Consider the following 57,671-nt stretch of genomic DNA (forward strand, 5'->3'; position numbering starts at 1 on the left):
AACACCTGGGCTGAGGACCGAGGACACGGAGGCACGCCGCCGAGGCTGACGTCCCCACAGGTCCGTCCCGCAGATCAGGGGCCGCGCGACCGCACACCGGTCGAGCGGCCCCTGATCTGTGTTCGGCTCCGGGCCCGTCGACGCCTGTTTTTGTAGGAGAGGCACAACTGGCCGGTCACATCCCTGACCGACTAGGCTCAGGGCCCATGACCGCCTCCGCCCCTCAGCTGCCTCCGCCCGCCCGGGTCTCCGAGGCTTCCCTGGAGGTCCTGCGGCGGCACACCGACCACCTCACCACGGCGGTGAACCTCCACCTGGAGGGCACGCTGCCCTGGTACCGCCAGCTCACCACCGACGAGCGCGCCTCCCTGCGGCTGATCGCCCAGCGCGGCATCCTCGGCCTGGTCAACTGGCTGGACAACCCGCAGACACGTTCCCTGCCCCTGGTCAACGAGCTCCTCGGCTCCGCGCCGCAGGACCTCATGCGGACCATCTCGCTCCAGCGTGCCCTGCAGCTGATCCGCACGATCGTCGAAGCGGTGGAGCATCGGCTCCCCGGCCTGGTGCCCGCCGACGATCAGCAGGGCATGCTCGAAGCCGTGCTGCGCTATTCGCGTGAGGTGGCCTTCGCCATCGCCGACGTCTACGCCCGTGCCGCCGAGTCCCGCGGCGCCTGGGACTCGCGCCTCGAAGCCCTGCTGGTCGACGCCGTGCTGCGCGGTGAGGCCGGAGAGCAGATCGCCTCCCGCGCCTCCGCCGTCGGCTGGCGCAGCTCGTCGGGAGTCGTCGTCGTGGTCGGACCCGCGCCCGACCAGGCGGACGCCGCCTTCATGAGCCACCTGAGGCGGCAGTGCGTGCGCTTCGCGGCGGATGCGGTGGTCGGCGTCCAGGGCGACAGGCTGGTCCTGCTGCTCGGCGGCGTGACCGACCTCGATGGGGGTCTGGAACGCATCATGTCCAGCTTCGGCGAGGGGCACGTGGTCTACTCGCGCATCTCCGGCTCCATCGAGCAGGCGCATCGCTGCGCCCAGGCCGCCTACTCCGGACACAGCGCCGCCCCGGCCTGGACCCTGGCGCCGAATCCGGTGGCTGCCGACGACCTCCTCCCGGAACGTGCGCTGGCCGGGGACGACACGGCCCGGCAGATGCTCCGCGAGGCGACCTTCGTGCCGTTGGCCGCTGCCGGCAACGGTCTGCTCGAGACCGTGACGGCATACATCAGCGCCGGCCGGTCGCTGGAGGGGACGGCCCGCGCGCTCTACGTCCACCCGAACACCGTGCGGTATCGGCTCCGCCGCGTCACAGACATCACGGGCTGGGACCCGACGGAGCCGCGCGACGCGTACGTGCTGCAGACCGCTCTGGCCGTCGGACGCCTGTAGACTCGTCCTGGCCTCGGGTTTGTAGAGACCCCACAAAGGTCCCCGGAGAGCTTGGTCCACCCATGCCCCGCTCCGAGCAGCTGCGATATGGAAGGTTGGTAGTGTGCTAGCGATCATCTGCCCTGGACAGGGCTCCCAGTCCTCCGGCTTCCTCTCGCCGTGGCTCGAGGACGACTCCGCCCGCGAGACGCTGCAGGAATGGTCGGAGGTCGCGGAGACCGACCTGGTCCTCCACGGCACCCAGTCCGACGAGGACACCATCCGCGACACCGCACTCGCCCAGCCCCTCATCGTCGCCGCCTCTCTGCTGTCGGCGCGCGCCCTGGGCCTGACCCCCGGTCACACCACCGAGGCTGTGGACACCGACCAGCTGCTCTTCGCCGGCCACTCCGTCGGTGAGGTGCCGGCCGCCGCCCTGGCCGGAGTGCTCAGCGCGGAGCAGGCGCTGCGCCTGATCCGAGTCCGCGCGCAGGGCATGGCGCAGGCGGCCGCCGCGGAGGCGACCTCCATGGCGGCGGTGCTCGGCGGCGTCGAGGACCAGGTGCGTGAGAGCATCGAGGCCCACGGCCTGACCGCCGCCAACGCCAACGGCCCCGGACAGATCGTGGCAGCCGGCACGGCCGACCGGATCGCGGCCCTGGAGGCTGAGCCCCCGGCCCGCGCCCGGGTGATCCCGCTGAAGGTGGCCGGCGCCTTCCACACCCAGCACATGGCCCCCGCCCAGGAGACTCTGGCCGCCGCCGTGGCGGACTTCTCGGTGCAGGACCCGATGGCACGTCTGCTCTCCAACCGCGACGGCCAGGCCGTCGCATCCGGGGGCGAGGTCCTGGACCGACTCGTGGAACAGGTCACACGTCCCGTGCGGTGGGACCTGTGCATGGAGTCCATGAAGGCCGCCGGCGTCACCGGTGTGCTGGAGCTTCTTCCCGGCGGCACTCTCACCGGGCTCGCCAAGCGCGGCCTCAAGGGTGTGGCCGCTCTGGCCGTCAAGTCCCCCGACGACCTCGACGCCGCCCGGACGTTCGTCGCCGACCACGCCTGAGCCCCACTCACCGTCCGATGCGCCGAGCCGCGCCCCGATCCCCGCAGCTGCCCTCCGGCAGCGCCGATTCACAGCAAGGACAGCTTCCGTGACAGCCACACTCAATCAGACCGAGACCGTCGCCGGCACCCAGGTGATGGGCATGGGCGCCTACCGCCCGGATGTCATCGTCGACAACGAGCAGATCTGCCAGTGGATCGACTCCTCCGACGAATGGATCCGCCAGCGCACCGGGATCCGAACCCGCCACCGTGCGGCCGCGGACGTCTCCGTGGTGGACATGGCAGAGGGCGCGGCCCGGGGAGCCCTGGAGAAGGCCGGACTCACCGGCGAGGACGTCGGCGCCGTCATCGTCGCCACCGTCACGCACCCCTATCAGACGCCCTCAGCGGCCGCCGCGGTCGCCCACCGGATCGGCTCCACCCCGGCGGCGGCCTTCGACATCTCCGCGGCCTGCGCCGGCTACTGCTACGGCATCGCCCAGGCCGACTCCTTCGTCCGCTCCGGACTCGCGAAGCACGTCCTGGTGATCGGCGTCGAGAAGCTCTCCGACGTGATCGACAACCATGAGCGCAGCATCTCCTTCCTCCTGGGAGACGGTGCCGGCGCGGCCGTCGTCGGCCCGGCCGAGACGCCGGGCATCTCCCCCAGCCTGCTGGGCTCCAACGGCGAGAAGTGGGACTCCGTGTCGATGAACGGTTCGCTGATCCCGTTGCGCGACGCGCTGGCGCGAGCTCGGGAGACCGGCGACGCCGGTGAGCTGCTGGATTCGGAGACCACCCTCTGGCCCACTCTGCGGCAGGACGGACCGACCGTCTTCCGGTGGGCCGTCTGGGAGATGGCCAAGACCGCGCAGAAGGCCCTCGACGCCGCGGGCATCACGGCCGAGGATCTCGCCGCCTTCGTGCCGCACCAGGCCAACATCCGGATCATCGACGAGATGGTCAAGCAGCTCAAGCTCCCGGAGCACGTGCTCGTCGGACGCGACATCGCCGATGCGGGAAACACCTCCGCCGCGTCCATCCCGCTGGCCGCCCACCGGCTGCTGGAGGAGAACCCCGAGCTCTCCGGCGGGCTGTGCCTGCAGATCGGCTTCGGCGCCGGGCTCGTCTACGGCGCCCAGGTCGTCCGCCTGCCCTGACCCGGGCGCGGAGGACCACCACAGATGTCCTGGTCGAGGCGTCGCACAGCCGCCCGGCCAGGCCGACAGCGTCAGGGACACCTGAGGCACACACCAGAACACCGTACGAGCGACTCGTACGACCGAACAGAAGGGAGCAGCCCCGTGGCTGACAAGAACGAGATCCTCGCTGGCCTGGCTGAGATCGTCAACGAGGAGACCGGACTGGAGACCGAAGAGGTCCAGCTGGAGAAGTCCTTCACGGAGGACCTGGACATCGACTCGATCTCGATGATGACCATCGTGGTCAACGCCGAAGAGAAGTTCGACGTGAAGATCCCCGACGAAGAGGTCAAGAACCTCTCCACCGTCGGCGACGCCGTCACCTTCATCGCCGACGCCAAGGGCTGACCTGCCCGGCCTCAGTGTCCGGGGAGCGGGCAGGCGCCGCAGGTCCCGACGATCTCGGGCCGTGCGCCGGCCCGCTCCCGACTGAAGACCCACCATCCACCACTGACCAGAGGTAGATCCATGACACGCCGTCTCGTCATCACCGGCCTCGGCGCCACCACACCCATCGGCGGCGACGTGCCGACCCTGTGGAAGAACGCATTGACCGGCACGCCGGGCGCCAAGACCCTCGAGCACGACTGGGTCGAGCAGTACCAGCTCCCCGTCACCTTCGCAGCCGAGGTCCAGGTCGAGCCCGCGGAAGTGCTCGCCCGGCCCGAGACCCGGCGCATGGACCGCTCCACGCAGCTGGGCATGGTCGCCTCCCGTCAGGCGTGGAAGGATGCCGGCCTGGATGAGGCCGACGTCGATCCAGAACGCCTCGGGGTGTCCTTCGCCACCGGTATCGGAGGTGTGTGGACCCTGCTCGACTCGTGGGACACCCTGCGTGAACGCGGGCCTCGCCGCGTGATGCCCATGACCGTGCCGATGCTGATGCCCAACGGCGCCGCCGGGGCCATCAGCCTGGACCTGGGCGCCCGGGCCGGCGCTCGGACCGCCGTTTCGGCCTGCGCCTCGGGCACCGAAGCCCTGGAGATGGCCATCCGGATGCTGCGGGAGGGCGAGGCCGACGTCGTCATGGCCGGCGGCACCGAGGCCGCCATCCACCCGCTTCCGCTGGCGGCGTTCTCCTCGATGCAGGCGCTCTCCCGCCGGAACGACGACCCTGCCGCGGCGTCTCGCCCCTACGACGTCGACCGCGATGGCTTCGTCATGGGTGAAGGCGCCGGTGCCCTGGTGGTGGAGACCGAGGAGCATGCCAAGGCCCGTGGCGCCACCATCTATGCCGAACTGGCCGGAGCCGCCGTCACCTCTGACGCTCACCACATCACCGCACCCGACCCGGAGGCCATGGGGGCTACTCGGGCACTGCGCAAGGCGCTGGCCGACGCAGGCGCCTCGGTGGAGGACGTCACGCATGTCAACGCCCACGCCACCTCGACGCCGGTCGGCGACAAGCCGGAGTACACGGCGCTGAAGTCGGCCCTGGGGGATCGCCTCGACGAGGTCTGCGTCTCGGCGACCAAGTCCCAGACCGGTCACCTGCTGGGCGCCGCTGGTGCCGTGGAGTCCCTGCTCACCGTGTTGGCTCTCCACGACCGCAAGGCCGCCGTCACCATCAACCTCGAGAACCAGGACCCGGACATGCCGCTGGACGTGGTCACCGGGCAGGCGCGTGAACTGCCGGCCGGCGATCAGGTCGCCCTGTGCAACTCCTTCGGCTTCGGCGGGCACAATTCGGTGGTGGCGTTCCGCACCGTCTGATCGCAGCCTCGGCTCCGATCGTTCTCTGAGCGTTCCCCACCGGGGATCTCGCAGGACGTGCGAAGGGCGGCCTGCCCGGGATCTGCTGATCCTGGACAGACCGCCCTTCTGTCACGCTGTGGGAAGCGGTGCCGCGTGGGAAGCGATCGCCCGAAGGCGATTCAGCGGCAGGTTCAGACGTCGGCGGTGGACGGAGGAGGGCTCCACCGGACCGACAGGCGTCAGCCGATCAGCCGACGCGGTGCAGCCATCGCACCGGTGCGCCCTCGGCCGCGTGGCGGAAGGGGTCCAGCTCCTCGTCCCAGGCCTCGCCCAGGGCCAGCGAGAGCTCCTGATAGACCACAGAGGGGTCGCCGGCCCCCATCTCATAGGCATAGCGGATCCGGTCCTCGGAGACCAGGATGTTGCCGTGGACGTCGGTGGTGGCGTGAAAGATCCCGAGTTCCGGAGTGTGGGACCAGCGGCTGCCGTCACAGCCCGGGCTGGGGTCCTCCGTGACTTCGAAGCGCAGCTGCGCCAGGCTCCGCAGGGTGGAGGCCAACGTGGCTCCGACCCCCTGGGTGCCGCGCCAGCTCAGCTCGGCGCGGAACGTGCCGGGCGAGGCGGGCTGGGGCTCCCACTGGAAGTCCACTCGCGCATCCACCACTGACGACACCGCCCATTCGACATGCGGGCAGAGCGCAGCAGGCGCCGAGTGGATGTGCAGGACACCCCGGGCCGTGTGTGCAGACATATCCATCCTCCGTTGTGCTGTTGGTACGTCTTCCCCTACGACCGACAGCGCGGCACCGGATGGGTGCATCTGCAGTATGAAGCTGTGACTCGACAATTGTGCATGAGCGATGACTCATCTGCCAAGTGGAGTCAGGGCCGACCGAACGCCTGCGCTCTGACGAACGCCGGCCGAGCGGCCTGGACTCCGTGGACAGCTTAACAGGTGAGCGTGCGCCGCGACACCATCTGTGAGGGCTGTGTCTCGTCATCCCTCGCCCCGGTCACCTGTGGCGGGCGCTCACGCTCCGGCAGGACGCCGCGCAGGCTCAGGCCCGAGGATGCGCCTGTCCATAGGCAGCACGCAGGCCTTCGACGGAGACGTGGGTGTAGAGCTGAGTGGTCGACAAGGAGGCGTGTCCCAGCAGCTCCTGCACTGTCCGCAGATCTGCACCACCGTCGAGCAGATGGGTGGCGGCGCTGTGACGCAGCGCGTGAGGACCCCGGGCCGCCGTGGTGCCGAGGCTTTCGAGCAGAACATCGACCACCCGACGGACCGTGCGCTGGTCGATGCGCGCCCCGCGACGTCCCAGGAAGACGGCCTGCCCGGAGCGCTCCGTGACGAGACGCGGGCGCCCCTGCTCCAGATAGGCTTCGACGGCCTGCTCGGCGGGCACGCCGTAGGGCACCATCCGTTCCTTGTCCCCCTTGCCCAGTACGCGGACCATCCGGCGATCGGCGGCGAACGACGGCACGTCGAGCCCGACCAGCTCCGCCACACGCATGCCGGTCGCGTAGAGGAGCTCGACCATGGCGAGGTCCCGCAGGGCGACGGCGTGGTCGATCGGGGCTTCCGCGCGCCGCTCCGCAGTGTCCCGGCACCGCTCGGTGAGCCGGGTGATCAGCTCATCCACCTGACGGTCCTGCAGGACGTCCGGCAGGCGGCGGGCCGTCCGCGCGGTCCGAAGCCGCACTGAGGGGTCCTCGGGCAGGGAACCACGACGGTGCGCCCACGCGGTGAAGCTGCGGACCGCCGCGATCTTGCGGTTCACGGTCGCCCGTCCGAGACCGGCGTCGTGGAGGTCCGCCAGCCAGGTGCGCAGACGGAGCAGGTCCAGCCGAGCCAGTGGACCAACGGCCTGCCGAAGCTGACGAAGGTCAGTGCGGTACGAGCGCACAGTGTGCGCCGAGAGTCCCCGCTCTGCGCTGAGATGGGTCAGGTAGTCCCGGAGCAGGGCGTCCTGCTCGGCACCCACGGCATCGTCGGCGGGCGCGCGCGCGAGGTCGCCGTCCGGACTGCCGCCCGGCGGTCTGGCTCTCCGGCCTGTGGCCGGATCGTCCCTGTCCTCCATGTCGGCAGTCTATCGGTGCGATCACGACGTCGGCGGCACACCGTGGCTCCGCCCCCAGCGGCCGCCCGACTCCCGCGCCAGGCCGCACCGTTGGAGCCGGGTGAGCCCGCCCAGCACCTGCGGCATGGGCAGTCCCGCCACTTCCGACAGCTTTCCGGCGGTGCTGAGCCGCCGCAGCGGCAACGCATCGAACAGCAGCCTGTCGGTCTGGTCCAGGCCATCCAGCACCTCCGTGATCCTCGGGCGCTCCCCCGGGGCTCCGCTGTCCCCGGCGTCCTGCCTTCGGCCGCCCCGATCGCCTGCTGTGCGCACGGAGACCGTGGGACCCGACCGTTCCGGCAGCGGAAGTCTCGGCTGGTCGAGTCCTCCGATGCGCGGATCCGCAGGCCCGGCGCTGGTGGCTGTCGGGGTCACCTCAGCGATGAGGCTGACGACGTCAGCGGCATCTGTGATCACTTCGGCGGGGGTCTCGCGAAGGAGCCGGTGACAGCCTGCGGAGCTCGCCGCATGCACACTGCCCGGCACAGCACCGACCGGTCGACCGAGCCCCAAGGCGTGGTGGGCCGTGTTCTGCGCCCCGGACCGCCATCGGGACTCCACCACGACCGTCGCCGCGGTCAGCGCAGCGATCAACCGGTTCCGGTGCAGGAAGCGGTGTCTGGTCGGACTCCCACCGGGCGGCATCTCGCTCACCAGCAGGCCGTGCTCCCCGACCGCCCGCAGGAGGGAGTCATTGCCGGCGGGATAGAATCGGTCCAGACCCCCTGCGAGGACCGCGACGGTCGGAGCGGCCGCCTCGGCACCTCTGAGGATCGCCCCATCCGCTGTCGGGCCTGCCGGACCGTGCGGCGTCGCACCGTCGCGGCGCAGCGCGGCACGATGGGCGGCGGCATCGATGCCGTAGGCCCCTCCGGAGACGATGCAGACACCGTGGCCCACCAGGTCCTCGACGATCTCGGCTGTGACCCGCAGCCCGTAGTCGCTCGCCTCCCGCGAGCCGACGACGGCGACCCGACGGGGCAGACGCGGCAGCCGGCCCCATGCGGCCTCGCTGCGCGGCCCGGCGCCACGATGCCATAGCGCCAGCGGCGCGGCCCCGCCGAGATCCTCGAGCTCACTGGGCCACCATGGGTCCTCCGGCACTGTCAGGCCCCCTCCGAACCTCCAGATGGTCTCCAGGTCACGCGCCCCCTGGGCCTGCCTCCGGCGAGTGCGCCAACGGGCCAGCCCAGCATGGAGATCGCGTTGTCGCGCACCGAGCCCGGACTGTGCCCCCAGTTCCCCGATCTGAGTGGTCATCGTCGCCCCAGGATCTGCCTCCGACATGATCAGGGCGTGGGCTTCGACCGGCCCCAGATGAGCGACCAGCAGCCCGGCGAGTGCGTCACCGGGTTCGACCAGGCGACTCAGCTCAGCCCGCACCCGGAGCAGATCCTCCTCGACAGCAGGTCGCCCGCGGTCCTGTCCGACGGCCCCGTTCATGCCGCCCTCCTCTCCTCCGCGGTCTGCCTCAGCTGCATCGCCGCATCGACCTCCTCGGTCCCTGGGCAGGACTGGCCGGCGAGGTCGGCCAGCGTCCAAGCCAGCCGGAGCACCCGGACATAGCCGCGGAGCGAGAGCACCGCCCGATCCAGGCTCGCATCGAGCGCCCGGGTGCTGGCGGGTGTCAGCCGCAGCGGTCCGGTGAGCAGCCGCAGCGGGAGGTCCCCGTTCGTCCTCAAGCCCCAGGGGGCGAGCCGTTCCCTTTGGGCGCCGCGAGCCCCCATCACACGCCGCAGCACCTCGGCGGAGCTCTCTCCGGGCTCCGCCAGGGCCATGGCGGCGGATCGAGGCCGTTCCACCTGGACCTGCAGGTCGATGCGGTCCAGCAGCGGACCAGAGAGCCGCGCGAGGTAGGACCGGCGTTGCAGCACCGTGCAGGTACAGTCCCGCCCGGTGCCCACAGCCATCCCGCATGGACACGGGTTCGCAGCCATGACCAGCTGGAAACGCGCGGGATACGTGACGGTGCCCGCCGATCGGTGCAGAGTCACCGCCCCCGTCTCCAAAGGCTGACGCAGGGCATCCAAGGTGGAGCGTTGAAACTCCGGCGCCTCGTCGCCCAATGGAAAGTACACCCCGTTGGTTAGGTTCCAGTCTAGCGGTCTGACCTGGAGAATCGGTGTACTCCAGACTCAGTGCGCTAGCACGCAGTGCGCGAGAGGGTCCGCTACTTCGCCAACCTCACGCAGTTGCTGGCGAAGCAGCGCCCGCTCTCGCAGACGAGTCTTGGCGAGCAGAACGAGACTGACTGGTCCTGTGATGGCGAACTTCATTGCGTTGTAGATGAACAACAGCACCAGCAGGTTCAGCCAATCCGACCCACCATCCTCCATCAGGTTCCGGCAGATGGCCGCAGCGAACAGGTACGGGATCGCCAGCAGCATTGCTGGGACTCCCCACTTTAGGCCTCTACGGGTGCGGATGAGGTCGAGCAGGATGTTGGTCGGCATGTAACGACGCAGGAAGTAGCGGATGTGGACGCTTGCAGCCCAGATCAGTCGGATCATCGTGGTCAGTCCTCTCATGTGGGGGCTCGGTAGCGAACGAACTTCCCTGAGAGGGCCTGGTGCCGGAGCGTGGGCCATGCCGCCGAATCGGTCGACGGCGCATAACTACTGCGCTACCTGCCACTGAGTTTACGACGCTCCTCCGACAGGCGGAAGGGGTCACCAGCCCGGGACTTGACAGCGAGGCATCGCGAACCTCCCAAACAAGCGAGCGAGTCGTACCTTGTCACCATCTTTGCTGAGGAAGCTCTGGCATGACCATCAAACAGATGAGCACCAGAGTCGCGAGCTCAACTGCATGGCCTCAACCGCCTCACGGCATCCTCGATAGCGTCCGCAACAGAGCTTGGTGTTTCATGTTCCCAGAAGCGCAGGGCAGCCCAGCCTTGCTCCCGCAGTAGATCGATGGTCGCGAAGTCGCGCGCCCGATTGCGCGAGACTTTGTCGTCCCAGTACGCAACATTAGATGCAGGTCGTGTGTAGTGGATCGGGCAGCCGTGCTAGAACCAGCCATCGATAAACACCGCAACAGATTACTTTACGAACAACAGGCGCTCCGGCGACCCTCTTTCAGTAGCCGCGCATTGACGCGGTAGCGCAGTCCCCTAGCATGCACGATGCGTCGAACAGCCAGCTCGATACTTGTGTCACGACCACTATCCCCCTTCATCGTGGCTCTTGTAGCTGGGCTCGTTGCCCACGAATCAGCAATCACGCCTGCCTCATCGCCATCGGCATCAGTCTCGCCATAACCTTTTTCTCATGACGGTCGTGCCCACTTACGGATTCCTCACAGAAACAAGCGTTTTCAAATAAGCAAGGTTTTCCTCGCGCGAACGTTTCTCGTAGCTCAGAGCATCGCAAACCGCCTCGATCTTCTGGCATAGAATATCCGCATTCAATGCATCCATCCACAGTTCTCCACTGGCAGAGTCACGATTCGTACTTTGCCACTGCGCCTCGTTATTGAGTGGATGCTCCGGCCGAAACGGCCGCACGTTGAAAATCTTGTGGTCAATTTGAGTGATCCACGAGGCACCAACCTCGCTGATCGCGCCCCAGGACTTCTTGGTATTCTCACTCGTTATAAAGAGGACCATGATCTTCTGTGTGGAGTAGCTCTCAACGAAGAACTCTCGAAGGTACTCGTATACACCGCGACCCTCAGGTATTCGGCAAACCTCATCGTCACCGTTGGTATAGAGGAGATCCTCGTTCGAAACGCCGTTGTAGTTCAACATCTTGTGGATAACATCGGCAAAAGACTTGTCAGGATAGGTTTGACTAATCAGAATCTTCTTCTTCTGTGAGTCCACCAGTGCTTTTATCCCGAGGTCAGGGCTGTGCTCATTCAACGAACGCGACACCACGTCTTGCATCTCGCGCTCTGAAGCACCGGGCGCTAGCGAGCGCAGCGCTTCCGCTGCCGACTCGCTGGCCTTCTCCCGGAAATTATTGATAGCCTCCCGGAGCTTTGCCTCGTTATCGACTTGTTCTTTCCGTTTGCGTTCTTTCTTTGTCCTATTCTCGAGGTTCACGAAGAGATCGCGCCGGCGACGCGCTTCAGCGAGAAGATTGCTGCGAACATAATCTAGAACAACTTCGTACCGAGGATCGTCTGACTTGTAGCCCTGTCGATTGCTCAGTGCCATGTCCGGCAACTCGGTCAGCTCAAAAATGTCAATGTGCAGCTGGCCGACAACGTAGACCTCGCTCAACTTGTTCTGGCCCACTGACGGCAAGATATTAAACTCGCCCAACTTTCCGTTCGCAAACAGCGATATAAAATTGTCTGGGAAGTCAGTCCGTTCCGCTTTCCTGCCGCGAGTGCTCTTATAGGTACCGATCCAACCTTCGATCTCCAGATTGTATTCATGCTCTTCGCCAGCCATGTCTGACATGACCACAGGAATGGATATGGCTTCTCGTGCAGTAACGAGTTCACCTCGCCGATCTGGATACGGATTAGGCACCAATTTGACTAACCGCTCGAAAGGCTTACCCAGAGTTACCAGGGTGCTCAATTCAGACATGATGCTTTGATCGAAGGCGTCGATTACTACCGACTCGTTTCCCCGAACCACATGTATGCGGAAGTCAGAACTGACTAGCGGAAACATCTTTAGAAGATTGCGCCTTATAGCCGACATCGTTTTGTGGAGGCGGTACTGCGGATTACGCATCACGATCGCGGAACCATGGTCAACAACATGCACGAACGAAATGTCCTCTTCAGGTATGCCCTGTAGTTCGTTCCCGTTTTCTGGGTGTCGTGTAAGCACGAAACCTGACTTCTCCTGGCCGACGACGGTCAGTACGTCCACGTCTTCCGAGACTGAGAGGGCGGCAAGTTTACCTACCCCTTTTCGTCCCATCTTTCGCCGGCCTGAGGGTGTGACTGACTCCTCTTCGGTGGTGCGGGAGACTCCGGCAACATTCAGGTAATTGTCGATGTCGCCGGCCTCGTACGACATCCCACGGCCGTCATCTTCAACGCGGATTTCATCCTTGTCCGAGATTACGTACACATTCTTCGCATCCGCGTCGTATGCGTTGGCAATCAGTTCCGCTAGGACATAGTAGATGTTCGTGTAGAGGTTCGGGCCCAAAAGCTCAAGAATTCGAGGATCGACATTGATTTCGTACCTCTTCGCCATGATCACCCTATCCCATGCTACTCGTCAGCCAGTACCCAGTGTTCCGTCGAGCGCGCACGTCTGTGACCCCTGTCCAGCGCCAGCACGGGGCTGTTCCTGTGAGATCTCGCTGGCGAGAGCCAGGAACTGCCGCCCCACGGCAAGGCCGAAGGCAGGAGGCACTGCGTTGCCTATGAGCCTTCCCACGGCCTGCATAGAAGGACGCTGCCCCTTCGCGACAAACTTATAACTACGCGGGAAGCCCTGAAGCATTGCAGCCTCTCGAAGAGTCAGACTGCGGTCTTGTTCCGGGTGACCGAAGCGGCCAGTGCCAAAATTGAAGGATTGAGTTGTGATAGTTGGCGAGGGTGAATCCCATCGCATCCTGCCGTAAAACGCCTGAAAACTTCTGCCACTGGCTTTCCGGTGGCATGGAGCAAGAAGCTCTTCTGGCCAATCACGCCAAGTCCCACCAGGTATCGAAGCCTGCATGCGAGCTAGGTTCATTACAGACAGCTTGCGGGCCGTGTGAAGGGGGTCCTTGGGATCGCCCTCGCCATGACGGAGTTTCGGCAGAGTCTTGATCGTCTGCTCGACGGTCTTGAACTTTGTCTTGTCCTTCTCTCCTTCGGGGAGCCCTACCGCGCCAACCCTGGATGCGACCAGTACTAGGCGCCGTCTTTCCTGTGGCAGGCCGAACTGCGGGCCGTAAAGTGTGCCGTACTCAACTTCGTAATCAAGCTCTTCTAGTTTCGCCACAAAATCGCTAAACACAGACATCCGGGAAAGCCGCGTGACATTCTCCATCGTGACGAACTCGGGCGTTGTCTCCTCCACGAGACGAGCGAAGTGAGATAGAAGATCCCAGTTGTCTTCCTTGCTGGTGTCAGCACCTCGACGGTGACTTGAAAACGGCTGACATGGTGCGCAGCCGGCGAGAAGCCGGTAACGTCCAGGCGTCCAGAGACCTTCTAGCTCTGAGGCCTCAACCTCGCCAACGTCCTTTCGCAGGAACGTTGCCTTGAGGTTCTCCTCGTAAGGGAACTGACAGGCCGGATCAAGGTCAATGCCAGCTACGACCTCGATGCCCGCGTTCTTGAGCCCTAGGGAAAGACCGCCGGCACCACAAAAGAGGTCTATCGCTGTGATCTGTGAGGACTCTGCTAGCACGACCCTCACATTATCTCGTCAGGGGGCGGTCCCCTCGCGTCCTCGTCTCCGGACGGCGTGTCGGCACCGCCCAGCACGGTTCGAAGGGCCAGCGCACCTCGCACTGGTCCGACGTGAACTCTGAGCCAGACCAAGTGCGCGATCGGCACGTTCTAGAGTTGCTGCCGAGGCACGATGCCGGGTGCTCATAAGGGAGTCCGCTGGACCGGCTCCGACCAACGCTGTCGCTCGGTTGTTTCGACCGTCTTGAAGGCGAGTCTGCTCGCTCGATCGAGTGCCGTCCTTGCACGGGCGGCATCGATCCTCTCTGCGGTCGAGTCCGGCGCTGGACCGAGGGGGGCGGCGTCGGTGATGCCGTACCGGTCGCGGTAGGCGGCAACGGTGAGGGCGTGCCGCCGCCAGATCGCTGTCCTGCGTGGATCGCTGGGCGGAGTACCAAGCGGTTTCGTCCAGGCTTCCCCGGCCTTGCGGGCGGTGTCGAGCACCACGGTGGCACGGGCCTCGATCAGCCTTCGTCGCTCATCGAGCGTTTGGCGCATATCATCGGCCATCTGACCGTCCGCAGACGGGATCAGCCCGGCTATCAGTCGTGGTGCCTTGCGTGTGCGGCCTGACCCTGCCGGTCGGGCAGTAGCGCGGGCGACGCGGTAGTGCAGCACTGAGGCGATGTCCTCGGCATCATCGAATCCGCGTGCAGCCACCAGGCGCGGCAACAAGCGGTTGACGTCGTGGTGGTTGGCCTCGGCGCGGCGGAGTTCGGCGGTCAGCGCCCCGAACGCGTCAGACTCGATCACAGTGTTGGCCTGCTCCTCGCTGAGACCCGATTCGCGGATGAGGATGGCCCAGCGGTCGCGTTGGGCTGCGGCGGCGATGGTCTCGTACTCGGCGGCGAGCTGGGCGATCGAACCCCACTGCTCCTGTTCGGCGGTGATGGTCTCGTGCGCGGACAGCTCCGCACCCACATGCTGGAGCACCCCGAACAGCACGGACCGGCCGGTGGCATCGGGGTTGTCACCTGGATGCGGGTGGGCGTGCTCCTCGGCCCGGTCGAGGATCACGTAGGCGCGGTTGGTGTGCTTGCCGCGCGTCATCGCGACGTAGAAGTTCTCCCGAGTGGTGGTTGGCTCCACCAGCACGTGCGCGGTGTCGACGGTGACGCCCTGCGCCCTATGCGCGGTGACCGCGTAGCCCAGATCAACATGGTCGGTCACGTAGGAGCCGGGGAGGACGATGGAGCCGCCGAACCGGCGGCCGGTCTTGCGGATCGTGATCGACCCGTCGTCGCGAACGTCCTTGATGGTCCAGGTGTCGCCGTTGCGGACCCATTCCTTGCCGTTGCGTAGGCGGCGGTCGTTGCGGCGGGTGATGATCGTGTCCCCGACCCCAGCAGTGGTGCCGTCGTTCAGCTCGACCTCCCGACCGGGTTTCAGGGTGCCGTCGAGGATCAGGTCCGCACGGGCGCGGGTGTTGAGGGCGGTGACGTCGTCGCGGGTCTCAGCGACCAGCACCGACACCAAGCCTCGGTTCCGGTCGACGCGCCATGCGGTGTAGGCGGCGTCGGTCATCGCCTCGGCGTCGCCGTCGTGGATGCGGTCGTGGTTCAGGTAGGTGTCGATCACCTCGGTGCGGCCGTGGCGCAGGGCGAGGGAGGCGGTCTTCTCCCAAGCGTGGGTGAAGCGGTGCACGTCGACCAGCTCGGGCGCATCGTCCCGGTCACCGACGAGGAGCCCGAAGGCGCCGCCGGCGTCCACGGATTGAAGCTGGGCGAAGTCGCCCACGAGCAGCACCTTCGCGCCGGCCCGTTCGGCCAGGTGGGTGATGCGGTCCAATGAGAGGGTGCCGGCGAGGGAGGCTTCGTCGATGATGACGAGCTGGCCCGCGTGGAAGTCCTCGCCGTGGACGAGGTGGTTCTGCCACCACTTTGCGGTGTTCTCCGTCGCGATGCCGAGGTCGTCAGCGAGAACCTGCGCTGCGACCGCTGAGGGCGCCAGCCCGACCACGGAGCCCTTGCCGTGTTCCTTCTCCCAAGCTCTGCGCAGTGCGTTCATGGCGGTGGTCTTCCCCGCGCCGGCCGGACCTACGAGCACGTCGAGCATCCGGCCTGAGACCGCGATCTTCATCAGCGCGTCGGCTTGATCCTCCCCGAGTAGCCGCCCCTCGGCATCGGGGCGGGCGGTGATCTTCTCCACCGCGCCAAGCGGGACGGTCGGTCCCGTCAGCGTGCGGGAGCGGTCGAGCAGCCGGTCCTCGGCGGCGAGCAGCAGCTCGGATGAGAACACAGTCGAGTGCTTGGGCCGGAACACGCTGGTGCCGTCCACCCGCCGAAACATGGCCGGGCTCGTGGCGAGGTCGGGCGGCGTCAATCGGAGCGAGACAGCTTCGGCGGCGTCGGCGATCATCCCCACGACCGTCTCGCGGTCGCGCATGGTGGCGAAGCGCCAGCCCATCGTCTGCCGGGACGCCTCGGCCATCAGATTCCATCTGCGCCACGTGGACCGCTTCTCGCCCACCACATCGACCACCGAGGCACCGAGTTCGCCGATGGCATCGAGCGGTACGTCATCGGCGCGCAGCTGCAGCGGCTTGTCGTTGTCGGTCATCGTGCGTGCCCATGTGGTGGCGTCGTGGCCGAGCACCCCGGTGGCGCGGGTGCGCCACTCGGCAGTCAGGTCCGCCAGTGACCGAACCTCCTTCTCCGGGCGCGTGGACAGGGTGGCTTGGGCGCGGAGCTTGATGATCGTGGCTGTGGAGGGTTGGCGGCCGTGCTTGGCGACGTACTCGGCGATGAGTCTGTTCTTCTCGGCGTCGATGTGCCGGGCTCGGGTGGAGAACTCCTGGACCAGCTCCTCCGGGACCGTGCTGATCGCCCAGGCGGGGTTTCGGTCTCGGCCCATGTCGCGGGCCTCCCATTCCACGCCGAAGGTGCGGGTCATGTGGTCGGCGAACACCGCCTCATGCAGCTCCGACAAGGCGACCACGGCGGCGTGCATCGGCCGCCCATCCAGACTGCGCCACTTGCCGTCGAAGGCGGTCTGGACCTTGTTGCTGATGACGACGTGCGTGTGCAGGTGGGGGTCGCCAGCCCGGGAGTCGAAGTGATCGAAAGCCGTCGCGACCAGACCGGTGACATCGACCTGTGCAACGGCTCCGTCGCCGGCGGTTGCGCCGGTGCGGGTGGCTGCAACCTCGCGCTCCATGAACGCAACCACCTCCGCAACCGCGGCATGATGCGCCTCGCCGATCAACGCCTGCGTCCCGGCGTCGGCCACAGCCCACAACGCTGAGGCGGACTTCGGGATCGAGAAGGTGAAGTCGAACCCCGCCACCGCCCGACGTCTACTGCGCTCGGTCTCCTCGGCCTCGATCCGCGCGACCGCCTCGCCCTTCGCACCGGGACTCAGGCTCGGGTCGAGGTCGGCGATCCGGGTCTCGATCCGCTCCGGCGCCGACTTGTAGGCAGGGAACGCATGACCGAGCGGGTCGCCGGTGATCGGGTCACGGCCCATCCCCATCAAGAGCTGGAGCTGAGCCTCCGACACCCGATCACCGACCACGAGCTGACCCTTGCCGAGCGAGGCGACTCCGGACCCGAGCCACTGGCCCGCCGGTGTTCCCGCCTCCACGTAGTACCTCGTGAGAGGCGTTGACAGCTCGCGGTCACCGTCCGCGGCCGCGACCGTGCGCAGCAGGTACTTGTAGCCGTCACCCGCGCTCATCACGCGCATCGAAACCGTCACCACGCCACCGCCTTTCGACGGTCAGGTGAGCGGGCACCGACCGAGCGGAAGCGTCAACTTTGGTTGACAACCTTGATCTGCAAGACGCGTGGCGACTCTGAACGGAGGGGTGAGTCAGAGGCGGACCGGCGACGGTCTGCCGGTCGGGAGCCATCGTGCCTCGTTGTGTGGTCCGTGAGGCTGTGCGGGGTCGTGCACCTGGTAGGTGATCAGCCCGGCGGGGCTCCGTGAGGGGTTCGGGTCCGGGGTCACCGGACTGCTGGAGCACTCATGCACGAGTACACCCCTTCTGGTGGGCGTCGTCTGCGGGTCGGGTCGCTGTTCTCTGGATACGGCGGTCTCGACCTGGCCGTCGAGCATGTCCTCGACGCCGAGACCGTCTGGTTCTCCGAGATCAACGAACCTGTCGCCCGCGTCTTCGCCCACCACTGGCCCGAGGCACAGAACCTGGGCGACGTCACCACTATCGACTGGAGCGATGTCCCGCCGGTGGACATCCTCTGCGGCGGGTTCCCCTGTCAGGACGTCTCGACCGTGGGCAAGCAGGCCGGCCTCGCGCCCGGCACCCGATCTGGACTCTGGTCTCACATGGCCGCGGCAATCGATGCCCTGCAACCGGAGTTCGTGGTGATTGAGAACGTCCGCGGGCTGCTCTCCGCGCCGGCCGTCCGCAATCTCCCGGAAGGAGCAACTGATGAGCGACGCAACCCCGAGACCGCAAGTCCCGAGCAGGATGCGACCGCAACCCTTCGCGACGTGGAGTCCGACTCGTGGGGTGTGGGAGACGAGTCAGCCCGACCTCTTCGGGCAATGGGCGCCGTTCTCGGAGACCTGGCCGACTTCCGGTACAACGCTCGCTGGATCGGCCTACACGCTTCCACGATCGGCGCACCCCATCCCCGGTTCCGCATCTTCATCCTCGCCCACCGCGCTGTTTCGCACACCCCTGGCCTCGGACTCCTCTCGCGGCGGCGAGAGCCTGGAACAGGTGCGAGCCCGCCGCGGGACGATCGCGCTGTCTCATCAGATCATCGACCTGACCCTGCACGGACCCGATGGCTCACCGACGCACAACAACGAGTCGGAGACGCTGTGGTCCCTGATCGAGGACATCTTCGCCGCTGGGGACGCTACGCCCCCGCCATTGCCCGATGGGAACACATCACCGGACAACCCGCCCCCGCCCCCGCGCTCCTGAACGAGGGGACCGGACCGCGCCCCGCACCCGCGTTCGTGGAATGGCTCATGGGCCTCGAACCCGGCTGGGTCACCAGCCCCGAACATGAGCTCACCGGGAACCAGCAACTGACCGCCCTCGGAAACGGCGTTCTCCCGTTCCAGGCCGTGACAGCGCTCCAGGTCCTACTGGCAAGCAAGCACGCAGCGAACGGGATTCCGGTCTGTTCGTAGTAGCGGATCAGAGCGGTCGCAGCATCACGATCACCGTCACCAACCACGACACAGTTAAGCAGGTATCGGAACCCCTGCCCTGCTGTCATCACCCTGCTCGAGACCGTCACACCCAGCAGGTACGCGGGGATGAAGCGTAGCTACGTCCTCATCCGATGCTGATTGGCAGATGAGGACGAACGACAGGGCGGCCCTGGCCGAGGGATGCCGTTACCAGTCATCGTCTTGGCTCGATGAATGGGTCGAGTAGTCCTGGTGCGGCTTGGGCTGCAAAGCGGAAGGCTTCATTGGCGTTGACGTCTGGTGCTTCGTAGATTCCCCATCCCGCTGCGGTCATGAATGACACCGTGCTTAGACCGAGGCGGCGTTGAAGGATTGATTGGCGTACCGCGATCGTGCTGACCGCGTCACGCCGCAGCGCTGATGTGGAGCGGCTGAACAGCCCAGAGCGAGTGATCACGTAGTCGCCGTCGATCCTGTGCCCGAGCGCTCTATAGGCGACGACCGCGCACACGACCGAGACAGGCCACAGCGACAGTGCGATCCAGAGTGTCCAAAGTGGCACGATGCCGGTCCAGAGCGGCCATGCAAGCAGGCTGATTGCTCCGAAGGGTATCCCCGTGGCCCACCACAGGCGCCGCCGAAGTGCTGCCGACGGGTGACGAGGCAGCGCGACGGTCAGCGGGCAGGGCTCTCCGAGTACGCGAACGGCGACGTGTCGTGCGACCGAAATGGGGCCTCTTGGTACGAGTGCGGTCGGCTGCTCAGCCGACCACAATCCCAGGCCGGTGGTGATGAGGTTGGTGTCGGCCATTCCGATCCACCGCCATAACAATGGTTCATCGATGGTGAGCCCGCGCATCCGCGATTCGTCGCGGTTGACTTCGCGGGTGCTGAACAGGCCGCGGCGCGTTCGCAAGAAGGTGCCGTTGTCCGAGTGAACTCGCGCGAGTTCGAAGCTCCAGTTGGCGGTGAAGAAGTTGACGCCCAGGCCGATCACGCCCAGAGCGCCGGCTCCTACGGCGATGATGGCGATCGTTGCTCCCAACCCTAGGCCCTGATCCGATGCGGTATCGCTGAGGAACGACACGAGATTGATTCCGAAAGTTGAGGCGAGCCAGAACGCGACCCACAGCAGTCCCGCAGCGGTGAGATAGGCCCAGATGGTGAATATGTTGTAGATCACCCACCAGGGGCGAAAACGCGCGAACAGCTCGACGCCCGCGACGGGATCGGTCTGATCCGTGCCCTCTGCGGGGATACACACGTGTTCTGCGCCGAGCAGTTCGTCACGGAGCTTCTCGGCATCAGATCGCGTCAAGGCATCCAGTGTGAATGCTGCCTCTCCGGCACTGGTCTGCTGACCGGCACCGATCGCCACCACTCGCAGTCCTGCGAGGCGATGGCGCAGTTTGGCGTGGGCATCGACGCTGCGAATCCGATCGCGCCGCACGGCACGCGAGCGGCGAACGAAGACGCCGGTACGGCGCTGCACTTCGGTATCGGTGAGGCGGTAGGTGGTGAAGAGCCACCGCAGCGCGTCCCCGATGGCCCCGACGAGCCCGAGCAGAGCGATCAATGCCAGCGGCCAGAGGTTACCCACCGAGGGGGTCACCCCAACGATCCAGATTGCGATCGCTCCTGGCGTCAGAGACAGTATCGCCTGGGCGAGGTCGACCCAGATGACCCGGATGCTCAACCGTCGCCACTGTTCTTCGACTGCTGGCGCCTGCTGATCGTGGGCCGGTGAGGTCATGACGCTCATGTCGCATCCCCCGGCGTCAGTTCCGCCACCGCCGACAGGCGACTGACAGCCTCCTGTGCGGTGCGGTGGTCCAGTCCGTTGATGTCGATCGACCCGTAGGACGAGGCTGTCGTCACTCGCAGCGTCGACAGGCCTAACAACTGCTCGAACGGTCCACGTACGGCGTCTACGGTCTGAATGCGCGAGGTCGGGGCTACCCGCCACTCCACCACTAGCCAGCCATTGGTGGCGTAGGTGGCCTGGTCGGTGACCTCCCACCGGTGGACGCGATAACGCCACCACGGCTCAACGAGCAGCTTGGCCAGCAGCACCACTCCCACAGCAATCAGCGGGGCGATCAACCACGGCCGGCCGGCCTCCCACAGGGTTGCCGTGACGATCAACGCCGCGAAGAGCACTCCCCATCGAACGGCGGCGCGCAGCATCCACCACCAGGCCGCCCGGCGCTCAATACGCAGCATCGGCAGCCGAGGTGCAACAGTCTGCCACGCCTCAGAGGCGACATCATCCGCTCCCATAAGCACGCCGTTGTGGCCCTCCTGCTGGGTGGTGTCCGCCCTCGCCATGGTTACAACCTCTCAAGTCATGTCAGCACAGCAACCTCTCGTAGGTCACTATGTCCTATGATAGATCACAGATGCTCTCTGTACTACACTCATGTCCATGACTTCGACGGAGGAACCGATCCGGCGTGACCGCAGCCAGTCGATGGCGCGCACCCGCAGAGCGATCCTTGACGCCGCCGTAGAGATGCTCCGCCACGACCCCGCCGCATCGATGGCGGCGATCGCCGAGACTGCTGGCACCGCGCGCAGCACGCTGCACCGCTACTTCCCAGAGCGCAGCGACCTGATCGCGGCATTGCGGGAACTCGCCGACGAACAGGTCACCAGGGCCACAGAACGCGCCCGCCTAGGCGAGGGCACCGGCAGCGAAGCACTGATGAGGGTGTGCCAGGAGTATTTCGAGCTGGATGAGCTGATCGCCGTGGCCTATGCCGACTTCACCCAAGGCGATGACCTCGACAGTCTCGAAGACATGGACGCCGAGCTGCTCGCATTGGTGGAACGTGGTCATGCGGACGGCACCATCGACTCCACACTCTCACCCGAGTGGATACACATCCTGCTCTGGCATCTTCTCGATGCGACGTGGTCGATGACCGCCACCCGCAGAGCCACGAAGCACGAGGCCCTCACCCTGTGCTTACGAACACTTGACAAACTCACCACACCGAGTGGCAGGTGATCGTGAGGCGTGGTTGGACCCCAGAGCCAGCCATACACGACTGAATCGGGCACGGATTATCGGGTCCCAGCCGAAGATGGCAGGCACGCTGGAGACTCGACCAAACCTTGACCCATGCATGGGCGCACTGAAACGAAGGAACCGAGACTATGAATACGACTATTATCGATCGCCCAGCTTTCCGCCTCATCGGTTATGCGGCTCAACTGCCACTTGTCCGCCACGGCGTAAATCCGCATATCCAGTCACATATCGCTTCCATACCTGATCCCGAGCGCACACGACTCAGAGAATTCAACAATACGGAGCCACCCGGACTGCTGCAGGTCAGCGCCAACGTCGATCCCGACTATGCCGAAGGTAGCGATCTTACTCATCTGTTCGGTGTGGCTCTCGACGCTGGCACATCTGTACCGGACGAGCTCGATGTGATCGATGTGCCAGCAGGAACCTGGGCCGTGTTCCGCACGGCGGGGCCATATCCGGCAACCTGGGAAGCCATCGCGCGCAAGTGCCTATTTGAGAATTCATGGCACCTACGTCCTGGCCCCGAGATCGTGGCAACCCTTCACCGGCCTGGCAGCGAAACCACAGCGACCACCGATCTCTGGATACCCATCACGCAGGCATGTTCAGGCGAGGAAGTGCATAAACCAGCCTACGTAACCCAGCGGGAATCACTAAAGGAAAAGACACGAACTCACCAGCAAGAGTCCTTCCAATAAGAAGAACAGGTAGGGGGGCGAATGATGAATACTATACGAATCTCGCGCGCCAACGCGCGCTTCCAACAATGGGAAGCATTGCTTCGCAACCGCAACAAACGCCAGCGAGCAGGCGAGTTCCTAGTGCAGGGCGTGCGACCGATCAACCTCGCGATCGAACACGGTTGGCCGATCCGTGCAGTTCTCTACGATGGTGACCGGCCGCTGTCGCGATGGGGAGCCGCCTTGCTGGAACGGTTAGAGACCGATCGCGTCGCACTCACACCCGAGTTGCTGGGACAGCTGAGCGGCAAAGAACAGGAAGTGCCAGAGGTCCTCGCCGTGCTTGCGCTGCCCGACGACGACCTCTCACGTATCCCGGTCGACGCATCGTTCCTTGGGATGGTTTTCGACCGCCCGTCGAGCCCGGGCAACATTGGTAGCGTCGTACGGTCACTGGATGCCTTCGGCGGTTCGGGCCTGATCGTCACCGGCCATGCCTCTGACCCCTACGATCCCAAATCTGTGCGTGCCTCGACCGGGTCACTGTTCGCAGTGCCGGTGGTTAGAGTCTCGTCACACCAGCAGGTGCTGACCTGGGTGAAGGAACAGCGGCTGGCGGGTATTGAGATAACAGTCGTCGGTACCGACGAGAACGGAACCGCCGACATCGCCGACCTCGACTTGGCCGGCCCGACCTTGCTCGCGATCGGCAACGAGACGACCGGGCTCAGTGCCGGATGGCAGAAGGCCTGCGATGTCATTGCGAGCATTCCCATCGGTGGCTCGGCAAGCTCACTCAATGCAGCCAGTGCCGCCACTGTCACACTGTACGAGACTGCCCGTCAGCGCAGCCTGGCATAGGGAATACAAGTGGTCTATCGCTACGCGCTCGCACGAGAAAACTATGCAGATCTTTCCACCGGTCGTGTGCTGTACTCAGCTCCGGGATTCCCTGCCTTTCCTGTACGACTGGCGAGTGAGATTTTCCAACGCGCTCTGACGCTCACACAGGGCGGGCCTGTAACGGTGTGGGACCCGTGTTGTGGTAGCGGCTACCTGCTGACGGTGCTGTCCTTCCTCCACCGGCGCAACATCACCAGGCTGCTCGGAACCGACCTGGACCCGGCAGCGTTGACGTTGGCCCAAAAGAACCTGAACTTGCTCAGTGAACACGGTCTGGAGGCGCGGTCGGTCGAGTTGCAGGAACGGGCTGAGCGCCTTGGCAAGCCCGCATACGTCGAGGCGGCCGTGGCAGCGCAGCGACTTGCTCACAGCCTCACGGAACAGGGCGGCCCTCTACCGCATACAACGGGGCAGGCAGACGTGTTCGATCCCGATCAGCTACAGCTAACCCTGGGTTCTCATCGACCCGAACTGGTGATCACGGACGTCCCATACGGTGAACGGACGTCCTGGGGTGGGTCGGACAAGGCTGCCGGGATCCCTGGCATGTTACGGGCCCTTGGATCGGTGCTCGAGAATAATGCCGTGATCGCGGTCACGACCCGAGGTCGCAAGGTTCACGTGAACGACGGCCCCAGCCCTATAGCTTCTTTCAAAATCGGAACCCGAGCCGTGGCGTTTTTTCGCGCTCCGTGCTGACGGACAACTTCAGATGCTGCCGCAGACGCAACGATACTGAGGGCGGCGTGTCGTTGGTCGGTAAAGGCAACCTTGTCCGGCCCTGTACTACGGAGCCCAATCTACCGGTTTACGAGCGACCAGCAGATCGCGGTCGATGGCGTGATCGACTCGGTGACGGAAATCCTTCAGGTGCTGACTCTCTACTACTTCGAGGCCATCGCTGGCGAGGATGGATTCGAGCTGCGAACGTGTCGTATGGCGCGTGTCTCACGGGAGGCCGATTCAGTCTCCCGGTCGAGAAGGGCTGCCCAGCCCGTCATCGCATCTTCGAGCAAGGCAGCAGGGTTTCGCGCGAGTCCCGAGCGGTTGCGCCGTGATGAATCCCGTACGGCGCGTCGGTCGAAGGCTCGGCCGCTCAGCACGTCGGCGCTGTGCAGCGTGTCCACGGTGACGACATCGAGCGACTCCACGGCACCGGCCTTGTATGCCGTCTTGGACTCAGCGAACGGAGCAGTGAAACGGCGACCCCAGCAACCATGTCGTCCAGCCTGTCAAGGTCATCACCCTGGGTGACGTCGGTACAGGCCACCGCGATCAGCTCATCCAGCTCGAAGTACTCCTGCATGGAGAGCGTTCAACGATTCACCGAATCTGGAGTCGTAGTGTCAGTAAGACCACATCTCGCGGGCTTCCACCGACTCATCTCACCAGAAGGAAAGGGACGCCACGCCCTGCCAGGCATCACTGGTTCCATCGAGTTGCGATGTCCCGGTAGACCGGATCGTTGGCGAGGTCGTGGTGGGTTCCGGTGGCGTGAAGCCGTCCACTGGTGAAGACGGCAATGCGGTCAGCGTGGATGGCCATGGCTGGCCGGTGGGTGATGGCCGCCACGATTTGGTTGCGGCTGTGCTCTCGCAGCCGCTCGACGAGGCGTTCCTCGTTGGCCGGGTCGAGTTGTGAGGTTGCCTCGTCCAGCAGGAGGATCGGCCGGTTTTGGACCAGGGCGCGGGCGATGGCCAGGCGCTGGCGTTGCCCACCGGAGAGGTTGGTGCCCGCATCATGGAGTGGTGTCTCCAGGCCCCGAGGCTGTCGATGCAGCCAAGTGGTGAGTTCGACCGTGTCCAGAGCTTGCCAGATGGCGTCATCGTTGGCGCGTGCGGCTCCGTAGGTGATGGCTTCGCCGATGGTCGTACCGAGCACGGGGGCCTCTTGCTGGACCAGACCGATGCGCCGGCGGTGTGCGTGGACGCTCAGTGCGGTGATGTCCTGGCCGTCGACGGTGATCTTTCCGAGTGTGGGGTCGATGAATCGCATCAGCAGGCTCAACGTGGTGGTCTTTCCCGATCCTGAAGGGCCGATGAGCGCGGTCAGGCCGGGGGTCAGTTCCATGGTGACTTCCTCGAGGACCGGAGTCTGGTCGTAGGCGGCCGTCACGGTCTCGAACCTGACCGTGCCAATCTGTTCTGCGCTCTCGGGTTCAGCCACGCTCGCTGATGAGTTCCTCCTTTCATACGCTCCGGGGCGGTGGCGGCACCCTGCACTGCGTCCTACGGTGTCGTAATCCTCGGAGGAAATCTGGGTCAGTTCACCGATCCGGCGGAGAGCTCCGAGTCCGGCGGCTAGTTCGCTGAGCGATCCGACCAGGGACTCCATCGGCTCTTCGATGATGAAGATGAACAACAAGATGGCCACCAGGTCCCCGACACTGACATCGCCGGTGCTGATCCGCACCGCGCCCACGGCCAGCACGAGAATGAAGGTCAGATCGATGGCCGCATACGTCGTGGTGTCAGTCAGTGCACGCCGCTGTTCGAAACGCACGCCAGCACGGAAGGCAGCACCGGAATGCTCACCGAATCGTGCGCGTTCTCGCGCCTCGGTCACTGAGGCCTTGACCGTGCGCAGTCCGCCCAGTGCCGAACGTGCTACACCCAGCGCCGCCCCCAGGCCGCGTTGGGCCGACTCGGTGAGATCCTGCATCTGAGCGAACAGGACCCGTTGGGCGATCGAGGTCACCGCGAGCACACCGATGACCACCGCGGCCAGAACTGTGTCGATCAGGAACATCAGCACGATCCCACCGGCGACGGCGACCGGAACCACGACGAGATCGACCATGGCTGGGATCGCCGTCTGCTGGATCAGACGCATATCGGCGCTCAGCCTGGCCAGCACATCACCCTGGTTGAGCCGCTCGATCTCGGGGATGCGTGCACGCAGAATCGAGGCAAAGGAGCTCTCCCGCAGATCACGGGCGGCTCGCTCACTCAGTCGTCCAGAGCTCAGTTCTCCGGTGTAGTTCAGCAGCAGCCCGGCGACCGCCACCACCACCAGCACCACGATCGGGAGGGCCAGGCTCGACTCGCCTTCGAGGTTCTCGAAGATCTCGCGGGTGACGAGCGGCTGCACCAGGCCCGCGGCCTGGGCTCCGAAGGCCAGCAACAGCACACCGGCGAACCGCCATCGGTAGGGGCGTATCCAGGTCGAGAACCCAAAGGTGCTGGTTCTGCGGCGGACAGACTTCTTGGACATGGTGAGGATCTCCTTGAGAACGAACGAGAAGAGGATGATGAAGGCAGGCTGAACGCCTGCAACGACGCAGGCAGACACGCGCAGTACGGGGAAGGGTCGTCGAAACCTGCCCCGCAGACGCACCGATGTGGACCAAGAAGGTCAGTGGATGCGACGAACGCAGTTGGCCAGCAGGTGGCAAGGACCGGATGGGCCTAAAGCACAGCGTGGGGGCAACAAGAGGTCGCGCGATCTCAGTGTCGAGATCAGCAGCCGGCGGCCCGCATCACCTCATCACGGATACGGGCAGCGGCATCCAATGCTGAGGTAGTCGGGCTCAAGAGCAGACAAGGCGATGCCGATAGCGCAGGACTGCGCATTAGCATCCAACGGCACACGTGCCATGGTGTCGTGCTCACCCCTAGTCCGAGAACAAGAAGCTCGGGATTTGTTCTGATACTGCCCAACTCATCATACCCGCCTGCGACCAGGAGGGCCGACTCGGCGCGAGTGGTGCGGGCGTAGTAGACCATCGCTATCGCGCCGCTTGCCGCCGCGCTTCCCTTCACAGGGAGCCGAGTACCGGGCCCAGTGTCGGCGGCCGCATGGCTGCTGATCTTCTACAAGATCGGCTTCGCCTCCGTGGTCATGATGAGTTTCCGCCAGGCCGTCACACTCGCTCGCCTGCTCGCAAGAGTCAACGGCACGACGCGGGTCTTCCTCACCGCAGCGGTGGCTCTCGGCTCCTCCGCAGCCGGAGTGGCCGCGACGCAGTTCGGCGATCGGGGCGCTGTTGCTGGTGGGTGCCGAAGGGTTTCCGAAACCATCCCGAAGCCGGTGCGCCGCACGATCGGTATCGACCGCAGAACACATCATCCGAAGGAGTCGATTCCGATGCCCACCGCCACCGTTCCCACCGAGAAGCCCGCCTCCGAGGAGACCGCGAACACTCCCGTCCGGGTCGCAGTCATCGTGGGCAGCATCCGCACCGATCGGTTCTGCCCGACCCCGTCGAACTGGATCGCCGATCAGGCCCGCAAGCGCAAGGACGTCGAAGTCGACCTGATCGACCTTGCCGACTACGACCTGCCGATCGTACTGGGCGGCAACGACGAGAACGCGCCCCAGCCCGAGCCCGTGACCGAACTGAGCCAGCGTCTTGCGCCTGCTGATGCATTCGTCGTGGTCACCCCGATCTACAACAGGTCCTACCCGGCGTCGTTGAAGAACGCGATCGACTGGTTCTACACCGAGTGGCAGCTCAAGCCCGTCGGGTTCGTCTCCTACGGCGGCATCACCGGCGGACTGCAGTCCATCGACGCTCTGCGCAGCGTGTTCACCGAGTTCCACGCTGTGCCGCTGCGCGACTCGATCACCTTCGCCAACTTCTGGAAGACCTTCGATCACGATGGCCGGCCCGTAGACACCGAGCGTACGTCGAAGCATGCCGACGGGTTCCTGGGTCAGCTCGTCTGGTGGGCCCAGACCCTGCGGCAGGCCCGCACCGAACGTCCCTACCCCTTCGTCGAATCCGAATGAAAACCCATCCCTCGACGATCTGCAGGAGCTGAATCCCCATGACGACCACCGATGAGCTCACCGGGGCTCCGGCACGCCCCACTTGGCGCGAGTGGACTGGCCTGGCGTTGCTGGCGCTGCCGATGTTCATGATGGCCACCGACTTCACCGTGATGTTTATGGCGATGCCCGCCGTAACCGCGGACCTGGGACCCTCGACAACGCAGACGTTGTGGATCATGCACATCGGCGAGTTCGTCGCGGCAGGTCTTGTCATCACGATGGGCTGGCTGGTCGGAAGGACCGGCCCACGCCTGCTGCTCCTGACCACTATGGGGCTGTACGGCCTGTCATCAGCGTTGGCTGCCTTCGCGTCGAACCCCGAGACCTTGCTCCTCGCGCGTGTGCTCATCGGTGCAGCCGCCGCAGCGGCCTCACCTGCGGCGATCGCGATGCTGCGCTCGATGTTCACCAGCGCAAAGCACTTCGGCATCGCCTTCGCCGTACTGATGGGAGTCTTCTCCGCCGGCGGCGCACTGGGACCGCCGATGGGCGGAATGCTGCTGGAGTACTTCTGGTGGGGTTCGGTCTTCCTGGTCAACGTCCCGGTCGCCGCTGTGGTGCTGATCGCGGGGTTCTGGCTCTTCCCCCGGGTCAGTGATCGGACCACCGACCGGATCGACATGACCAGCGTCGTGCTCTCCCTAGCGGCGATCATGCTCGTGGTCTTCGGGCTGCAGGAGATCGCCGACCAGGGCGTGTCTGTCCTCTCGGCCATGGCGACCATCGCGGGCATCGGACTCGGTGCATGGTTCATCCGCCGCCAACGTCGGGTGGACAACCCGCTGCTGGACCTGAATCTCTTCTCCGTTCGTGCCTTGCGGATCGCGGCGATCGCCTATGTGCTGTCCTCCCTGGCGTTCGTGGCCGTGGATTTCGTCCTGGTCCAGTATCTGCAGATCGTCACGGGCGTACCCACCGCACAGCTGGGATTGATGCTCGCCGCCCCCGGCCTCGCCGCCATCGTCGGTACCGCGCTCACCCCGCCGCTGGCACGTCGACTCGCGCCCTCTCATCTCATGGCTGCCGGCTTGGTGATCTCGCTGATCGGAGCGATGACGATCATCACCGCGATTCCGCTGGCTGCGCATATGACCTGGCTATTCATCCTCGGTACCACCGCAATGGCCTTCGGATTCACCCCACTGATGCTGCTCGGCGCCCAGCTGATGGTGACCTCGGCCCCCAAGGAACGATCCGGATCGGCTGTCGCGATCCAAGACGTCAGCGCCGGGCTGGGCGGTGCGGTGGGCATGGCCTTCATCGGCAGCCTCGCCATGGCGGTATTCAGCCGCGTCCTTGCTGGTCGGGCACCCGATGCCGTGTCCGCAACAGACCTGGAGGCCGCCACCCAAAGTCCTGGCGGCGCGATCGCGGTCGCCGAGAGCATCGGCGGCAGTACCGGTCAGGACCTGGCGACTGTGGCCCAAGAGGCCCTGTCCTGGGGCACCGTCGCCGCATACACCACAGCGGTCGCCCTCGGTATCGCCACCATCGTGCTCATCCTGCGCGGCCTCCGAGGCGTCGAACTCCCCTCAGACACCGACAAGCCGGCCGCCAGCCCTGTCACATCCGGGGAAGAGCAGTCTCCGCACGGACCTCTGCCCGCCGCCACTGCCGTTGAAGCGCCGCGAACATCAGCACCTCTCAAACCTCGTCGTGCAAAGGACACCCCGTCATGACGGCGCCAACGACCTCCGCTCAGCCGACCTGGCGTGAATGGACCGGCCTGGCGCTACTGGCGTTGCCGATGTTCATGATGCTCACCGACTTCACGGTGATGTTCATGGTGACCCCGTCGGTGGCCGCGGACCTGGGTCCATCGACCACCCAGATGCTCTGGATCGTGCATGTCGGTGAGTTCGTCGCCGCGGGTCTGGTCATCACGATGGGATGGCTGGTCGGGCGGCTCGGGCACAAGCAGATGCTGTTGGCCTCCATGGCTCTCTACGGCCTGGCTTCGGCGCTGGCGGCCTTCGCTGCCAATCCGGAGACTCTGCTGGTGGCACGGGTCTTGATCGGCGCCGCCGCCGCGGCCGCCTCACCGGCAGCGATCGCGATGCTGCGGACGATGTTCACCAGCGCCAACCACTACGGCATCGCCTTCGCGGTCATCATGGGCGCCTTCTCCGCAGGGGTGGCCTTCGGCCCACCGATGGGCGGGGTGCTACTGGAGTATTTCTGGTGGGGCGCGGTCTTCCTGGTCAACGTTCCCGTTGCCGCCGTGGTGCTGCTCGCGGGGTTCTGGGTGTTTCCTCGGGCAAGCGAGCGGACCGAGGAGAAGATCGACATCACCAGTGTGGTACTGTCCTTGGCTGCGGTGATCGCCGTGGTCTTCGGCCTGCAGGAGATCGCCGACCAAGGTGCCTCAGCGCCCTACGTCTTCGCTGTGGCGGTCGGCATCGCGCTAGGGGTCATGTTCGTTCGCAGGCAGCGCCGGGTGACCAACCCTCTGTTGGACCTCAATCTGTTCTCCGTTCGCCCCCTTCGAGTCGCAGCGATTGCGTTCATGCTGTCCTCGATGGCGTTCGTGGCCGTGGACTTCATCCTGGTCCAGTACCTGCAGATCGTCACCGGCATTCCCACCGCACAACTCGGACTGATGCTCGCCATCCCTGGCATCGCCGCTGTCCTCGGCACGTTGGTGACGCCGATGCTAGCTCGCCGGCTCGCCGCCTCCTCCGTGATCGCCATCGGTCTGGTGGTGTCGCTCGCGGGTGCCGGGCTCGTGATGGCCACCATCGCGTTCGCACCCAGCATGGTCGCGCTGTTCATCGCCAGCACCACCATGGTGGCCTTCGGTGTCAGTCCACTGAGGCTGATTGGAGCGCAACTCATCGTCACCTCAGCACCCAAGAAGCAGGCCGGTTCGGCCGTCGCCGTCCAGGACATCAGTGCGGGTTTCGGCGGGGCGATGGGCATGGCCTTCATCGGCAGCCTCGCCATGGCAGTCTTCAGCCGAGTGCTCGGGTCCGACGCCCCGGCCGGAGTATCGAGAAACAGCCTCGACGCCGCCTCCCAAAGCCCCGGTGGTGGCGTGGCCGTCGCCGAGAACATCGGCGGCTCCGCTGGCCAACAGCTCCTCGTCTCGGTCCAAGGCGCGTGGTCGATGGGAACCCTGGCCGCCTACACCGCCGCCCTCGCCTTGGGCCTGGTAACCCTCGTGCTCATCTGGCGCGGACTCCGCGGTGTCGAACTGCCCACAGACGACCAGGACGGAGCCAATCCAGCCACACCCGAACCGGAGCCGGGTCTATCCACCACTGGAGCGAAGCCACAACTCCCGACCTCTCCTAGAAACGACGCGCGTGAGGAAGACCCGTCATGATCTCTACCAAAGTCTCAGCTCGCCCGACCTGGCGTGAATGGACTGGCCTGCTGTTGCTGGCTCTGCCATTGTTCATGATCGGCTCGGACTTGACCGTGATGTTTCTGGCCATGCCGGCGGTGACTGCCGACCTCGCACCCTCCACGACGCAGACATTGTGGATCATGCACATCGGCCAGTTTGTCAGCGCGGGCCTGGTCATCACCATGGGCTGGCTCACTGGAAGAGTCGGTCATAAGCGCCTCCTGCTGGTGGTGATGGCCCTGTACGGCAGCGCTTCGATGCTGGCGGCGTTCGCGCCCAATCCCGAGACCCTGCTGGTGGCACGGGTACTGATGGGTGCCGCCGCGGCGGCGGCAACTCCGGCGGCCATCTCGATCCTGCGCTCGATGTTCACCAGCGCCAAGCATTTCGGGATCGCGTTCGCGGTGGTGATGGGCGCTGTGTCGGTCGGCGGTGCGCTCGGCCCACCGATGGGCGGGTTACTGCTGGGCTACTTCTGGTGGGGCGCGGTCTTCCTCATCAACGTGCCTGTGGCCGCCCTGGTTCTGATCGCCGGCCTGTGGATCTTCCCCCGCACCCGTGAGACCACCCGTGATCGGATCGACCTGATCAGCGTCGCCCTGTCCATGGCCGCAGTGCTCCTGGTGGTCTTCGGCCTACAGGAGATCGCCGACCGAGGCCTCTCGGTGCCCTACGTCCTGGCCGCCGTCGCCGGTGTCGGGTTCGGGGCGTGGTTCATCCGCAGGCAGCGACGCATCGACAACCCTCTGCTTGATCTGAGCTTGTTCGCCATCCGGGCACTACGAATCTGTGCCATAGCCTTCGTGATTTCCTCAGCGGCGTTCGTGGCCGTGGACTTCGTCCTCGTGCAGTACCTACAGATCGTCATCGGCGTGCCCACCACCCAGCTCGGCCTGATGCTCGCCATCCCCGGTGTCGCCGCGATCATCGGCACCGCGCTGACCCCGCCGCTGGCGCGTCGGATCGCCCCTTCCAAGTTGATGGCCGCAGGAGTATGCATCTCACTAGTGGGGGCCTTGCTGATCATCACCGCGCTGCTGGTCACACCGCATCTGACCGCTCTGTTGATCGCCGGCACCACCATCGTCGCAGCCGGCGTCATACCCCTGGGACTACTCGGCGCCCAACTCATCGTGACCTCTCCACCCAAGGAACGCGCCGGATCGGCGGTAGCGATACAAGACATCAGCGGCAATATGGGCGCCGCGCTAGGCATGGCCTTCATCGGCAGCCTCGCGATGGCGGTCTACGGACGAGTCCTGAACGTCACGGCACCCGCCGGTGTCTCCGATGCCGATCTCGACGCCGCCGCACAAAGCCCCGGCGGAGCCGTTGCCGTCGCCGAAAATCTCGGCGGCCGCGCGGGCCAAGACCTGCTCACCGCGGCCCAGGAAGCCCTGTCTTGGGGCACCGTCGCCGCCTACATCGCCGCCGTCGTCCTCGGCATCGCCACCATCGTCCTCATCCTCCGCGGACTCAAAGGCATCCAACTGCCCAGCGATGCCGCAGATGAACCCGCCCCCGAGGCATCCGCATCAGAGGTGGCACTTGGCGCACCCGCAACCACACCGGAATCACAACCTCCCATCACGCCAGCCGAGATGCCTATCAATCAAGAACTAAGGAGAACCCAGCCATGACCGACGTACTCACCGATGCGCTGCGCCGCCTGGACGAGGTAGCCGACTTGGTCGAGATCGACCCGGAGGTCATCGAACGCCTCCGTTACCCGAAGTCCTCAGCACAGATGGCAATCCCCGTTCGGATGGACGATGGCTCCTTGCGCGTCTTCGAGGGCTACCGAGTCCGCTATGACGACACCCGTGGACCCACCAAGGGCGGGGTGCGCTTCCACCACGATGTCGACCTGAACGAAGTCAAGGCCCTGGCCTTCTGGATGACCATGAAGTGCGCGGTGGTCGACCTGCCCTTCGGTGGCGGCAAAGGCGGAGTGACCTGCGACCCCAAGGACCTATCCCGCCTGGAGTTGGAACGCCTCAGCCGCGGCTTCGTTCAAGCCCTCTACGACGTGCTCGGCCCCGAAACCGACATCCCCGCGCCAGATGTGTACACCAACCCCACCGTCATGGGCTGGATGACCGACGAGTACTCCAGCATCGAGCGCCGCCATTCTCCGGGCACCTTCACCGGCAAGCCCGTCGAACTCGGCGGAAGCCTGGGCCGCGAGGACGCCACCGGGCGCGGCGCCTATTACTGCATCAAGGAGCTCGAACGGATCGAGGGCTGGAACCCCGCGGACACCACCGTGGCCGTCCAGGGTTTCGGCAACGCCGGTCAGCATATCGCCGGCCTGCTCCACGATGACGACTACCGGGTCGTGGCCGTCAGCGACAGCCGAGGCGGCATCTACCGCCCAGAGGGATTCGACGTGCCGAGCCTGGTGCAGACCAAGAACGACACTCGCGCTCTACGTGCGGTCTACTGCGAGGGCACCGTGTGCGAACTCGTCGAGGCCGAGATGATCACCAATGGCGAGCTGTTGGAACTCGATGTTGACCTCCTCATCCCTGCCGCGCTCGATGGCGTCATCACCGCGGACAACGCCGGCCGAGTGCAGGCCACGACGATTGTCGAGGTTGCTAATGGGCCGATCACCAGCGACGCCGACCGGACCCTGGCCGAACGTGGGGTCACGATCGTGCCCGACATCCTGGCCAATGCCGGCGGGGTCACCGTGAGCTACTTCGAATGGGTCCAGAACCGCAGCGGCCTGTCCTGGACGCTCGACGAAGTCCACGACCGGCTGGCCGAGGTCATGCGGCGTGAGTTTGGGGCCGTACACGACCTGGCGACCGAACTCGGAGTGGACCTGCGTCGCGCCGCCTACGCCCACGCCCTCACCCGCCTGGGGGCCGCCATCGCCTCCAAGGGCACCCAGACCTGGTTCCGCGACGAACCGAATCGCCCGAAGAGATACGTGGAAGGAAGCACATCATGACGACCACGAAAGCCCTCAACCTCTCGTCGGATCCGCTCATCCCGCCTCGTCTGCTGGCCGACCGGCAGCGCCTGGTCGCGTTGGCGGCCGTGTTCGTGGTGGGGATCGCCATGTTCGCCGGCATGTTCATCCTCACCACCTTCCTCCAAGGTGTTCTGGGTCACAGCGCCCTGGTGACCGGCTTGGCGTTCCTGCCGTTCAGCCTGTCCGCGGTCGCAATCTCGCAACTATTGTCGGTGATCTCCACGCGGCTTCCAGATGGCGTGATGCTGGGTGTGGGGTCGTTCACCGCAGCCGCTACGAGTGTTGCGAAATGACTGTGATGATTGTCGGCGCAAGTCGTGGCCTGGGGCGGGCTCTTCTGGACGGCCTCGCCCAACAGGGCCACGAGGTGATCGGTGTCGCCCGCACCCCACGCACCCACGAAACAGCCGCGAACAGTGACATCCGCTGGATTCGGGCTGACCTCGCCGACCCGCGTAAAGCAGCCAGAGTCATCGCGGAGCAAACTCCCGCCTCCCTGGAGACGGTCATCTACAACGTCGGGATCTGGGAGAGAACCGCGTTCACAGACGCCTATCGATTCATCGACCAGGACGAGGGCGAGATCGAGTCGATGATCGCCACGAACATCACCGGTGCTTTGCTGGTACTTCGACGGCTCCTTCCCATCCTCCTCGATAATGCGCAGCCGCGGGTCATCCTCACCGGTTCCACATCGGGCCTATCCCGCAGCGGGCGCCCCGAGGCTGCGTTCGGTGCGTCGAAGTTCGCCCTCAACGGCATCGCCGATGCACTGCGCGAGGGCCATCGGAACGAGCGCCTCGCCGTCACCACACTGCAATTGGGCTACCTCAACACCGAAGACAGCCTCGACTCCCCACTCGAGCACGCTTCGCGCCGTAGTGACGGGCAACTAGTTCCCGTGCACGACATTGTCCGCCTCATGCAGACGATCTTGGCGCTCTCGCCGTCCTCGTTCCTCAGGGAGGTAACGCTTGCGGCGATTCGCGATGAGCGGTTCTGAACCGCTAGCGCCGAGCGAACGCGGACGCAGCATTCCCGTCCTTACGAGACGTGATCTCGTGTTCCCCACTCTCAGCGGTGTTTTCTCGGTCGGTACTGGAGTACCCAGACTCTGGCTTTCGCCTTCACGGTCCATGACGACGGCAACGGTATGGCAGTAGATCACGACAGGAAGCGAGCCCATGAACACCGAAGCTAAGCGCTCACCGTCCCCAGACTTGCCGGAAAGGGAACGGGCAGGGGTGCGGGAGTGGCTGGGCCTGTTCGCGATGGCTATCCCCATCTTCATGCTTTCGACCGACTTGACGGTGTTGTTCATTGCGATGCCCGCCATTGGCGCCGATCTGGCCCCCGCTGGAGCACAGTCTCTATGGATGCTGCATATCGGTGACTTCTTGGGGGCGGCCACAGCCATCACCCTTGGACTACTCACCAGAAGGATCGGGCGCAGACGACTCCTTGTGCTCGGAGTCGGTGCCTACGGGCTGGCCTCGCTACTAGCCGCATACGCGACGTCGTCCGAGATGCTGATCGGCGCCCGCGCTCTCCTGGGAGTAGCCGGAGGAAGTTTCACCGTAGCCGGCCACGCCCTCCTCCGGGTGATGTTCACCAACAAACGTCAGTACGCCACCGCGTTCGCGATCTTCACCGCGGCCTTCATGGGCGGATCTGCCGCCGGCCCGCCCTTGGGTGGGCTGATTCTCGAACATTTCTGGTGGGGAGCGGTGTTCTTGATCAACGTCCCCGCTGCCGCGCTCCTACTTCTCGCTGCACCCTTCGTCCTGCCACGAGACACCCCTGACCGTAGTATTCGCATCGACCCGCTCAGCGTCATCTTGTCGGTGCTAGGCATCATGGCGCTGATCTTCGGCCTCCAAGAACTGGCCGACCGTGGGGCCAGTCCACTGCGCGTGGCCGCCATCGTCCTCGGCGTCGCTCTCTTGGGACTCTTCCTACGTCGCCAGGCACGCAGCGACCATCCGCTACTCGACCTCGCTCTGTTCAGGACCAAAGGATTCGCAATCCTGCTGGTGCTGCTGTCCTTCGCTGCGTTCGCGTTCGCCGGAACGAACATGCTGATCGCGCAGCATCTCCAAGTCGTCCAAGGCCTCTCGTCCATGCAAGCCGGACTACTCCTGGCCGCTCCCGCAGTGTCGGGCATCATCGGAAGCCTGCTGACCCCGGTGCTGCAGCGACTCATCGAGCCCACTCAAGTGCTGGCCCTCACGCTTACGCTCTCCGGAGCTAGCGCGCTGGTGGTCATCCCGCTGCTCGGCACCAGCTCCCTGGCGAGCCAGATCATCGCACTGAGCGCCATCATGCTGTTCGGCTCACCGTTCATGACAATGTGCACCCAGATGATCGTCACCAGCGTCCCACCAGAACGCTCCGGACCAGCGGTGGCGGTTCAGAACGTCTTCTCTTCGCTCGGCAACGCAGGAGGCCTGGCCGTGACCGGCAGCCTGGCCATGGCGATATACCGGCCCCTGTTCACTCGGGAAGCGCCCAGCGGACTATCTGCGAACGAACTCGACATCGCTCGCGACAGCTTCGGCGCAGCGGCAGCAGTTGCCGAACGGGCGGACGGAACCCTACAAGCACAGATCAGCCACGCCCTCGATCATGCCTTCACCGTCGCAACACAGGCCGGATTCGGGTTGGCCGGGAGCCTGCAGTTGATCATGGCGCTGATCGCCCTGCTGTGGTTGCGCCGCGTACTGCGAAAACGATCCTCGGCGACGCCGAGCGAGCAGTGAAGTCAGAGCGTCAGCAAACCGAGCGCAGGGCCAACGCACGTCGGCTCTCAAGAGCAGTGTCCTGGATGCAGGGCTGCTGATCGTGGCTGTCACCATCGTCTCGTTCATGCCGGTGGAGTCGGACTCGCCCTACTCCACCGGCATCCTGCTGGCCAGGCAGTGATCAGTGCCCCGAGGCACTTGCGGGGCTCGCCTGCGTTGCGGCTGCCAGCTGCTCGACAGGATCGGCTGTGCTGCCGTGCGCCAGTGCATCGGACAACTCGGTCTTGGACAACCTCTCGGACACCCGTTCATGTATCCGCTGAATGTCCTGCTCCTCGGGGGCGGACGGCTCGGCACCGGCGTCAGTGCGTACGGCTGCGGCCGTTCCCAGCAGCTCAGCGGCGGACAGCTCGTCTCCGCTAGCGGCGCGGAGGGCGGCCGTCAGCTCGAGAAGTCGGGCCACCGAGGCCGGCCGCGCCGTCCGCTGGATCGGGTCGCGAAGTCCGTCGATGGTCTTCCGAGTTCGGGCCAGGTCACCCTCCTGCACAGCGAGGAACCCCGATTCGAACTGAGAACTGGAGGCTCGCGTTGCCTCAAGAGGCAACGCAAAGGGCTCGTCGATAACCATCCAGCGGTCCAGCAGCACGCGTGCTTTCACCAGGTCGCCTTGGTAGCGGGCCACCAGGGCGAGGCCGAAGTCGGCGAACTGGAGACCGTCGTCATCGGCGATATCGCTTGCGAGCGATCTGGCCTCAGTCAGGCGGTCGCCTGCGAGGGTGACATCTCCGATCCGTAGCGCTGCGATCGCGGTGATGGTGAGCCAGAAACTTGCCTCGGACCACAACCCCAGATCGAGACAGATCTCCATATTGCGCTCCGCGGCCTCGGCGGAGCGAGCGTAATCTCCCTCGACTTCCGCGGCACAATAGTGCACGGCGAGCACCTGAGACATCCCGTAGCCGTCACCGGAAGCCCGAATGATCGCCTCTGGATCGCGCCCGTCAGGCAATCCGGAAGACGCGTGGCCCTGCTGGCTCCAGGTGAACCAATCTCGTTGGCTCACCGCGATTGCGGCATCCCAATCCTGTCCGGTGGCCACCAACACCTCGACGGCTTCGTCCATGTGCGCCTCGCCAACCTCGCGGAGCCCGGCGGCGAGCAGCGAAGCCCCCGCGAACCATTGGACCCTGGCCTTTCCGCCACGGTCGGTGAACAACGCAAGCGCCTCGGCCACGCAGCGAGCGGACTCCTCCGGTCCGATGGTCAGGTCCATCACCGGAGCCAGCGTCGCGGCAGTCGCGTAGGTATCGTCCCTAGGACCGGGCAGGGTGATCGCCGTGCTTAAGCGGCGCGAGAGATCATTGTGTCGTCCGCCGATCCACTGGTGCCAGAAAGTCGCCACAGCCATAGCCGTGGCTCTGCTTCCGTCCTCCCGGCGGACCGCTTCGTCGAAGGCATGACGCAGTTGCGTGTGTTCGGCCTCTAGTCGTGGAAGCCATTGACGCTGCTGCGGGCCGCGTAACTTCTGATCGCCTTCACGCGCGAGAGCGAGGTAGTACCGCAGGTGGCGTTCAGCGGCGACGTCGCGTTCGCCGTCGCTGTCCAACTTCTCACTCGCGTAGGTCGCGATGGACTCCAGCAACCCATAGCGCACTCCTGTCGATGTCGAGACGGTGGTGACCAGGCTGCGATCAACAAGACCCAGCAGGATATCCACGACCTCCTCCCGCTGCACTGCCATCGCGTCGCGACCCTCGGAGTCATCGGCGCAGATCGCCTCGGCTGCATCCAGGCTTAAGGTGCCCGGGTGCACAGCCAGGCGACGGAGCACAGCTTGCTCCGTCGCCTCAAGCAGGGACCAGCTCCAGTCGATCATCCCTCGCAGGGTCTGTTGGCGCCGGGGCGCTGCGTGGCCGGGTCGGCGCAGGATGTTCAGACGTTCGCTGAGCCGGTCAAGCAAACCGGTGACCGACAGACCCCGGACGCGGGTCGCGGCCAGCTCCAACGCCAGCGGCAGACCGTCGAGCCGCCGACAGAGCTCGTCGACCGCATCGGCGGAATCGTCCTCCAGCCGGAAACTCGGGTCACTCGCCTGAGCGCGTGTGGTGAAGAACGTCACCGCCTCACTGGGACTGCCATCCTGGCCTGTTTCGGTGCTCAGGGTGCCGATGTCGTAGCGCTGCTCCTCGGGCAGTCCGAGGGGCTCACGGCTGGTGGACATCACCCTCACCTCGGGTGTCGTGCGGAGCAGGTGTGCGGTGAAGACAGCGGCTTCGGCGATGACGTGCTCGCAGTTGTCCAGCACCAGCAACGACGGTCGCGCCCCCAGTGCCTCGCTGAGCCGGTCGACGGTGCTCGTGGTCCCGGGATGCTCGGGGAGTCCGACGACGGTCGCCGCCAGGGAGGCGACGCGCTCACCAGAGCCGAGGTGCTCATCTGGGGTCTTCGTCAGCTCGGTCAGGTCGATGAACCAGGTGCCGCGCTCGAAGTGAGGTGCCTGTCGTTGGGCGGCGTGCAGCGCCAGGCGGGTCTTGCCCACTCCGCCGATCCCGGTCAGCGTGACCAGACGAGAACCGGTCAGCAGTGCCTCGATCTGTCTGCTTTCGTGTTCTCTTCCGATCATAGGGTTGGTCTGGGCCGGGAGGTTGGAACGCTCGACCACCGACCCGGGTGCTGGCTCCGGCGCGGACTTCTGCGCCAGAGCAGGGTCCTGGCGCAGGATACGCCCGTGCAACTCACGCGTTCGCGGCGTGGGGTCGACGCCGAGGTCCTCGGCCAGACGCTGACGCAGAGTCTCGAACAACTCCAGCGCATCGTGCTGCCGACCAACCTGATACAGCGCCAGCATCACCGAGCCCACCAGAGTCTCCCGGGTAGGGTACTCCTCGATGGCACCGTTGGCTTGACTGAGCGCCTGCTGCGGGTCTCCCTCTTCGACGAGTGTCTCGACCAGTGCCTCCAACGCATCGCCGCGGACCTCATGCAACTCGGCGACCACCGGGGCCAGCCAGACCTCGTCAGCCATGTCGCCGAACGGATAGCCGCCCCACATGGCCAGCGCCTGCGTGAGAGCTTCGACCTTCTGCGGCGACGGCCCCATCCGCCGCGCCCCTTCGACAGCGTTCTTGAACCGTCCGGCATCGAGAGCGCCGTTATCCAGAACGAGTCGGTAACCGGCAGGGGTATGAGTCAGCAGCTCGCGGGCGCCCGGCCGCGCCCGGTCCAAGGTCGTGCGCAGGCGGGAGAGCTTGGCCTGCAGCACCTTCTTGGGATTGGCCGGGAGATCCCCGTTCCACAGGCGATCGACCAAGGTATCGGCAGGCACCGGTTCACCGTCGCTGGCAGCCAATGAGGCCAGCAACAGGCGCAGATGGCGCTCAACTACCTCCACCGGGACGCCCTCGTCGGTACTGAGCCGAACCGGGCCCAGCACCTCGACTCGCATGTACCCGATTCTACGTCGAACCAGCGGTGAGCCGTTATCCCGCTACGGGATCGGGAGTGTCGCTGCTGGAGACCCGCTGGCCCAGTGGGTACAGCGCCGAAGGCTTTCCGAAACCACTCTCGCTCAGGCTGTTCGACGGACAGAACAGTAGATCCGGGAGGTAGCGGTCCACGTATGAAACGAATCGATCTGGCCACCGACGACGAAGCGCCGTCCGCTGGGGACGCAGTGTCGATCCGGGCGAGCGCGACGTCTCTGGCAGACTTTACTGTCGCCGAACTGCGCAACGGATTCCGGCGTTGTGTCTTCACCCCAAGCGAGGTGCTGGAGGCCGTGTTTAAGCGCATCCAAGGCGACGACGCGGACAACGCCTACCACGCTGTGACCGCTGATCGGGCACGCAAGGAGGCCGCCGCCTCGGACGCGCGGTGGAGGGGCGGGGCCCCTGCGGGCCCGCTCGACGGGGTTGCGGTGTCGATCAAGGAGAACCTGCACAGGAAGGGGATCTCAGTTCCCGGCGGCCGCGCCATGACCAGCCCGCCGGTGGCCGAGGTGAATTGCCCAATCGTGGATCGGCTGGAGGAGTCCGGTGCGCTCATCGTCGGCTCAACGGTGATGCCCGACATGGGGATGATCTCCTCCGGGGTCAGTTCACGCCACGGCATCACCCCCAATGCCTGGAACCGGTCGTGGACCGCGGGGGGTTCCTCGGCTGGAGCAGGGGTGGCCGCGGCGGCGGGTCACGGTCCGGTGCATCTGGGCAGTGACATCGGCGGCTCGGTCAGGCTTCCTGCCACGTGGAGTGGGCTCGCGTCCCTGAAACCCTCTCATGGCCTGGTGCCGCTGGATGCCCCGTACCAGGGACGCGCAGCGGGACCGCTGGCCCGGTGGGTCGATGACCTGTACGCGGCCATGGCGGTGATCGCCCGCTTCGACTCCAGAGACACCTGCGCACAGCCTTACCCGCCCATCGACTGGACACCTCGCATACTGGACCCGGCCGGGCTGGTCATCGGGCTCCAGCTCGACGGCGGCCCGGGGCTGCCTGTCGATCCGGAGGTGCGTGCAGCGGTCTCAGCGGCAGCGACGGTGTTCGCCGACGCAGGTGCCCACATCGTGGAAGCCCCGGCGATCGCGACCGAGGAGTTGATCACCCGGATCGACCGGTTCTGGCGGGCCCGGGCCTGGGGACAGTACCGGCGACTCAGCAACGCCGAGCAGCGCGAGGAAGTCCTGCCCTACATCGCCCGCTGGGCCAGTGGTGCCGCCACGGTGGATGCGGCCACCGCTGTGGGCGACTACGAGGCGTTCCTCGATCTGGGCGCCCGGGCCAGGGCGCTCACCCAGGAGTGTGACTTGGTCCTCTCTCCGGTCACACCGGTGCTGGCTTTCCCTGCGGAGTGGCCGATGCCCACCAACGACCCGGACGCACCCATGAGCCATATCTCCTTCACCGTGCCGTTCAACATGTCGGGCCAGCCTTCGGGGACCGTCAACGCCGGCCGCAGCACCGACGGCCGCTGGATCGGACTGCAAGTCACCGGCCAGATCGGACAGGACGCTCAGGTGCTGGGGGCCATGCGCTGGTGGGAGACGGTCCGCAGTTCTGAGGCCACTCCGTCCTGGGAACAGATCTCGCGCTGACTCATCCCGCGTAGCTAGGGCGATCGAACCCGGAAGCCGGAGACCGACCGGTCGTGCCTGGTTTCGGTCCGGCCGAAGGGTTCTCGAAACCGACGCGGAGGGAGTCAGTTCGATGCTCGGACCGGACCCGGCTATCGAAGGGAGCTCTTCCTCATGGATCGTGAACGTTTTGGATACCAACCCTCCGCGACGACGCTCTAGCGTCCTCGGGCGCTCGGGTAAGCAAGCGGTGGTGCGTGGTGGTGCCTCGGTCTGTGCTGGAGGAGTCGGAGTCGACCGACTTCCAGCCGATCGTGGCTCGGACCCGGACGATCCATGCGCCGATGGATCCGGTGGCCTATGACTGCGTGAAGTTGATTTTCATCCGGTCCGGTTCGGCGGTCCTGCTCAGCGAGTTCGGCGAACAGCCCGTCAGTCCTGGCGATGTGGTCCTGTTGGAGCCAAACACACTTTGTGGCTCGGAACCCGAGGGCTTTATTACGGTGACGACGGTGTACCTCGACCACGACTACCTGGTGGACCAGGTGTTCTGGCAGAACGCCGCGCTGCTCAACGACCGATTCGAGGCCAGTGAACTGATCGAGTCGATCTATGTCGAGCCAGCCCAGATCCTGCATGTCGGCGAGGACCGAGTCGGCATGTTGTGGCCCTGGCTCGATGAGCTGGTCGAGTTGAGTCTCGATGGACCTGAGCCGGAGCGGTTCTACCGGTTGCAGGCCCTATTGTTCGCAGTCCTGGATGTGCTCATCCCCTACGTGCGTACCAATCCAGTGCGGGTCTCGACGAGCCAGCGCCTGCACATCAGACCCACCTTGCCGCGTTCGCGGCAGTTCGCTCCCTTGCGACCCGAAGCGGCCCGAGTCCGTGAACTCCTGCGCGGCGACATCAGACACCCATGGGCGTTGCAGGACTTGGCCGAGCAGGTGCACTTGTCTCCGAAGCAACTCGCCCGGGTGTTCGTGGACGCCTACGGCAAAACCCCGAACGCCTACCTGACGATGCTAAGAGTCCAGGCCATGGCGAAGTTGCTGCGCGATGCCACGGTGAGCATCCTGGAGGCCGGGCAGGCGGTCGGTTGGGCCAGCCGCAGTCGAGCCAGCGAGGCGTTCCGACAATGCATCGGCGTAAGCCCCCAACGGTTCCGTGCGCGCCTTCGAGAAGCTGCCTGACGATGGCCGGGATCGGGACACATCTTTCGTCCAAAGGGACACCTTCACCGCCGTGACCCCCAGGCACCCCGCGCGCGGTGTTATGCCAGACGGACCACCGGGTCCGCGACGATGCCGAAGCACACCACCACCTTCTTGGCCACGTCGTTCCTGACACGCCCGGTGCACCTGATGGTCATCGAGCCCGACCGGCTCGGTGATCCGGGTTCGGGAGGAGCCGACGATGGCGACAAAAAGGGAGCAAGCCAAGGCCGCACGGGAGGCCAAGCTCGATGAGCTGCACGAGCGCCTGACCGGCGCTGTGGAACAACTCATCTCCGGCGAGGACTGGGCGCGGGCGCTCACGTTCGCAGCACGGTTCAGAACCAGATCGTTCTCCAACACCCTGCTGATCGCCGAGCAGCACCAGGCCGCCTTCGAGGCAGGTCTCGTGCCCGACCCGTTCCCATCGTATGTGGCCGGCTACAAGCAGTGGCAGGGCCTCGGTAGGCAGGTGCAGAAGGGCCAGCCGGGATATCAGATTCTCGCCCCGGTCACCGGCCGGTTCGCCACCGCCACCCCGGCGGATGCGGAGTCGTGGCGCCGCCTGGGCAAGGGCGAGAAGCCGCGAGCCGGTGAGGTCGTCCGCACGCGGATGGTCGGCGTCCGGCCCGCCTATGTGTGGGACGCGAGCCAGACCGCCGGTGATCCGATCCCCGAACCGCCGGCACCGAAGCTGCTGGAAGGAGAAGCACCGGCCGGGCTCTGGGAGGGCCTGGCGGCGCAGATAGAGGACCGCGGCTTTCAGGTGGTGCGGGTGCCGCACGAGGGGATGATCCACGGCGCCAACGGCATGACCGACTACACGGCGAACACCGTGGCGGTGCGGGAGAACATCGACCCGGCCGCGCAGGTCAAGACCCTGGCCCACGAACTCGGCCACGTCCTGCTGCATGGTCCCGATGCGGAGGAGGCCCGTCAGCATCGCGGCATCGGAGAGGTCGAGGCCGAATCGGTGGCGTTGATGGTCGGTGCCGCTCACGGGATGGACACCTCCGGGTACACGATCCCGTACGTCTCGACCTGGGCGGCACGGGTGGATGGCAAGGAGCCGGTGGAGGTGGTCAGGGCCACCGGGGAGCGGGTCCGCAAGACGGCCCTGGCCATTCTGGGTCAGCTCGACACCGCCCAGGTCGCCGACGGCAACCCACCGGGCCTGGACCGTGAGGAACCCCAGCACAGCAAGCCGCAGCGCAGTGAGCCGGCGCACGAACGCACCACGTCCAGGCGGCCGGTGGCGTCTGTGCCTGAGCCGGCGGCGCGTCCCGCCACCGTCTCGATGGCGCCGGTGGAGCTGGGGCTGTGATGGTCGCCCCGGATGTCCTGACCGGTGTCCTGGCCCAGGTCTCGGATGCGAGGCCTCTGTCGGTGGCGGCGCGACAGTTCGCCGATGCGGGGGTGCCGGTGTTCCCGTGCGTGCCGGGCGGCAAGCGCCCGTTGACTGAGCACGGTTTCCATGACGCCACTACCGACCTCGACCAGATCGCGGCGTGGTGGGGTCAGCATCCGGAGGCGAACATCGGTGTCCCGACCGGCGCGGCGTCTGGGGTCGTGGTGGTGGATGTCGATGTCCACGGTTCGGTCAACGGGTTCGATGCCTTCGGTCGTGCGCATGAGGCGGGGCTGGTGGATGGCTGGCGGCTCCTGGTGTCCACGCCCTCGGGTGGGATGCACGCCTACTATCCGGCCTCACCGGGTGCCGCGCAGCGGTCGTGGCAGGCGGCCCGTGCCGGGATCGACTTCCGTGGCGACGGCGGCTACATCGTCGTCCCGCCCTCCACCGTGAACAGTGACTCCGGCGGCGTGAGTTATCGGGTGCGCCGGATCAACACCAGCCGAGGCGAGTCGCTGGATTCGGGCCAGCTGCGGGACTTCCTCGACCCTCGCCCCACACCGGCACCGCGACAGACCGGCCAGGTGCGTGATGTGAGTGCTGAGCGATTGGCGGGCTGGGTCGCCGGACGAGCTGAGGGTGAGCGGAACCGTGGCCTGTTCTGGGCTGCCTGCCGCCTGGCCGAGAACGGCACCCCGCCAGCCGACACCTTCGCCGTCCTGGCTCCCGCCGCCGAGCATGCGGGGCTGACGCAGCGGGAGGTTTCGGCGACGATCCGCTCGGCGTACCGCACCACGGAACCAGGTCCGCACACATCCGTCGAAGGACCCGACGGAGCACTGCGGCGAGCACCGGATCACGCATCAGGACGGGTGCTGTCATGACGGCAGCGAGCACTCCGGTGGTGCGGCGGCGCGGAGGACGCCTGGCTGTCATCACCGCGGTGGCTGGGACGGTGCTGATCGCCCTGGGCGCGTTCTGGCTATCCTTTACGGCGCTGGCTGATTTGGCCCGCCGTTCGGGTATCGAGGAGGGGCAGGCGTGGGCGTGGCCGCTGATCGTGGACGGCATCATCGTCGTCGCCACCGTTTCCGTCGTGGCGCTGGCCGGCCAGAGATCGGCTTGGTATCCGTGGGCATTGCTGGCGGCTGGGGCGATCGTGTCGGTCACCGCCAATGCCCTGCACGCGGTGGTGGCCGCAGATGCCGATGTGCCGGGTGTGCTGGCGGCGAGTGTGGCGGCGGTGCCGCCGCTGGTGCTGCTGGCGATCACCCACCTGACCGTCATCCTCACCCGGCCCCTCCCGGCAACTGAACCCACCACCAGCGCGGTGCGTGAGGAAGCCACGCCTGCGGCGTATCCGGTAGGCGACGCCGTCGCACATCCGCCCCCGAGACCGAACCGGCCCCAGCCGACGTCCACGCCGGACGAGGCACCGCAGGAGCCACCGCAACGGAGTGACCCCGCCCTGATGGCTCGGGCGGGTAACGCGGGTGGGGGTCGGCGTGAGGTCGCCAGCGAGTTGCGTGAGCAGGGGTGGTCGAACAAGCGCATCGCCCGGCACCTGGGCGTGCATCCCTCCACGGTGGGCCGCTGGTTCACGCCCGCGCACCTTCCCGACGAGACAACGGCCGAGGAGGCGAAGAACTCATGACCACGAGGATCGAACGCGACCAGCAGCACCGCAAGCAACACCTGCATCGGAAGCCGCAGCCATCGTCCGAGCAAGGGAGCGACCGCACAACCGTCGAGTCCGCGGACCAGACGAGAACGCCGGAGGCGGTACGAGCGGCGAAGATCGCTCAGGACCAGAAGGCGATGAGGAAGCCGGGCCACCGGGCGACGGGTGTGGACTGGGTTCGGCCCACTGACCTCATGGCACGGCACAGCGCTGTGCTGGCAGGGCGGGGTATCGACTTCGAAGTCGAACTCGCCCGCCGCACCCGGCAGCTCTCAGGCCAGGTGACCCGGGCCGGTGGGCGCGGTGTCGGCAGGGTCGGGAAAACCCTCAATGAGCGGGCGCGGCGGCTGCCGGATGTCTCGGAGTTCGGCCGCGGCAGTCGGCACCAGTCGTGGGTGTCTCGTTCGGGGATCGGCCTGGGGTGACCTGAATGCGCACCCCCACCATCACTGCGCCGGCGGCGCCGGCGGTGTGGGGACGTGCGCGCACCTACCTGCCAGGAGGTGCCCGACCATGACCACAACCACCAACCTGCACGACCGACAGGCCCCCGATGACGAGGGCGGTGAGGACTTCACGACCAGCGACGGACTCCGCACCCTGCTGCACCGGCTCCACGACGCCGGACCGGGAGCATGGAGCGGTGATCCGACGGCCGCGGAGCTGATGTCCCACACCGCGGACAAGTACGAACCCCTCGCCAGGAAGCACGGCCTGGACCCGTGGGAGGCCGCCAGTGCGGCGTTCAAGGTGATGATCACCCGCGCGGCCCGCGAGGCGCGCGATCCGTGGGCGGTGATCACCCATGCGGTGCGGATCACCTGCATCTTCGAAGAACGCGCCCAAGGACTCTTGTGCTCGGTCCACCAAGCCCGCCGCCCGCACGTCTCAGCGTTCCACGACCCGGAGCGGTTCTCCAACCGCGAGAACCCGCTGACCGACTACCACCCGGCGTTCCATGTCACCGACTTGGACAGTCACGACGGCTCCGAAGCGGACCGTGACGGCGCGGGCTTCGATGGTGGTGGGCGCGGCTCGGACCGCGCGTGCATGTCGGCTGGATCAGCGGCCGAAGACGCCATCGCCTTGTTCGCGCTGCTGGGTTGGCCCCCGGCCACCGCCCGGGCCGGGATCGAGCACGCGTGCGGGGTACTGACCAAGGCCGGCACCCGCCAGGCCGCCTACGAGACGCTGCGCCGCGACAAGCACGCCCGCGCACTGCTAGACATCCCACGCCGCTCGTGGACGGCGCTGCTGCGGGCGTTGCTGGGCAACCCGCATCCGGCCTACGCCGCCACGAGCGCGGGCCGGGGTGTGCTGCTGCGGTTGCTGATCGGCGAAACCCTGTCGGTGCTGCTGCGTGATGACGACCTCATCCTGGCCATTTCCCTGGCCGCACCCGGCAACCGCAACACTCGCGGGGGTGAGGGGTCGTGAGCGCGCCGGCGGGCTACATCGAGTTGGAGCGCACGGTCGACTCCATCCACGTGGGGCGACGGCACCGCACCGAGCTGGGGGGTCTCGACGAACTCGCCGCCTCCATCGACCGCGACGGGCTGTTGCAGCCCATCACGATCACCCCCGACGGGGTGCTGGTGTGCGGGGCCAGAAGGCTGGCGGCGATCAAGCAACTGAAGTGGCGCAAGGTCAACGTCTGGGTCCGCTCGGGAATCTCTGACCGCCTCGGACATCTCCTGGCCGAGCAGGACGACAACGTCCTGCACAAGCCGCTGACCCAGACCGAGGCCGCCGGCTTGTATCGAGAGCTGAAGGCGCTGATGGCCGAGGACGCCGCCCGCCGTGAGCAGGCGACCCAGTTCAGTTCCGATAACCAGCCTGGTGCTGACGGGCGTGCAAAATTTGCACCCCCGTCGCTCGGACCGACTGGCAGGACACGCGAGCAGGCGGCAGCGATGATCCCTGGTGGTGCCTCGCATACGACGTTGGAGAAGATCGGCTACCTCCAGAAGATCGCCGAGGACCCCGCCCAACCCGCCGAACTACGCGCGCAGGTGAGCACGGAGCTGGAGCGAATCGACAGCGGTGCGGCCGTGCATCCGATCTTTGAAGCGATCCGCCACGTGGCCGAGACCGCCAGGGACGACCGGGAGGCTGACCTGCACCGGCTCGCTACTGACGCTCTGGCCCGCGCCAAGCAGATGAAGACTGCCAAGCGTGCTGCCCAACCCAGGCCGGTGACCGATGACGACGGTGAGCCTGCCCGGTATCCGGTGCGGGCGTTCGTGCTCACCTGGGGCGAACTGATCGACTGGTGGACCCATTACGACGTCGAACACCTCGCGGCGGAACTGACCGATGAGCAGATCGCCTCGTTCCTGACCACTGCCGAGGGCACCAGCCAGTTCGCCGAGGAACTACGCGCCGCCAGCGAAGAACTCACCGACGACAGCGAGCCAGAGCCGGCACGTCCCCAACTGCGCGCCCTCTGACCTCTCGTCCGCCTCGGTTGGTGGCGAGAGCGCACCTGGTAGGTATGAAGACTCCCGATCTTTCTGAGCCCCGTACTCGCCGCCGATTCATCTCTGCCGGTGCTGGCGCGTTGATCCTGCTGCTCCTGATCGGCATCGGCATCTATGGCCTGATCACCGGACCACCCGACCAGAGCCAGGACGACGACGGTCCCTCCGATCCAGTGGTGACCGCGCCGGGTGACCCGGTGCCGACCACGACACCGCGACTGCCCGTGGTGCGTGCCTCGACTGATCCGGAGACCTTCGCGCGCAACGTCGCCGAGACGTTGTTCGCGTGGGACACCGGCTCAGGGTTCATGCCCCTGGACTACACCTCGGTGATCCTCGATGTCGGCGACCCCACCGGCCAAGAGCAGGCAGGGCTGGCCTCCGATGTCGCCACCTACCTCCCGAACCAGCAGGCGTGGATCGAGCTGCGCCAGTACGCCACCGCACAGCATTTGACCATCGAGAACATCTATGTCCCTGAGGCGTGGGACACCGCGCTGGAACAAGCACAGCCGGGCCAGCTCCCCGAAGGTGCGGTGGCGTACACAATCGAGGGCACCCGCCACCGCGAAGGGCTCTGGGACGACGAACACGTCACCAGCGAGCATCCGGTGGCGTTCACCGTGTTCATCGCCTGCCCACCAGAGCAGACCTGTCACCTCCTGCGGTTGTCCCAGCTCGACAACCCCCTCACGTGAGGCCGGGGGTGTGACTGGTGAAGAAGGCATTGCTCGTTCTCCTAGCCGCAGCCGTGATGCTCGGCCCCTCGGTGGTCTTCCTCGGCGTCGGTGTGCTGCTGAATCCGGCCTCCCGCGCCGATGCCACCGTCTGCGCGCCCGGGGACGCCGAGCTGGAAGTCGAGGAGGTCCCGGACTCGCTGACCGCTGCTACGCGTAACGGCGAGACGATCACGTTGGTGCGGTTCCAGTTGGAGCACGCGGCCACCATCATCGAGATCGGCTCAGAGACCGAGGGGATCGATGAGCGGGGTGTGCTGATCGCGCTGATGGCCGCACTGACCGAATCGGGTCTGCGGCAGCTGGCCAACAGCACCGCCTACCCCGACTCGATCCTGTGGCCCAACGACGGTGACGGCTCCGACCACGACTCCCTCGGGTTGTTTCAGATGCGCCCAGAGATGGGCTGGGGCACCGTCTCTCAACTCATGCGCTCCGAGTACCAGGCCCGTGCTTTCTACGGCGGCCCCGAGGGCCCCAACTACCCCGACCCGCCAGGCCTGCTGGACATCGACGGTTGGCGGGACATGGACCCCGGCGAAGCCGCCCAAGCCGTCGAACGCTCCGCGCACCCGGAGAGGTATCAGAACTATCAACCGGTCGCCGAGACGATCCTGACCACCCTCACCGGCACGCCCTCCACTGGCGACAGTGGCGACAGCTCGATGCCGGAGACCAACCGGGTCGTCTTCCCGCTGCCCGAGGGCACCTGGGTCAAGACTTCTGACTGGGGCTGGCGCTCCGACCCGTTCACCGGCGAGCGGACGTTCCATGCCGGGACCGACTGGGCCGCGCCCGATGGCACCGCATTGTTCGCTCTGGCTGACGGCCGGGTGGTCTCGGCCTCCTACACCGAGGCCCGCGGCGGGGTCATCGTCCTGGAACACACCGTGAGCGGCCAGGTAGTCACGAGCACTTACGTACACATGTGGTCCCACGGTATTCACGTCACCGAAGGCGACACCGTCAGCGCTGGGCAGCACATCGGCGACGTCGGCTCCTCCGGCCGCTCCACCGGCCCACACCTGCACCTGGAGATCCGCCCTGGCGGACAGGACGCTGAGACCGTCGACGCCGAGCAATGGCTGCTGGATCAGGACGCCGAGGGCATCACCGGCGGCCACCAGACCACCCCACCAGAGCCCGGCTGCGAACCAGATACCAGCGAGGCCGGTGATCCAGAGCCGTTCACCGGCGATGACCCCGACGCGCTGGTCGATGACCCGACCACTGACGGGCAGATCACCGCGCGGACTGCTCACATCCTCGACCAAGTCCAAACCGCCTTCCCCGACTCGCACTGGGTCTGCTACTCACCCCGGCCCGGGCAAGCATCCGATCACCCCCTCGGCAGGGCCTGTGACGGCACGTTCGGTAACGCCATCGGCGAGCCAGCCACCGGTCAGGCGCTCGAACTCGGCTGGGCGGTGACGAACTGGCTCCAAGAACACGCCGAGGTCCTCGGGATCGACTACCTGATCTGGCAGGGGCAAATCTGGTCCGCTGGTCGCGCCGATGAAGGTTGGCGATCCTACGACGGCGGCGGCATGCACGACCCCGACGACCCCACCGGCGGACACTACGACCATGTCCATCTCTCAGCCGTCGAGGGGGCCTGATCCATCATGGGTGTGTTCCCCGACTTCGAAGGCCTGGAAGGCATCGGTGAACTGCGCGAGGTCATCGGCGCCCTGCTGACCTTCGTGCTGATCGTCGCGGTGTTGACGCTCATCGTCTGCGCCATCACCTGGCCCATCGCCTCCGCCAACGGCCACCACGGCGCGGCGACGAAAGCCCGCATCGGCGCCTGGACCGCCCTCGGCGCCGCAGTGCTCGCCGGTGGCGGGGTGGCCTGGATGAACTGGCTCCTCGACCTGGGCCAACAACTCTGACCCCGACCTGTGGCCCATCACTGACCAGTGGCATAGCTGGGGCGGGTGGTGCACCTGACCGACGAGAACACCCGCCTCGTCAGCAAAAGGAGCACACGACCGTGAACACCCTGACCCTCGCCCTGGAAACCGCCACCACCCTCGGCCCCGCGTTGCCGATGCAGATCGACATCAACCCCAACGACTCCGGCCTGCCCGGCATCAGCCAGTTGCGCACCATCGTCGGGGCGATCATGACCATCGGCCTGATCCTCTCCGTCCTCGCCTTGATCATTTCGGCGATCGTGTGGGGCTTCGGCGCCAACTCCTCCAACCCCCACCTGGCAGGCCGCGGCAAGATCGGCGTCCTCGTGTCCTGTGGAGCCGCGATCATCTGCGGCGCCAGCGTCACCTTGATCAACTTCTTCTGGAACGTCGGCCAACAGGTCTGACCCCACCCACCAACAACCTTCTCGATTCTTCGTGAGGAAGTGATTCCGGTGGGTGTCTGCGATGTTCCCATCATCTCCTCGGTCTGCGACGTGGCCGGCGAAGCCGCCGCCACCCTCGTCTCGGCCCCCTTCGACTGGCTCGCCAGCGCGATGGGCGCCGCTGCCGGCTGGCTGTTCGAAGCGGTCTGGTCGGTGTTCGACACCACCACCCTGGTCGACGTCACCCGCGAGGAATACATCGCGGTCTACAACATCCTGTTCGGCATCGCGATCTTCATCATGCTGATCTTCTTCTGCCTGCAACTGATCACCGGGCTGATCCGACGCGACCCCACCACCCTGTCCCGAGCCGCCCTCGGGCTCGCCAAGAGCGTCCTGGGCTCCTTCGTCGTCATCACCCTAACCGCGCTGTTGCTGGAGATCGTCGATCAGCTCTGCGTCGGGATCATCCACGCCGCGGGAGAGACCACTGAGTCCATGGGCGACAAGATCACCCTCCTCGTCGCGGGACTAGCCGCGATCAACATCGCAGCACCAGGCGTCGGGGCAATCATCACCATCTTCCTCGCCGGGCTGGCAATATCGGCCGCCGCCATCGTCTGGCTCAGCCTGTTGGTCCGCAAAGCGCTGTTGCTGGTGGCGATCGTGCTCGCACCCCTGGCGTTCTCGGGTGCGTCGTGGGATGCGACGAAGGGGTGGATCAGCAAGTGGGCGATGTTCGTCATCGCCCTGATCGTCTCCAAGCTCGTCCTGGTCGTGATGTTCCTGGTCGCCATCACCCAGGTCTCCGCACCCATCGATGGGGACCTGGCCTCGGTCGCGGACCCGATCGCCGGGATCGTGCTCATGGCGATGGCCGCCTTCGCCCCCTACATGACCTACAAGTTCCTCAACTTCGTGGGCTTCGACATGTACCACGCCATCGGCTCCGAACAAGACACCAAGAACGCCCTGAACCGCCCCGTGCCGACCCCGACCAAGCCGCAAGGCGGGGCTGAGCCGAAGAAGGTTCTCGATGAAGGCGGCGGCAAGTCCGGCAGCGGTGGAGGAGACGGTGGCGGTGGCGGTGGCGGGAAGAAGCCGCCGGAGCCGAAAAACCCGAAACCCCAAGCCTCCAGCGGCACCGCCGGCAGCGCTGGGACTGGTGGGGGCAAAGCCGCCGCTAGCAGTGGAGCAGGCGCCGGCGCCAGTGGCGGAGCCGGCGCGGGCGCGGGTGCAGGTGCAGGTGCGGCGGCTGCCGGTCCTGCTGCGGCCGCAGTGGTGGCGGCGAAGGTCGCCAAGGACTCAGCGACCGCCGGACCCAAGGCCGGCAAGGCCCTCGGCAATCAGGGCGAGACCGCCGCCGACTCCGCCGACCAAGCCGGCAGCACACCACCGCCCACGGCGCAAGCGCCCCCGCCATCAACGCCGGCACCCAAGACACCCTCGCCTGATCCATCTGCGTCGGAGGTGCGTCCTCCGAAGCAGCCTCCGCCGCCTGCACCCAAGCCGACCGGGAAGGAGTAACCCCTCGTGCCTACCAAGCAGAACGAGCACACGACGGGGTCGGCGGAGCTGGTGCCGGTGAAGTTCTCCCGCCTGACCCGCCGCGGCATCCTCCTCGGGCTCTCGATGTCGCAGCTCATCACCCTCGCCACCGGCATCCTCTCGGTGGTCGGTGCCCTGTACGCCGGCGGTGGCATCCTCCTGGCATACACCGCCCCCGTTTGGGTCGTCGCCGCTTGCCTGACATGGATACCCATCGCCGGCCGCCCGGCAGTCGAATGGCTGCCGGTGGCCTTCTGGTGGCTCTGGCGCTCCACCGGGGGACAACTCGCCTACCGCCGCCGGGTCGTCACCCCGCGCCCGGTCGGAACCCTCGCTCTGCCTGGGGATATGGCGCGGTTGCGCGAGTACACCGACCCCGAAACCAGTGCCGGGATGATCCACGACCCCCACGCCCAGACCCTCACCGTGGTCTGCGAGGTCTCCCATCCCGCGTTCGTCCTGTTGGACCCTGGTGAGCAGGAACGCCGGGTCACCTCCTGGGGTCGCGTCCTGGCCACCGTCTGCCGCTCCGGCCGGATCGCCACCCTCCAAGTCTTGGAGCGCACCCTGCCCGACTCGGGCACCGGGCTGGCCGAATGGTGGGCCTCTCATGGGACCGCTGATGACACCTGGGCAGCGACCACGTATGCGGAGCTGATCGACCGCGCCGGACCCGCCGGCGAACGCCACGCCACCACCCTGTCGCTGTCGCTGGACATGAAGACCAGTGCCCGGCAGATCAGGACCGCTGGCGGTGGTATCCGGGGTGCGGCCGCCGTGCTCCGCCAAGAGATGTCCACCCTCGTGGCAGCTCTGCGTTCTGCCGACCTGACACCTTCGGGCTGGTTGAGTCCGGGTGAGATCGCGGTGATTCTGCGCAGTGCGTATGACCCGGCGATCGCCGCCACGTTGGAGCGTCACGGCGAACTCGGCCAGTCCCTCGCCACCGCCGGCCCCGTGGCGGTCACCGAGTCCTGGACCCGGCTGCGCACCGATTCGGCCCACCACGCGGTGCTGTGGGTCTCCGAATGGCCCCGCTCGATGGTCTACCCCGGCTTCCTCTCACCCGTGCTGCTGTCCACCGGCATCCAACGGTCGTTCTCGCTGCTGTGCACGCCGATGCGCTCGGACCAGGCGGCCCGCGACATCCGCAAGAAGAAGGTCGAGCACATCTCCGATCAGGCGCAGCGGGCGAAGATCGGGCAGATCGAAGACGCCGCCCACACCGCCGAATACCAGGACGTCCTCCAGCAGGAAGCCGACCTCACCGCCGGACACGGGGTACTGCGCTACACCGGCCTCATCGCCGTCTCCGCACCGACAGTGGAGGAGCTGGAGGCCGGGGTCGCGGCGATCGAGCAGGCCGCCATCCAAGCCTCCTGCGAGACCCGACTCCTGGTGGGCCAGCAGGCGGCCGCGTTCACCGCCGCCGCACTGCCACTGTGCCGCCGCGTCTGACCGACAGCGGGGCGCCGCTGCGCACCTGAGGGACGAGTCCGGGCCTTCCGGGCTCGTCCCTTTCGAGCAGGAGGCACCCGATGCCGACCTTCCACGACCCGCTCGCCGATGCCGCCGAAGCCTCCGAGGCACTGCGCGGTCTCGCCCACGCCTCCCGCGTGTTCGATGACCCGACCGACACCTACACCGTGTTCGGCGACCTCACCGCAGGCCTACGGTCACTACGCCAGGTGCTCGACCAACTCGCCAACGCCCACCTGGCCCACCAGGGCCGGGCCTTCGACGACCACGGCAACCACGCCACCGGAGCGGCCGATGCGCTGGTGGCGGCCGATGAGCTACACCAGGCCGGCACCCTGCTCGATCAAGCCTACGACCGGCTCAGTGCGGCGTTCACCCACTCCGGGCGCATCGCCTGGCACCCCCAACCCACACCAGAACAGACGGCGGTGCGTGAGCGGATAGCGGCACACCTCGACGGTGACCCTGCAACCACCACCGCACAGGCCGGGAAGCTGAGATTGGCAGTGTGGCCCGACACGCCGGTGGGTGAGCATCACCGCTACGCCTACCGGATCACCGACACCACCACCGGCCAAGAGCTGGAAGGCCGTGACCTGTTCACCGGCGCCGGAAACCCCGTCGAACCAGACCGCGCCTTGCGGGACCTCGCCACCTTCCTGGGTGCCGCGGGCGAGGCTCGCCAGTACGCGCTCGATCATCCCGGGAGCAGCCCCGAAAACGAGGGCCTGTTCCCGGCGTGGGTGGCCGAGACCGCCCACACCAACGCCGACGCGCTGGCCGAGCTGAGCGAACACGGCACCGCTGAGTCCGAGCCCGCGCAGGCGGGGCGTCGGTGGATCAGTGTGGTGTTCCTCCAGGGCGCCGACGCCGACCAGGTGCTCGATGTGATCGACCGCGACGGCACCGACGCGGCGATCGAGCACCTGGCCCAGTGGGACTACGGGCAGGAGACCACCGAGGCCGCGTTGGAGAACGGCTACGTCTACGACGAACCACCCGCCGGGGCCCTCGACCGGGTCGTGACCGCCGCCGACTACACGCTGACCTACGACCATGCCCACGGACATGTCGCCTTGCTGCGCGCCTACGACGTGCCGCCCGACCCAGCACTGCAGGACGCCGGCACGGTGTCGGCGCGGGAGGCGATCAGCGGTGTCGGTTCCCTCGAACACAGCATCGCGAGAGGTCGGCGCGGGCCCACGGCGCGAGCACCTCAGGCCCCTCAGCGGGAGGTGGACTGGTTCGCCGGCCCGACCCGCTCGTCCAGCTCCGCAGGACGAGGACTATCCCTGTGAGTGCCGACAACCGAGAACGGTTGCACACCTCGATCCTGGTCGCCCCGGCCAAGGAACGCCGCCGGCTCCGCAAACAGCGCCGCCAGGCCGCCGCGAAGCTCCAGGCCGAACAGCGTGCTGCCGAGAAGCACGCCGTCAAGGCCAAAGCAGAAGCCGAGCGCGCCGAACGCCGCGCCACCACCTACCTGCCCGCCGCGGGTGAACCCGGGCCCGCCGCGCTGCGAACCCCGGGGCGGTTTCGGCTCCCACGCCACCAGGACACCTCCGCGACGTTGGCAGGGGCGTATCCGTTCGTCGCCGAAGGCGGCCTCGGCTCCGACGGGGTGTTCGTCGGCCAAGACCTCTACTCCGGCGGCAGCTTCGTCTACGACCCCTGGGTGCTCTACGCACGTGGGATCATCACCGCCCCGAATGTGGTGCTGGCCGGGATCGTCGGTTCCGGGAAGTCCTCCCTCGCGAAGTCCCTCTACACCCGCAGCTTGCCGTTCGGCCGCAGGGTCTACGTCCCCGGCGACCCCAAGGGCGAGCACACCGCGGTCACCGAAGCAGTCGGCGGACGCGCCATCGTCCTGGGCCACGGCCTGAACACCCGCCTGAACCCTCTCGATGAAGGCCACCGGCCCGGCGGGCTCTCGGATGAGCAGTGGGACACCACGGTCGCCTCCCGGCGCCGCGACCTCATCGGCGCCCTCGCTGAAACCGTCCTGGCGCGGGGATTGACGCCTCTGGAGCACACCGCCATCGACCTGGCACTGACGCAGACGGTGCGGGAGAACACGGTGCCGATCCTGCCGATGGTCGTCGACCACATCCTCAACCCCACCCACGACGACGACAACGAAGGCAGGCTGGCTGAGGACGGTCGGCTCGTCGGCCACGCCCTCAGGCGGCTCGTGGCCGGGGACCTCCAAGGCCTCTTCGACGGTCCCTCGACGGTGGCGTTCGACCCGTCGCTGCCGATGATCAGCCTCGACCTGTCCCGCGTCACAGAGAACTCCACGCTGATCAGCGTTCTGATGACCTGCAGTAGCGCGTGGATGGAGTCAGCCCTGCTCGACCCGGCCGGTGGGCAGCGCTGGGTGATCTACGACGAAGCCTGGCGCCTGATGTCCCACCCGGCGTTGCTGAAACGCATGGATGCGCACTGGCGGCTTGCGCGGCA

The 57,671-nt window shown here is 66.2% G+C and carries 46 protein-coding genes (1 of these 46 running past the window's edge); 34 read left to right on the plus strand and 12 right to left on the minus strand.

Annotated elements, in window-relative coordinates; translation table 11 throughout:
• Positions 1–206: 206 nt before the first annotated feature.
• The 5 genes from Q7C18_RS06610 (at position 207) to fabF (ending at position 5,320) form a co-directional block, all read left to right on the plus strand.
• Entirely contained in the window at positions 207–1,382 is a 1,176-nt protein-coding gene (locus Q7C18_RS06610) for a helix-turn-helix domain-containing protein (RefSeq protein ID WP_311024703.1), read from the plus strand.
• Positions 1,383–1,485: 103 nt separating this feature from the next.
• Positions 1,486–2,424, plus strand: a complete 939-nt coding sequence (locus Q7C18_RS06615; RefSeq protein WP_311024704.1) for an ACP S-malonyltransferase — start codon at positions 1,486–1,488, stop codon at positions 2,422–2,424.
• A gap of 136 nt (positions 2,425–2,560) precedes the next feature.
• A complete protein-coding gene (locus Q7C18_RS06620) occupies positions 2,561–3,565 on the plus strand; it encodes a beta-ketoacyl-ACP synthase III (RefSeq protein WP_311024925.1) in 1,005 nt (334 codons plus the stop codon).
• Between the two features lie 144 nt (positions 3,566–3,709).
• Positions 3,710–3,955, plus strand: coding sequence for an acyl carrier protein (locus Q7C18_RS06625; RefSeq protein ID WP_070161425.1), 246 nt, complete (start codon positions 3,710–3,712; stop codon positions 3,953–3,955).
• Between the two features lie 120 nt (positions 3,956–4,075).
• Positions 4,076–5,320 (plus strand): beta-ketoacyl-ACP synthase II, encoded by a 1,245-nt coding sequence (gene fabF, locus Q7C18_RS06630; protein WP_085437108.1) that lies wholly within the window; start codon positions 4,076–4,078, stop codon positions 5,318–5,320.
• 229 nt (positions 5,321–5,549) lie between these two features.
• On the opposite strand, the gene Q7C18_RS06635 is transcribed toward fabF, so the two are convergent.
• The 8 genes from Q7C18_RS06635 to mobF form a co-directional block, all read right to left on the minus strand.
• Positions 5,550–6,053 (minus strand): DUF3145 domain-containing protein, encoded by a 504-nt coding sequence (locus Q7C18_RS06635; protein WP_070161423.1) that lies wholly within the window; start codon positions 6,051–6,053, stop codon positions 5,550–5,552.
• Between the two features lie 307 nt (positions 6,054–6,360).
• Positions 6,361–7,383, minus strand: a complete 1,023-nt coding sequence (locus Q7C18_RS06640) for a tyrosine recombinase XerC (RefSeq protein ID WP_311024705.1) — start codon at positions 7,381–7,383, stop codon at positions 6,361–6,363.
• 21 nt (positions 7,384–7,404) lie between these two features.
• Entirely contained in the window at positions 7,405–8,865 is a 1,461-nt protein-coding gene (locus Q7C18_RS06645; RefSeq protein ID WP_311024706.1) for a DNA-processing protein DprA, read from the minus strand.
• A complete protein-coding gene (locus Q7C18_RS06650) occupies positions 8,862–9,500 on the minus strand; it encodes an ATP-binding protein (RefSeq protein WP_311024707.1) in 639 nt (212 codons plus the stop codon). Before Q7C18_RS06650 ends, Q7C18_RS06645 begins: the two co-directional genes overlap by 4 nt.
• Before the next feature lie 57 nt (positions 9,501–9,557).
• Positions 9,558–9,932 carry a sulfate permease gene (locus Q7C18_RS06655; RefSeq protein WP_311024708.1) on the minus strand — a complete coding sequence of 125 codons (375 nt, stop codon included), beginning with the start codon at positions 9,930–9,932 and terminating at the stop codon, positions 9,558–9,560.
• Positions 9,933–10,711: 779 nt separating this feature from the next.
• Positions 10,712–12,589, minus strand: coding sequence for an ATP-binding protein (locus tag Q7C18_RS06660; RefSeq protein ID WP_311024709.1), 1,878 nt, complete (start codon positions 12,587–12,589; stop codon positions 10,712–10,714).
• 24 nt (positions 12,590–12,613) lie between these two features.
• Positions 12,614–13,738 carry a DNA cytosine methyltransferase gene (locus Q7C18_RS06665; protein ID WP_311024710.1) on the minus strand — a complete coding sequence of 375 codons (1,125 nt, stop codon included), beginning with the start codon at positions 13,736–13,738 and terminating at the stop codon, positions 12,614–12,616.
• A 185-nt stretch (positions 13,739–13,923) separates the two neighbouring features.
• A complete protein-coding gene (gene mobF, locus Q7C18_RS06670) occupies positions 13,924–17,463 on the minus strand; it encodes a MobF family relaxase (protein WP_311024926.1) in 3,540 nt (1,179 codons plus the stop codon).
• 282 nt (positions 17,464–17,745) lie between these two features.
• Between mobF and Q7C18_RS06675 the strand changes: the two genes are divergently transcribed.
• On the plus strand, positions 17,746–18,885 hold the full coding sequence (locus Q7C18_RS06675) for a DNA (cytosine-5-)-methyltransferase (protein WP_311024711.1): 1,140 nt from the start codon (positions 17,746–17,748) through the stop codon (positions 18,883–18,885).
• A 217-nt stretch (positions 18,886–19,102) separates the two neighbouring features.
• Here Q7C18_RS06675 and Q7C18_RS06680 read toward each other — a convergent pair whose 3' ends face one another.
• Together Q7C18_RS06680 and Q7C18_RS06685 are read right to left on the minus strand one after the other, a co-directional pair.
• Positions 19,103–20,650, minus strand: a complete 1,548-nt coding sequence (locus Q7C18_RS06680) for a PH domain-containing protein (RefSeq protein ID WP_311024712.1) — start codon at positions 20,648–20,650, stop codon at positions 19,103–19,105.
• Positions 20,647–21,216 (minus strand): PH domain-containing protein, encoded by a 570-nt coding sequence (locus Q7C18_RS06685; protein ID WP_311024713.1) that lies wholly within the window; start codon positions 21,214–21,216, stop codon positions 20,647–20,649. The genes Q7C18_RS06680 and Q7C18_RS06685 overlap by 4 nt, the downstream gene beginning before the upstream one ends.
• Positions 21,217–21,313: 97 nt before the next feature.
• Here Q7C18_RS06685 and Q7C18_RS06690 point away from each other — a divergent pair, with 97 nt between their 5' ends.
• The 4 genes from Q7C18_RS06690 (at position 21,314) to Q7C18_RS06705 (ending at position 24,207) form a co-directional block, all read left to right on the plus strand.
• Positions 21,314–21,898 (plus strand): helix-turn-helix domain-containing protein, encoded by a 585-nt coding sequence (locus Q7C18_RS06690; protein ID WP_311024714.1) that lies wholly within the window; start codon positions 21,314–21,316, stop codon positions 21,896–21,898.
• Positions 21,899–22,047: 149 nt separating this feature from the next.
• The gene (locus tag Q7C18_RS06695) at positions 22,048–22,623 is read left to right on the plus strand and encodes a GyrI-like domain-containing protein (RefSeq protein ID WP_311024715.1); all 576 of its coding nucleotides are present in this window, start codon (positions 22,048–22,050) and stop codon (positions 22,621–22,623) included.
• Between the two features lie 21 nt (positions 22,624–22,644).
• Complete coding sequence (locus tag Q7C18_RS06700) at positions 22,645–23,466, plus strand: TrmH family RNA methyltransferase (RefSeq protein WP_311024716.1); 822 nt, start codon at positions 22,645–22,647, stop codon at positions 23,464–23,466.
• 9 nt (positions 23,467–23,475) lie between these two features.
• Positions 23,476–24,207 (plus strand): hypothetical protein, encoded by a 732-nt coding sequence (locus tag Q7C18_RS06705; protein ID WP_311024717.1) that lies wholly within the window; start codon positions 23,476–23,478, stop codon positions 24,205–24,207.
• Between the two features lie 723 nt (positions 24,208–24,930).
• Here the strand turns inward: Q7C18_RS06705 and Q7C18_RS06710 are convergent.
• Positions 24,931–26,799: an ABC transporter ATP-binding protein gene (locus Q7C18_RS06710; RefSeq protein ID WP_311024718.1), complete on the minus strand. Its 1,869-nt coding sequence runs from the start codon at positions 26,797–26,799 to the stop codon at positions 24,931–24,933.
• A 795-nt stretch (positions 26,800–27,594) separates the two neighbouring features.
• On the opposite strand from Q7C18_RS06710, the gene Q7C18_RS06715 reads away from it, so the two are divergent.
• The 8 genes from Q7C18_RS06715 (at position 27,595) to Q7C18_RS06750 (ending at position 37,372) form a co-directional block, all read left to right on the plus strand.
• Entirely contained in the window at positions 27,595–28,239 is a 645-nt protein-coding gene (locus tag Q7C18_RS06715) for an NAD(P)H-dependent oxidoreductase (protein ID WP_311024719.1), read from the plus strand.
• A gap of 107 nt (positions 28,240–28,346) precedes the next feature.
• Entirely contained in the window at positions 28,347–29,960 is a 1,614-nt protein-coding gene (locus tag Q7C18_RS06720; RefSeq protein ID WP_311024720.1) for an MFS transporter, read from the plus strand.
• Positions 29,957–31,606, plus strand: a complete 1,650-nt coding sequence (locus Q7C18_RS06725; protein WP_311024721.1) for an MFS transporter — start codon at positions 29,957–29,959, stop codon at positions 31,604–31,606. The genes Q7C18_RS06720 and Q7C18_RS06725 overlap by 4 nt, the downstream gene beginning before the upstream one ends.
• Positions 31,603–33,270: an MFS transporter gene (locus tag Q7C18_RS06730; RefSeq protein ID WP_311024722.1), complete on the plus strand. Its 1,668-nt coding sequence runs from the start codon at positions 31,603–31,605 to the stop codon at positions 33,268–33,270. The genes Q7C18_RS06725 and Q7C18_RS06730 overlap by 4 nt, the downstream gene beginning before the upstream one ends.
• Entirely contained in the window at positions 33,267–34,589 is a 1,323-nt protein-coding gene (locus Q7C18_RS06735; RefSeq protein WP_311024723.1) for a Glu/Leu/Phe/Val dehydrogenase, read from the plus strand. The genes Q7C18_RS06730 and Q7C18_RS06735 overlap by 4 nt, the downstream gene beginning before the upstream one ends.
• Positions 34,586–34,906: a hypothetical protein gene (locus Q7C18_RS06740; protein WP_311024724.1), complete on the plus strand. Its 321-nt coding sequence runs from the start codon at positions 34,586–34,588 to the stop codon at positions 34,904–34,906. The genes Q7C18_RS06735 and Q7C18_RS06740 overlap by 4 nt, the downstream gene beginning before the upstream one ends.
• On the plus strand, positions 34,903–35,616 hold the full coding sequence (locus tag Q7C18_RS06745) for an SDR family NAD(P)-dependent oxidoreductase (RefSeq protein WP_311024725.1): 714 nt from the start codon (positions 34,903–34,905) through the stop codon (positions 35,614–35,616). The genes Q7C18_RS06740 and Q7C18_RS06745 overlap by 4 nt, the downstream gene beginning before the upstream one ends.
• Before the next feature lie 181 nt (positions 35,617–35,797).
• Positions 35,798–37,372, plus strand: a complete 1,575-nt coding sequence (locus Q7C18_RS06750) for an MFS transporter (RefSeq protein WP_311024726.1) — start codon at positions 35,798–35,800, stop codon at positions 37,370–37,372.
• A 163-nt stretch (positions 37,373–37,535) separates the two neighbouring features.
• Here Q7C18_RS06750 and Q7C18_RS06755 read toward each other — a convergent pair whose 3' ends face one another.
• Entirely contained in the window at positions 37,536–40,799 is a 3,264-nt protein-coding gene (locus Q7C18_RS06755; RefSeq protein WP_311024727.1) for a BTAD domain-containing putative transcriptional regulator, read from the minus strand.
• A 174-nt stretch (positions 40,800–40,973) separates the two neighbouring features.
• On the opposite strand from Q7C18_RS06755, the gene Q7C18_RS06760 reads away from it, so the two are divergent.
• The 16 genes from Q7C18_RS06760 to Q7C18_RS06835 form a co-directional block, all read left to right on the plus strand.
• The gene (locus Q7C18_RS06760) at positions 40,974–42,443 is read left to right on the plus strand and encodes an amidase (RefSeq protein WP_311024728.1); all 1,470 of its coding nucleotides are present in this window, start codon (positions 40,974–40,976) and stop codon (positions 42,441–42,443) included.
• A gap of 254 nt (positions 42,444–42,697) precedes the next feature.
• Positions 42,698–43,612: an AraC family transcriptional regulator gene (locus Q7C18_RS06765; RefSeq protein WP_311024729.1), complete on the plus strand. Its 915-nt coding sequence runs from the start codon at positions 42,698–42,700 to the stop codon at positions 43,610–43,612.
• 223 nt (positions 43,613–43,835) lie between these two features.
• Positions 43,836–44,957 carry an ArdC-like ssDNA-binding domain-containing protein gene (locus tag Q7C18_RS06770; protein ID WP_311024730.1) on the plus strand — a complete coding sequence of 374 codons (1,122 nt, stop codon included), beginning with the start codon at positions 43,836–43,838 and terminating at the stop codon, positions 44,955–44,957.
• Positions 44,957–45,868, plus strand: a complete 912-nt coding sequence (locus Q7C18_RS06775; protein WP_311024927.1) for a bifunctional DNA primase/polymerase — start codon at positions 44,957–44,959, stop codon at positions 45,866–45,868. The genes Q7C18_RS06770 and Q7C18_RS06775 overlap by 1 nt, the downstream gene beginning before the upstream one ends.
• Positions 45,865–46,638, plus strand: coding sequence for a DUF2637 domain-containing protein (locus Q7C18_RS06780; protein ID WP_311024731.1), 774 nt, complete (start codon positions 45,865–45,867; stop codon positions 46,636–46,638). Before Q7C18_RS06775 ends, Q7C18_RS06780 begins: the two co-directional genes overlap by 4 nt.
• Positions 46,635–47,090 (plus strand): hypothetical protein, encoded by a 456-nt coding sequence (locus Q7C18_RS06785; protein WP_311024732.1) that lies wholly within the window; start codon positions 46,635–46,637, stop codon positions 47,088–47,090. Before Q7C18_RS06780 ends, Q7C18_RS06785 begins: the two co-directional genes overlap by 4 nt.
• An 88-nt stretch (positions 47,091–47,178) precedes the next feature.
• Positions 47,179–48,102 carry a hypothetical protein gene (locus Q7C18_RS06790; RefSeq protein ID WP_311024733.1) on the plus strand — a complete coding sequence of 308 codons (924 nt, stop codon included), beginning with the start codon at positions 47,179–47,181 and terminating at the stop codon, positions 48,100–48,102.
• Positions 48,099–49,115, plus strand: a complete 1,017-nt coding sequence (locus tag Q7C18_RS06795; RefSeq protein WP_311024734.1) for a ParB N-terminal domain-containing protein — start codon at positions 48,099–48,101, stop codon at positions 49,113–49,115. The genes Q7C18_RS06790 and Q7C18_RS06795 overlap by 4 nt, the downstream gene beginning before the upstream one ends.
• A 44-nt stretch (positions 49,116–49,159) precedes the next feature.
• Complete coding sequence (locus Q7C18_RS06800) at positions 49,160–49,843, plus strand: hypothetical protein (RefSeq protein WP_311024735.1); 684 nt, start codon at positions 49,160–49,162, stop codon at positions 49,841–49,843.
• A 56-nt stretch (positions 49,844–49,899) separates the two neighbouring features.
• Positions 49,900–51,501: a M23 family metallopeptidase gene (locus Q7C18_RS06805; protein WP_311024928.1), complete on the plus strand. Its 1,602-nt coding sequence runs from the start codon at positions 49,900–49,902 to the stop codon at positions 51,499–51,501.
• 6 nt (positions 51,502–51,507) lie between these two features.
• Positions 51,508–51,774, plus strand: coding sequence for a DUF6112 family protein (locus Q7C18_RS06810; RefSeq protein WP_311024736.1), 267 nt, complete (start codon positions 51,508–51,510; stop codon positions 51,772–51,774).
• A 158-nt stretch (positions 51,775–51,932) separates the two neighbouring features.
• A complete protein-coding gene (locus Q7C18_RS06815) occupies positions 51,933–52,205 on the plus strand; it encodes a DUF6112 family protein (protein ID WP_311024930.1) in 273 nt (90 codons plus the stop codon).
• 48 nt (positions 52,206–52,253) lie between these two features.
• Positions 52,254–53,711, plus strand: a complete 1,458-nt coding sequence (locus tag Q7C18_RS06820; protein WP_311024737.1) for a conjugal transfer protein TrbL — start codon at positions 52,254–52,256, stop codon at positions 53,709–53,711.
• A 6-nt stretch (positions 53,712–53,717) separates the two neighbouring features.
• Positions 53,718–55,190 carry an SCO6880 family protein gene (locus Q7C18_RS06825; protein WP_311024738.1) on the plus strand — a complete coding sequence of 491 codons (1,473 nt, stop codon included), beginning with the start codon at positions 53,718–53,720 and terminating at the stop codon, positions 55,188–55,190.
• A gap of 80 nt (positions 55,191–55,270) precedes the next feature.
• Positions 55,271–56,509, plus strand: coding sequence for a hypothetical protein (locus Q7C18_RS16770; RefSeq protein ID WP_396954344.1), 1,239 nt, complete (start codon positions 55,271–55,273; stop codon positions 56,507–56,509).
• A protein-coding gene (locus Q7C18_RS06835) for an ATP-binding protein (RefSeq protein WP_311024739.1) crosses the window boundary here: on the plus strand, positions 56,506–57,671 show its 5' portion. It continues 337 nt past the right edge of the window; only the first 1,166 of its 1,503 coding nucleotides appear in the window; its start codon is at positions 56,506–56,508; the stop codon falls past the right edge of the window. Before Q7C18_RS16770 ends, Q7C18_RS06835 begins: the two co-directional genes overlap by 4 nt.

Origin of the sequence: Nesterenkonia sp. CL21 (genome assembly GCF_031705515.1) — a bacterium.
In the GTDB taxonomy this organism is placed as follows: Bacteria; Actinomycetota; Actinomycetes; order Actinomycetales; family Micrococcaceae; genus Nesterenkonia; species Nesterenkonia aethiopica.

Coding starts and splice junctions, on each gene's coding strand:
- Q7C18_RS06785 (WP_311024732.1), top strand. CDS start 46,635: ATGACCACGAGGATCGAACGCGACCAGCAGCACCGCAAGCAACACCTG.
- Q7C18_RS06810 (WP_311024736.1), top strand. CDS start 51,508: ATGGGTGTGTTCCCCGACTTCGAAGGCCTGGAAGGCATCGGTGAACTG.
- Q7C18_RS06620 (WP_311024925.1), top strand. CDS start 2,561: ATGGGCATGGGCGCCTACCGCCCGGATGTCATCGTCGACAACGAGCAG.
- Q7C18_RS06610 (WP_311024703.1), top strand. CDS start 207: ATGACCGCCTCCGCCCCTCAGCTGCCTCCGCCCGCCCGGGTCTCCGAG.
- Q7C18_RS06685 (WP_311024713.1), bottom strand. CDS start 21,216: ATGGCGAGGGCGGACACCACCCAGCAGGAGGGCCACAACGGCGTGCTT.
- Q7C18_RS06790 (WP_311024733.1), top strand. CDS start 47,179: ATGACCACAACCACCAACCTGCACGACCGACAGGCCCCCGATGACGAG.
- Q7C18_RS06770 (WP_311024730.1), top strand. CDS start 43,836: ATGGCGACAAAAAGGGAGCAAGCCAAGGCCGCACGGGAGGCCAAGCTC.
- Q7C18_RS06680 (WP_311024712.1), bottom strand. CDS start 20,650: ATGAGCGTCATGACCTCACCGGCCCACGATCAGCAGGCGCCAGCAGTC.
- mobF (WP_311024926.1), bottom strand. CDS start 17,463: ATGCGCGTGATGAGCGCGGGTGACGGCTACAAGTACCTGCTGCGCACG.
- fabF (WP_085437108.1), top strand. CDS start 4,076: ATGACACGCCGTCTCGTCATCACCGGCCTCGGCGCCACCACACCCATC.
- Q7C18_RS06800 (WP_311024735.1), top strand. CDS start 49,160: ATGAAGACTCCCGATCTTTCTGAGCCCCGTACTCGCCGCCGATTCATC.
- Q7C18_RS06675 (WP_311024711.1), top strand. CDS start 17,746: ATGCACGAGTACACCCCTTCTGGTGGGCGTCGTCTGCGGGTCGGGTCG.
- Q7C18_RS06760 (WP_311024728.1), top strand. CDS start 40,974: ATGAAACGAATCGATCTGGCCACCGACGACGAAGCGCCGTCCGCTGGG.
- Q7C18_RS06805 (WP_311024928.1), top strand. CDS start 49,900: ATGCTCGGCCCCTCGGTGGTCTTCCTCGGCGTCGGTGTGCTGCTGAAT.
- Q7C18_RS06730 (WP_311024722.1), top strand. CDS start 31,603: ATGATCTCTACCAAAGTCTCAGCTCGCCCGACCTGGCGTGAATGGACT.
- Q7C18_RS06725 (WP_311024721.1), top strand. CDS start 29,957: ATGACGGCGCCAACGACCTCCGCTCAGCCGACCTGGCGTGAATGGACC.
- Q7C18_RS06700 (WP_311024716.1), top strand. CDS start 22,645: ATGATGAATACTATACGAATCTCGCGCGCCAACGCGCGCTTCCAACAA.
- Q7C18_RS06735 (WP_311024723.1), top strand. CDS start 33,267: ATGACCGACGTACTCACCGATGCGCTGCGCCGCCTGGACGAGGTAGCC.
- Q7C18_RS06635 (WP_070161423.1), bottom strand. CDS start 6,053: ATGTCTGCACACACGGCCCGGGGTGTCCTGCACATCCACTCGGCGCCT.
- Q7C18_RS06640 (WP_311024705.1), bottom strand. CDS start 7,383: ATGGAGGACAGGGACGATCCGGCCACAGGCCGGAGAGCCAGACCGCCG.
- Q7C18_RS16770 (WP_396954344.1), top strand. CDS start 55,271: ATGCCGACCTTCCACGACCCGCTCGCCGATGCCGCCGAAGCCTCCGAG.
- Q7C18_RS06815 (WP_311024930.1), top strand. CDS start 51,933: ATGCAGATCGACATCAACCCCAACGACTCCGGCCTGCCCGGCATCAGC.
- Q7C18_RS06740 (WP_311024724.1), top strand. CDS start 34,586: ATGACGACCACGAAAGCCCTCAACCTCTCGTCGGATCCGCTCATCCCG.
- Q7C18_RS06715 (WP_311024719.1), top strand. CDS start 27,595: ATGCCCACCGCCACCGTTCCCACCGAGAAGCCCGCCTCCGAGGAGACC.
- Q7C18_RS06645 (WP_311024706.1), bottom strand. CDS start 8,865: ATGAACGGGGCCGTCGGACAGGACCGCGGGCGACCTGCTGTCGAGGAG.
- Q7C18_RS06750 (WP_311024726.1), top strand. CDS start 35,798: ATGAACACCGAAGCTAAGCGCTCACCGTCCCCAGACTTGCCGGAAAGG.
- Q7C18_RS06690 (WP_311024714.1), top strand. CDS start 21,314: ATGACTTCGACGGAGGAACCGATCCGGCGTGACCGCAGCCAGTCGATG.
- Q7C18_RS06745 (WP_311024725.1), top strand. CDS start 34,903: ATGACTGTGATGATTGTCGGCGCAAGTCGTGGCCTGGGGCGGGCTCTT.
- Q7C18_RS06655 (WP_311024708.1), bottom strand. CDS start 9,932: ATGATCCGACTGATCTGGGCTGCAAGCGTCCACATCCGCTACTTCCTG.
- Q7C18_RS06755 (WP_311024727.1), bottom strand. CDS start 40,799: ATGCGAGTCGAGGTGCTGGGCCCGGTTCGGCTCAGTACCGACGAGGGC.
- Q7C18_RS06695 (WP_311024715.1), top strand. CDS start 22,048: ATGAATACGACTATTATCGATCGCCCAGCTTTCCGCCTCATCGGTTAT.
- Q7C18_RS06660 (WP_311024709.1), bottom strand. CDS start 12,589: ATGGCGAAGAGGTACGAAATCAATGTCGATCCTCGAATTCTTGAGCTT.
- Q7C18_RS06780 (WP_311024731.1), top strand. CDS start 45,865: ATGACGGCAGCGAGCACTCCGGTGGTGCGGCGGCGCGGAGGACGCCTG.
- Q7C18_RS06775 (WP_311024927.1), top strand. CDS start 44,957: ATGGTCGCCCCGGATGTCCTGACCGGTGTCCTGGCCCAGGTCTCGGAT.